This is a genomic window from Sulfitobacter sp. 1A12779 (genome assembly GCF_043557315.1).
Taxonomy (GTDB): Bacteria; Pseudomonadota; Alphaproteobacteria; order Rhodobacterales; family Rhodobacteraceae; genus Sulfitobacter; species Sulfitobacter faviae.
Window position 1 is genome coordinate 163118 of record NZ_JBIFFU010000005.1, and the last position, 57439, is coordinate 220556.

Here is a 57439-nt window from a genome sequence, read left to right on the forward strand (position 1 = left end):
CGCGGGCAGAATAGAGGGTAAAGCCAAGGATCAGCGCGCCCGCGATGTGCACGATGCGGAAATTCCACGTCTCCATCGGAAAGGTCGGCAAAAGCGGGATGCGGATGCCGGTCAGCTCTCCGATCGACATGCCGTTGAGTGCTGCCATGTGAAAGAAGGCATAGATCGCCGACATGGCCGCAACGACCAGATAGGTGCGCCCGGTGAATATGCGGCGATTGCTTTCTACCGGTTCGTCATCGACCCCTTCGGCGACAATCGGGCCCTGCGGGTCGGCGGCGCTATGCTGGTCTGTCATGGAGGCTTCCTTTCCCGATATCTGCGCGGGATCTGTCCCGACAATCAGGCGGGATGATGGCAAGATGCCGCCCCGATTAGGGACGGCATGCAAGTTTGTCTAGGCGTTCGCTTAGTTGCCGTAGATCATATCATCGGAAATATCGGCATCCGCGTTCTCTTTGAACCAAGCTGCCGCACCGGGGTGCCATTTCAGAACGGTGTTCTTCTCCCAGTTCTCAGGCAGGGTCGAAGCCGCCGCCTTGTGAATGCCCTTCATCCGCTCATTGTCGGACATGACGACATCCACAGCCGCTTTGACGAAGGATTCCGGCAGATCGCAGTTGGCAATCGCGAAGTTCCACATGGAGACCGAGCGCGCGCCCTCTTCCAGCGTGGTGTAGGTGCTTGCGTCGATGGTGAACTCGGACACCGGGAACTCTTCGAGCAGTTTGGCCTGCTCTTCCTCGGTGAACTCGATGATGTTCACATCCGTCTGCACCTCAAGCTGGCTGACCGCAGGCACCGGCACACCGGCGGCAAAGGCGATCACGTCCAGCAGACCGTCCTGCAACTGGCCGCCCAGATCGGTCCAACCGCCGTTGCGGCGCTCATACTCGACGCCGAGCGTGTCCATCATGCGCGGGAAATAGGTGTCCGAGGTGGAGCCCGCCGGGCCAAAGCCGATCTTGGCACCCGCCGGAATGTCGGCGACCGAGGAAATACCCGAGGACGACAGCGCGGTCACGGAGAAGGGTGTCTGATACATCGGGAACATCGCGCAGGCTTGGGTCATTTCCAAACCGGGGGCGATGGGGTTGGTGCCAGCCAGCGATTCCGCCGCCGGGCCCATTGTGGTCATGCCGAAGGCCGCCTCGCCGGTGTGGACCAGCGCCATGTTCTGCATCGGGCCGCCGGTGACTTCGCCACCGCCGGTCAGGCCCAGTTCCTTGGCCACAAGGTTCGCCCAGCCCGAGCCATAGGCGAAGTAGGTGCCGCCTTGGCTGGCCGTGCCGACGGTGAAGCTGCTCGGCCAGTCGGATTTATCCATGTCCTGAGCGACGGCAGCGCCTGCCAGAATGGTGCTTGCGGCGAGGATTACGGTGAATTTCATGTCTCTCTCCCTTGGTTGCTCTTAACGGGCGTCGGCACAGGGTGCCCGCGCCGCCGCTGTATTCAGCTTGTCCGGCCAATTAACTGTACACTGACAGGCGGAGGCAAGACCGAATTTACCGTGAAACCGGGGATGAGAGAGAAAGAGGCAGCCTACCGTTGGGTCAATGGCGCATTCTTTGGCAGTTGCGCGCCAGCGGCAGTGATCGAGGGAAAGTGCAGGCCGTTAAAAGCCCCGCCGCGCGGAAGGCGCAGCGGGGCGTGCTATAAATCAGTGTTCGGCCTGACCTAGACGTCGACCACAACCTTGCCAATCGCCTGCCCGCTTTGCAGCCGCGCATAGGCATCGCCAACCGCGCTCAGATCAAAGGTCTTTTCGTCGAGCAGCGGCTTCACCGCCCCCTCATCGACCAGTGTGGCGAGATTGCTAAGGATTTCCCCATGCACCGCGCGGTTCACGTCATGCAGCATCGGCAAGAGCATGAAGACCACATGCAAGGACAGCCCGCTGAAATGCGCCGGGGTCAGGTCGATCGCCGACAGGGCCACGGTCGTGACCACATGGCCGTTCAGCGCAGCGGCGGCAAAAGAGTTCGGCAGATTGTCCCCGCCCACGGTGTCGAAGACCGCATCGAAACCGCGGCCTGCGGTATGGGCGGCCACATAGTCCTCGATCTTCTCGGCTTTGAAGTCGATGGCCCGCGCGCCATAGCCTTCGATCACCGCCATTTGGTCATCCCCGGTGCCGGTCGAGGAAACCTCGGCCCCCATATGCTTTGCCAGTTGCACCGCGAGATGGCCGACCCCGCCCGCGCCGCCTTGGACCAGCACCTTCTGCCCGGCTGCCACGCCCGCGCGGTGCAGCCCTTCCCAAGCCGTGATGCCCACCAACGGAAGGGCCGCCGCCTCGCGCATCGACAGGGATTTGGGTTTATGAGCGATGAGCCGCGCGTCAGCGCGCATGAATTCGGCCAGCGCCCCTTGCAGATCGGCCAAGCCACCGGCGCAGCCATAGACCTCGTCGCCCACGGCGAAACCGGTGACACCTTCGCCAATCTCTTCGATCACCCCGGCGAAATCCATGCCCAAGACCGCAGGCAGGTCAGGCGACAGAGGCAGGTCTTTGCCCGCGTTCTTGATCATCGTGTCGATGGTGTTCACGCTGGTCGCCTTGACGCGCAGCACCACATGGCCGGGGGTGGCCAAGGGGCGTGGCAAATCGGCTTCGACAAAACGCGCCTCTGCGCCATAGCTGGTGAGGGTCATGGATTTCATCGGTCTATCTCCCGTTAACATTGCGTTGAGACAGAGATAGGCCAGCATGGCGCGCCAGATAATCGGATGAAACTTGAGTTCAGTTTCTCGTTATTGAATATAATACCAAGCACTATATGCTGACCCGGCGGATGATCCGCAGCAAGGACCGCGGCCCATGGATATCGACAACCTTCGCCTTTTCGTCATGGCTGCCGAACGGCTGAACATCTCAGCCGCCGGGCGCGACTTGGGGATGGCCCCGGCAGTCGCCAGCGCGCGTTTGGCCAAGCTGGAACAAGAACTCGGGGTTGAGCTTTTGCGGCGCACGACGCGGAAGGTCTCGCTATCGCTCGATGGGTCTGACTTTCTGCCCTATGCGCGCGAGATATTGGCCCAAGCCGATGCCGCGCGGGCCATTCTGGGCGGGACCAAGGCGGGGCCCAAGGGCATCCTGCGCTTCGCCGCCCCAAGCAGCTTTGCCCAGCGTCACATCATGCCGCTGTTGCCGGAATTCCACGAGACCTACCCCGAGCTCACCCTCGATCTGCGCCTCTCCGACACCCGGTTCGACGCGATCGAAGGCAGTTTTGACCTTGCCCTGCGCAGCGCGCCCTTGACCGACAGCAGCCTGCGGGGGCGCAAGCTGGCCGATGACACCCGCGTTCTTTGCGCCGCGCCGTCTTATGTAGAGGCCCACGGTTTGCCCCAGACCCCCGCCGCGCTGCGGGATCATCACCTGATCGCTTGGGGTGATCTTGAGCCCCGCGCGCTGATCGGGCCGGAGGGCGAAGCCGCCACGCTCGACCCGCATGAGATGACCTGCCGCGTGATCATGGACGATGGCGATGCGCAACGCGAAGCGACCCTCGCGGGGGCTGGCATCTCGATCAACTCGCTTTGGAGCGTGTCGGACGAGCTTGCCTCGGGCCGATTGCTGCGGCTGTTGCCGGGCTGGCGGATGAACGACCGATCGGTGCTTTGGCTGGTCTATCCGCGCTCCAACGTGCTGACGCCCAAGACACGGTATTTCATCGACTTTCTGATTGCCCACCTCGGCAACCGCCCCGATTGGCGGGATTGAGCAGACCCGAAGCGCGTCAGAAGCTGTGCCAGACCCCGACTTTGACCTTGGTCACAGCGTCGGTAAATTCATGCGACAGGCCCAGTTCCAGAAAGCTGTTTTCCGAGACCTTGATCACATGCGACGGCGCAAAGGCCAGTGTCTCATCCCCGTCTGACGGGGCTGCGAACTCCAGCTTGAAAATCGACAGGTTGCCATTCTTGTGGTTGATGCCGAAGCTGCTGTCGATCTTGCCCAGTGTTTCGCCGTCTTCGTAGATCGCAAAGGTGCTTTCCACCCCCAGCCAGCCGCTGCCCCAAGCCCCCGATACCGGACGCCCCCAAGACAGGCCGGGCCGCAGAGCCGCCACCGCGCTGCCATCCCGTTCGGCCCAGCCAAGACCGACTTCGGCGGCGAAAACATTGTCCCCGCCAGAGAGCTCAAGCGGATAGCGCAGAAAGGCGATGGCGCTGACCTGCCCCCCACTCTGGGTCTTGCCGATGTCGAGGCCGAAAGTCAGTTTCTCGGTCACCCCGTATTCGTAGTAAAACGCGCCGAAATCGCCAAAGTCGGGGCCGTCTGCGGTGGTCTCATAGGACAGGGTGACAAAGCTTTTGTCTTCGCCCCGCGGCCAAGCCGCCGATGCCACATCACTTGCCGGGAGGGCGATGGTACCGATGGCCGAGAGGACGACAAGGCGGGACCATATGCGCCGCGTGGTTTCTGAGGGCATCTGTGCTGTTTTGGGCATGATAGGTTCCGCTTAGTCAAAGCCGCGAGAGGCTGCGCGATGAGGTATTAAACGATCGACCGAATGAAATCCGCGAGCTTCAGCGGTTTGAACGGTTTGTGCAGAATGTGATCTGCCCCGAGGTCGCGAAACTTCCTCTCCGACTCGGGCGAGGTTTTGGCGGTGCACATGACGATCTTCGTGTCGTCCAGATCCGCATTGGCCCGCGCACAGCGCAGCACCTCCATACCATCGGGGGGCGGCATCATCACATCCAGCATGATCACGTCAAAAGACTGCGTCTCTATCGTAGCAATCGCGTCGAGCCCGGTCCCCGCGAATGTCGGTTCGATGTCATCTTCGGTCATGATCGCAAACTCGATCAATTCGCGGATGTCATCTTCGTCATCAACGAACAACACTCTCATGCCGATGCCCCCTGCTTGGACGCGGCGCCTGTATCCCGGGCGAAACGCACATAGAACGTGGTGCCGGGGTTCTCATCGCCGTCTTCTTCCGAGCGTGTCTCAAAGCTCACATCGCCATCTTGTCGCAACACCAACTCCCGCGTGATGGCCAGCCCCAGCCCCGTCCCATTCGCTTGGTTTTCGCGAGAGTGCACAGGGTCAGCGAACCTTTTGAACATACGATCATGGGCGGCTCTTGGAATGCCCGGCCCCGCATCGCAGACATAGAACGTGACCCATTGCTCGTCCACCTCGGCACCGATTTTTACCGTACCGCCGCGCGGGGTATATTTCACCGCGTTGGAAATGAGGTTGGAGAAGATCTGCTGCATGCGCACGGTATCGACCCGCACATAGGCCTCCTGCGCCGCGTCGGGGCCTGTGTGGATGTCGAGTTGCACGTCGCGGTTCACCCCATAGCCTGTGTTGGCCGCGATGGCTTCCGACAGCACCTCCGACACCGCGACCCGCTCGGTCTGGATGCTGAGTTGGCGCTGGTCGATCGCCTGAAGGGTCAAGATATCGTTGACCAATACCAACAGCCGGTCGGCATTGCGGGTGGCCATCGACAACAGCTTGCCCGCGTTCTTTGGCATGCTGTCGCCAAAGCGGTCATGCAGGATTTCGAGCGACCCGGCGAGGGACGTGAGCGGCGTGCGCAGTTCGTGATTGACCGAGGTGACAAAGGCCGTGCGCGCTGCCACGAGACGTTCTTCGGCAGAGATGTCCTGAAGCACGTTATAGGCGATGTAATCCCCATGCAGATGCAGCTTCATCACCCGGCATTGCACCGCCACACTCTCATTCTCGGCGGTGGTGATCTGAATGCGGTGAACGGCAACGTCTTCGTCCATCTGCGAAAAGGGCGGGACCATGCCGCGCAGCTTTTGCACGGCTTCGATATCTGAAGACACACCCATCAACGCGCGCGCCTTGCGGTTGGAGCGGTGCAGCTTGTTATTGTCGTTATAGACGATCAGCCCGTCGCCGACATTCTCAAAGATCGCATCAAATTCGCTCTGCGCCACGCGGATCCGTTCGCGGTGTCGTTCGGAAGTGCGCAGGGCCTGCGCCAATTGGGTCGACTGCCGCCGCGCGCGGATCGCCGCGTTGATCACCGTCAGGAACAGGATCGTGGCAAGCCCCACGAAAACCAAGGTGCGTTGCCAGTAGTTTTGCAGCACCGCCCGCTTGCTGCGCGTCACGTCGATATAGAGGTCGAGCGCCGGGATCTCTTTGCGGGCGCGGAACACGGGCGTATCGGGGTCGCGTGGGGGCCGGCCTGAGACAAAGGCCCGCTCTCCGTTAGCGGTTACCACCTCGACATACATGTCCTGTTGCAACCCATCTATCGCCAGCAGTTGAGAGTAGTAATCCTCGCCCAAGGAAGAGGCCAAGACCCCCCTTGCCCGGCCATCGATGCCGATCAAGGGCCATGCAATCGGAGTGAGCCGCCGCCCCGTGGCCCGCGACACGATGGGCACCCCGACCGTGTATTCATCGACATCAAGACCAATCGCCGCCTGAAAATAGGCTCGGTCCCCAAGGTACTGCCCCATGAGCGGTTCCGCCGTGGCCCAAAGCACGACCCCATCGGCGCCGATCAGCACAAGCGCATCGACCTGCTCGGTCTCCTGCACGGCGGCATTCATCAGATCACCGTATTGCGCCTCGAACTGCTCGGGGTCGCTCAGGCGCGCGGTCGACAGCTCATCAATCAGCCCCCACATCCGCACATTCGCAACCGAGAGAGAGGCATCGACCGCCTGCTCGTAAAGCTCCGCGAAATGCTCAAGCTCCACCTCTGCCCGGGTCGTGGCGCGTTTGTAGTCCGACCAGGTCAGGACCGCGAGCCCCACGAAATAGATCAGAACGGCAGCCAAAATCAGCGCCCAGAATAGGGTCTGCGCGCGCGAAGACGGTTCCGCATCAGCTTTGTTGGTGGGCTCAGTGCTGACCATTCTCGGCTGGGTGTCCTATGTCATTGGCGGCAAGGCAGATGCTGCCCGGCGCGCTTGTTATTCCAGCACTTTCGACGCCTTGAATGCCCCGCGCAAGCGAGGTGGCGACAGCCGCATCCGAGGGCGGCACGACACAAGCGCTGACGCTCAAGGGCCGCGAGGTCCAGCCTTCTTTCACGGTGGCAGAGGCCTCTGCCACGACTGAGATAAACTGCTGCGCCCGCGCTTCAAGCTGGGCGCGATCCGCGTGGAGCGCGCCATAGACGAAAAGATCGTCTTCCCAATGGGCGAACCCGTCCTGCGCGGGGATTTCGACCTTGCCGAAAAGCCCGGCCACGAGGCGCTGAAGCTCTTGCCGCTGCGCGCGCGCCGCGTCGGATTGATCACGGTCGCCATCAATGCGGAAGACGATCAGGCCAAGGTCTTTTTGCATCGCGGGCGACAGCGACATCAGATGCCCCTGAAACCCGGATTTGCTGCCCAAAAGGCTGGGCACCGTGGCCTCTGACAGGCTCGGCGCGGCACGGCGGCGCGCGCTGCGGTTTTCGCCCGAACGGCGGCGGTCCAACTCGGATTTCAGCCGCAGGCAACTGCGCATACGGGCCTGAAGCTCAATCCGGTTGAAGGGCTTGGTGACATAGTCGTTGGCCCCCGCCATGAAGGCTTCGGAGAGAGCCCCCATGTCTGTTCGGCTGGTCAGCATAATGATCGGCACATCGCTCCATCTGTCCAAGGCACGGATACGGGCGCAAAGCTCGATACCATCAATATCGGGCATCATTATGTCCATCAGGATCAGGTCCGCCGTGGCCTCATCGCTTTCGATCGCGTCCAATGCACTGCGCGGATCGATGAAACTGACGACATCGTCAAAGCCAAGCTCCGAAAGCGTCGCGCTGATGAAATCCTGCGCGATATCCGAATCGTCGACTGCGATAATTCGTGGGCTCATGATTTTAATTCCACTCGTTAACTCTTTCAAAAACACGCCATCGGCTGTTTTGAAAAACCTCCTCATACCCCGGCATCTGCGATTGCTTCAGCTGCGGGAACCTGCGCAGAATTCTGTCTGCTGTGGCCTGCCCTTCCGCCTGTTGCGGGACCACGATGTACCTTGTGCGCGGCACGCCCCCCTCAAGCGCCCAGTCGTAGGCAGGCTCTCCGGCGATCACCAGCCGGTCGATATTCCCCAGACCGACGACGATCTCGGGGTTTCTCTCAACATCTACCATAATATCAGACTTGTCGCGCAAGAACGAAACGACCTCTCGCGCGGGGCGGGACGCTGCGTTTTCCGCGCCGAGCATCGCGTTGGTCCAAGCGCGGGTTTCGTCATGGGCGACATGGCGCATCACAACCGCCGAGGTCAGCAGCGACAGCGCCAACAGCGCGATGGCAATCGGCTCGCGCAGGGACAGGTTCGGCCAAAAGCGGATCGCGGCGACCAAGACCCCCAGCATGGGTGCCAGCGCCATGGCCGGGTCGCCTTCGACATGGAAAAAGACGTTGAGCGTATAGCCGCCCAGCACCGCCCCGACCGCTGCCACGAGCGGCATGAACAGACGCGGCACCATGATATTGCGCAGGATCGCGATAAGGGCCGCCGGGCCCAGCCCGGCCAGAATGACCAGATGCTCACGCAGGGTCAGCGGCGTGGCGCTTTCCGACAATAGTGGGATCAGGCGGCTGTCGAAGATCATGCTGACGAACATCAGCGCCCCCACGGCGGCGGCCACGGGATAGAACATCGCCACGAGATAGCCGGTCGAGGAGACCGCGATCATGCTGGGCCGTGCCGCGACGATCATGAAAGGCATCGCCCCGAGGCAAAGCATCAGGCCATAGCTGTCCGACAGGGCCACCACCAAAAGCCCCACGGCCACTTTCATCATATCCGGCGCGTTGCCCGTGAGGCGCAGATTGACGATCCCGCGCGCGAAAAGCCATGTGCCCAAGATGCAAAACATCGTCTCTGGCCCATCGGCCAAGGCCCGCAGGAAAAACGGGTTCAGCGCCAAAAGCAGTACCACCAGCCCCGAGGTCACGCCCGAAAACCCGCCCGTATCGCGCAGGTTGAGGAACCACAAGACCAGCAGCCCCGCCCCCACCAGCGCGGAAAGCACGAAAGGCACCGGCACCTGCGTGTCGGGCAAGACCGCCTGCCCCAAAAGCGACAGCGCATAGGGCACGGGCGGGTAGAAAGCATCGCTTGCCTTGAACTGCGCCGGCCCCTCGATCTGTACGATTGATTTGGCCCAAAGGTCGGTCACGTCCATCGACAGGAAGCCATGCGCCTCGGTCCAGCCGAGGGTGAGCAAAAGCACCAGCGCCAGCGCGACAAAGCCGAAAGACCATGAGGCGGCGCGGATCATTGCGTGGCCTCCGTCGCTTCGGCACTGGCTTCGGCGACCTCATTAGCGGTGTGTTTGGACAGGCCGTGCTGGGTCTTTTCCCAGTAGAACGGGTTAAAGATCAACTGCGACAGCGCCTTGTAAGAGGCCACGGTCATCAGCACCCAATAGCCCACCACGGTGATCCCCCAAGGCGCCAGATCGGTCCACCTGCGCCGGAAAGGCGCGACCATCGTGAGATAGATCAGCAGCCCATTGCCCGCCAAGAGGTTCACCAACGACAGATAGAGCACCGGCAGCGGGAAATAGGGGGTGATCACCTCGGTCCCGAAGATCAGCCAGATGGCAAAGATCGACCAGAAGACCGGATTCAACAGGCCCGAGAGCACCGTGCCCCCGATGAAGAAGACAAAGCCAAAGACGCCCGCTGCCCCGACCGATTGCCACAGGTGAATGGGTCTGCGGCTGTGGACGAGGAAGGTCTGCATATAGCCCTTGATCCAGCGCGAGCGCTGGCGCACCCAGTTCGGGATCGAGACATTGGCCTCTTCAAAGGTCGTGGAATCGATGACGCCGACGCGGTAGCCCTTCTGCGTGAGGCGAATGCCCAGATCGGCGTCCTCGGTCACGTTGAAGGGATCCCATGCATTCAATTCGCGCAGCACATCCATGCGGAAGTGGTTCGAAGTGCCCCCCAGCGGGATCGGCACGCCCAAACGCTCCAACCCCGGCAGCATCAGGTCGAACCACAGCGAATAGTCCAGCGTGAACATCCGCGTCAGCCAGTTCTCCCGCGCGTTGTAATAGTTCAAACGGCATTGGATGCAGGCGGTATTGGGCGCGGATTGGTTGAAGGCAGCGATGACCTTTTTTAACTGATCCGGTTCGGGCTTATCCTCGGCGTCGAAAATCACGAGGAAATCACCCTGCGCATAGCGCAGCGCAAAGTTGCAGGCCTTGGGCTTGGTCTGCGGGTGGGAGGCCGGGACGCGGATGATCTCGAACACGCCTTCAAGGTCAAGCTTGCGCGCCGCGTCGATGGTCTCGTGGTCGCCCTCTTCCAGCACGATCTTGATGTCGAGCTTGGCCAGTGGGTAGTCGAGGTTGCGCAGTGCTTGGGCAAGGATCGGCAGCACCTCGGGTTCGCGGAACATCGGCACCAGCACGGTATAGATCGGCAGGTCTTCGTCGCGCAGCAGCGATGCCTCAGCCGCGATGGCCCGCGATGAGGTTTCCTGCGCAGCACCGCCAAGCCAGACCAGCAGCGCTTTGAACAGGAAGTTGCCGGTGTAGAACACCGTCAGCAGGACGTTCAGCACGATCAGCGTGGCCACGGGGGCAAAAGCCAGCCCCAGCAGCAGGGCCGAGATCATGAGGTAGATCACCAAAATCTGCGGCGGCGTGACGACGTTCTGCGCCGACATATCGGGGTCAAGCTCGGCCAGCGCAAAGACCGCCTCATGCGAATGTTTCTCGCGGAAGGCGCGCTGCAACTGCCAAGACACATCGAAATGCGAAGCCACGACGATGGTCACACCGGAGCCGTAAACCTCGCGGATGTGCAACACCGTGCGCGGGCCGGGGCGTGAGGTGGCCACCGTCAGCGTGCCATCCTCTGCCCGGCCAATCGGCACCGTCATATATTGGTTCATCACCACCGGATCATACTGGCGGATCAGATCGTCATCGGCGCGGTCCTCGATCAGATCGACCAGCGTCAGCCCGTGGTAAAAGGCGATCTCGCGGTAGAGTGTCTGCGTGGTCAGCCAGCGCCGCGACAAAAGAACCTTGACCAGAGAGACGTTCCACTCCTCGGCCAAATCCTCTGCCGCGTCGAGCTGTTCCGCCGTCAGCGCGCCACGGTCAAGCAGCAGCGAACCAATGGCTTCGCTTTCGGCATCCAACGGCACGGTGGCTTACGTCTCGTCTTTGCCGCGACGGGCGCGGTAGACGCGCTGGAACACGATCAGCACAAGCAGCGTCACCAGCACCCAGATGGCCCCCACGATCCAGGGTCGGTACTTGGCCAGCATCTGTGCAAGGCTGGTGCGGTCGGGGTAGACGACATCAACGAGCGGGCTGCGGTCGGTGGCGGTGGCAAGGATCACCCCCTCCTGCCCGATCAGCGCGAGATCGCCGCGGTCCAGCATCATGGGGCGTTCGGGCGTCAGCTCTGGTGCAGGGCCATTGCCAGGACGCAGCCACAGGCCACGGGTCTCGCCCCGGGTGACGATCTGCACCACGCCAAGCCGCGACAGGTCTTCGCCCGAATAGATCAGGTTGTCTTGACGGTCGCGCACCTCGATCCGGCCCTGATCGAAGGTGATCAGCGGCTCTGCATCGCCGGGGTTCTGGTCAGAGATCACAAAGAAGGGCTCATCCCCCTCAAGCGCCTCGACAGAGGCGCGCGGCAGGATAGGCGCGCGGTCCGGGATCACGCTGCCCGCAACGCCTGCCAGCCACGGCAGGGTCTGCGCGAAATCAAGCGAAAGCGCGGGGTCGAGCACGACCTGAACGCCATCGGCGAATTCCTGTCGCAGGGTAAAGAAGTCCCGATCCTGCGCTGTGGAATCCGAAAGCAGCAGGGCGCTGCCGGGCAGGATTTGCGCCGGATAGCCCTGCGGTTTGAACCGGCACTCGCCGCCCGAGGGCTGGCGCTGGATCGACACGCGCAACAGGTTGTCCCGGCCCAGCAGGCCGCTCGGAACTGAAAAGGTCAACTGCTCTGGACGGCCACTGTCAAGCGGGCGGTTGCCCAGCAGCGTGTCATTCAGAAAGACCGAGGCCGTCGCCCCCCGCCCTTCGGGATCAAGCGCTGCGGCGACATGCAGGTTCACGCCAGACAGGCCCTTGCCCGCCGGAAGGTCGGAGGATTGGAACGGCACGAAGAAGTCTTCGGTCGAGACCACGGGACGCGGGGTGAGGTCACCCTCCAGCGCCGACAGCGGCAAACGGTCATCAAAGCGGGCCGGTCCCCCTGCCACATCGACCACGGTCGCGCCTTCGTTCGATAGGGCCGACCATTCCGAGACCAGTTGCCACAGCCCCATCTGCGGATCGCTGCCGCGCAGGTTCAAGACGGGCAGCCCGGCTTCATTGTCCACGGCCATCTCGCTCGCCACGCCCGAAGTGGTCACGTCCAGTTCAATGACCCCTTCGGACCATGCGCCCGATGTACTGGCCCCGTCGCCGCCAAAGGTCAGCCGCCCGGCCTCGGCGTCAAACAGCGCCGCGGCGCGGGTCGCAGCCGCCAAGGCGGCGAGGGAGTCGTTACCCCCGATGGCCAGACGCGTATCCGCAGGGCGCAGCCCGGCGAATGCCGCCGATGTGTCGATCTCCGCCGGGTCCAGTTGCAAGGTCACTGAGGAGGCCGCCGTGATCTCAAGAAAATCCCCCGAGGCGCGTTCGTCCACGCAGACCCGGTCACTGAAAGCGCCGGAATAAGACAGGCCCACGGCGATGAACCCGCCCGAGATGTCTTCGGGGCTAAGCGGGACCGGAACGCTCAGGCGCCCTGCCCCATCGGGCAGCGCCTGCGAGATGACCGGACGGCCCGCGACCGAGACCTGCAAATAGCGATCCACCTCGGTGGTGGAGGCATGTTCAAGCTCAAGCTGCAAACTGCCCGAACTCAGCGCATCCGGGTTGGGCAGCGGAATATAGATCGTCGCATTGCCCGAAAGCTGCCGGAAGGACAGACCGTTTTGAAAGCCAAACTCCGCCAGATCGAAAGTCCGCGCGATCAGCCCCTCTTGGACCTGCTCTGTGGGGGCGTTCGCCGCATCCTCACCCGGGGCCGTTTGGGCGTGAACTTGAAGCGGCAGCAGGGCCGCCAACAAACCGATTGCGGGATACTTCATGGATAGGCTTTCTTAAATTTTTTCAGCGACGCTGCGGGCATCGGCCAGAGCCGTTTCAATTATACGAATGTCTTCGGTCGACAAGGGCGCAGAGGATTCATCTGCATCTTCGGCCACGCGCAGCCCCTGGCGCAGGCGATCTTCGATCTCGGCATATTCCAGCATCGCGGCATTGCCAGCCAGATCGTGCAGCATGCGGTGGACCTTGCGCGCCTTGGTCTCGCGCGGGTCGGCGCCATCTGTCTCGCGCAGCGCATCGGCCACGGCCTGCAACCGCTCCGGCATCCCTTGGATAAAGCGCTTTCGCGTCGCGGCGACGCGTTGTTCATATGTCTCGGTAGGTGCCACAGATCGTCCTTCGTATCCGCCCGCAAAGGAGCCCAGATAGCTCGTTTAGATTATTGTTCGAAACCTGTCAGAATTATGGCGCAAAGGGCGATTTCCTAATTTTTTAAGCGTGAATGTCCAAAATTTGAGCCGTTGAATTTAGGCAACTGCCCCGCAGCCCGGCGAATGCGCAGCCCGCCTCACTAGCCGGCGCCCTCAGACCAAATGGAAGACGGGCGCGACATGCCGCGCCCGCCTTCTCCTATCAGCTTTCCAGCGCTGCAAGAATCGCATCGCCGGTGATCGGCAGATGACGCACCCGCGCCCCGGTGGCGTTGAAGATCGCATTGGCAATCGCCGGGGCGATGACCGTGGTGCCCGGCTCTCCAAGACCCACGGGCACTTCCGTGCTCTCGACGAAAGCGACCTCGATCTGAGGCACATCGACCATCCGCAGCGGCGTGTAAGACCCAAGGTTCAGGTCGACGACATTGCCGTCTTCGATCCGCGTGCCCTCATGCAGAGCCATGGACAGACCCCAAAGCGCCGCGCCTTCGCATTGCGCGCGCGCGCCGTCGGGGTCCACCAAAGTGCCGCAATCAAAGGCCAGCCACATCTTCTCGACCGCGACGTCACCGGTTTCGGCATCCACCGCCAGTTTGACGGCGGCGGCGGTCCAAGTCGGCATGGTGCGCGATTGGCCAAAGGTGGTGGCGATCCCGATTGCCGTGCCCTCGGGGAACTCCGTCTGGCCATAGCCTGACATCTCGGCCACGCGCTGCAAAACAGCCGCTTGCCGCGACGCCCCGCCCACCGCATTGGGGGCGGAACCTGCGTTGAGACCCTCGGCCTTCAGGTGATCCAGACGGAACTGCAACGGATCGGCGCCGACTTTATGCGCCGCCTCATCCATGAAGCTTTCCACGGCGAAGTTGGTCCAGCCCGGCCCGACCGAGCGCAGCCAACCGGGGCGGAAGGTCGCATTGGCCAGATCGTTCGAGATCGCCCGCACGCGATGCGCTCCGACAGAATACCAGTGATCCGCGCCGTCGATGGCGAAGGGGTCATAGGGTTCTTCGTTGACGCCCTTGGGCATGAAGCCCGGTGCCATCACCTGCGTCGGCCAACCGGCGGCGGCGTGATGCTCCATCCCGGTGATGGCTTTGCCCTCATCAAAAGCCATGCGCAGCTTTTGCACCGAAGGCGAGCGGATGCTGTCGAACTGGGCATCATCCTCGCGGGAGAAGACCAGTTTCACCGGCTTGCCCACGGCCTTGGAGGCCAGCGCGGCGGGCACAATGTAATCGCCGTTCAGACGCCGGCCAAAGCCACCGCCCAGCATATAGCTGCGCATCACGATCTTGTCGGCGGGCACCTCCAGCGCGGCGGCCAGCGTCGGCAGGATCAGCGATTGCCACTGGTTGCCTGCATGGGTCTCCCAAACGCCATCGGCGTTTTGGAAGACGGTCGCGTTCACCGGCTCCATCTGGAAGTGCAGCACGGATTGCGTGGTGTATTCAGCCTCTAGTGTCTCGGCGGCGGCATCGAAGGCGGCGCGGGTCTCGGGCTGCTCGGTATGCAGGATCGACCCGGCATCGCTGTCGATCAATTCGCGTGAGCGGGCGTGGATATCGTCTTCGGAGACATCCGCCGTCTCGCCCGCCGTCCAATCGACGCTGATCTCATAGGTGGCCATCCGCGCGGCATGGAGCGTTTTGCCCAGCACCACAACCCAGCCCGGCACGGTGCCCGAGGGATCGTCCAGCACCACAGTCTCAAGATAGCCTTTGACCTCTTTCGCGGCGCTGTCATCGACGGAATTCACCTTGGCGCCATAGCGCGTTGGCGGCAGCATCGGCACGCCGTAGACCATGCCGTCGACCTTGGCATCCAGACCATAGATCGCCTGCCCCGTGGTTTTCGTATCCAGATCAAGCGGATGCACGTCCTGCCCCACAAGCCGCAGATCGGCATGGGGTTTCAGCGGCAGGGCCGCCAGTTCGTCTTCGGTAAAGCTGCGGTCAAGGCCTTCGGCCACCAGATCGCCGTAGCTGATGCTCTGCGTGCCATCGGTCACGGCCCCGTCGCGCGCGGTCAGACCGGCGGGATCGACGCCCCATTTGGCCGCCGCCGCTTCGATCAGCGCGGTGCGCCCGGCAGCACCCGCCTGACGGTAGACCGGCCAGCTTTGCCAGATCGACCAGCTGCCGCCGGTGACCATCAGGCCCCATTTCTCAGCCGTGTCGACATGGGTGATGTGCACATTTTCCCAAGCGACTTCTAACTCATCGGCCAGAATGCGGGCGATGGCGGTGCCGACGTGCTGGCCCATCTCGGCGCGGATGATGTTGACGTTGACCTGACCTTCGGCGTCGATCCAGTACCACATAGACGGCTCAAAGGGCTGACCATTGGGCGCGATCGGCGTGCCATCGGGCACGGCAGGGTTCATCGCGGCATTCGACGCCTGCGGGAAGCCAAAGGCAACGCCCGCGGCGGTCATGGACACCAGAAACCCGCGGCGGGTCATCTGCGGTTGAGCGTCGGAGCCTTTCAGGCGGGACATCAGATTAGCCATTGTCGGTCTCTCCCATTGCGGTTGCGGCGTCGCGCACGGCTTGGCGGATGCGCGGATAGGTCATGCAGCGGCAGAGGTTGCCGGTCATCACCGCGTCGATGTCTTCGTCGCTGGGGTTGGGCCTGTCTTTCAACAAAGACGCCGCCTGCATGATTTGGCCCGACTGGCAGTAACCGCATTGCGGTACGCGCAGGTTGCGCCATGCTTCTTGAACCGGGTGCTTGCCCTCTTCGTCCAGCCCTTCAATCGTGGTGACCGACAGGCCCTCTACATCCGCGAGATAGGTGATGCAGGACCGTGTGGCGGTGCCGTCGATATGCACGGTACAAGCGCCGCAGGCCCCGATGCCGCAGCCGAATTTCGTGCCGGTAAGACCGATTTCATCGCGGATCGCCCACAGTAGGGGCATGTCCGGGTCTGCGTCGACAGAGATCTGCCGCCCGTTCAATTCGAATTTTATCATGAAGTGGTTGTCCCTTGGGGTATGATTTGCCTGAGGGGAGCGCGCGTATAGCTGCCCTGACGTGAGGAGTTGTACATAGGTCTAATGCAGCGCAGGCACAGCGCCAGATTGACGTCATCACGGAATTGTCAGAACGAAGGCGCGCAGGTGTGGCCTCAGACGTGCTGCCCGCCGTTCACCTCAATCTCGGTCCCAGAGACGTAAGAGCTTTCCGCGCTGCACAGGAAATAGATCGCCCGCGCGACCTCATCGGGCTGACCAAGACGGCGCAGCGGAATGGTCTGCACAATTTTATCGGTGCCTTCGCTGAGGATTGCCGTGTCCACCTCGCCCGGTGCAATGGCGTTGACCCTGACGCCGAGGGGGCCGAAATCATGAGCCATCTCGCGCGTCAGTGCGGCGAGCGCCGCCTTTGAGGTCGCATAGGCCGCCCCGGCAAAGGGATGCACCCGCGACCCGGCGATGGAGGTGACATTCACCACCGACCCGCGCCCGGCGGAAAGCTCATCCTGAAGCCCGCGCGCCAGCACCACGGAGGCGAAGAAATTCACATGAAACACCTGCCCCCAAGTCCGCAGATCGGTGTCGAGCGTGCTGAGCCGCGCGCCATCCTCGCCCTTGGGTGAGACGCCCGCGTTGTTGACCAGAGCATGCAAAGGGTTGCCGCCCAACAGCCTTTTGACCTGCGCGACCGCCTCTATCGTCTGGTTCGGATCGCTGAGATCGACCTGCACATGGTCCTGCGCCCCGCCCGGCCAAGGGCATTCGGGTGAAAACGCCTGCCGCGAACAGCCGATCACCCGCCAGCCCTTGTCGGCGAAAGCCTTGGCCGTGGCATGGCCGATGCCCCGGCTGGCACCGGTCAGTAGCAGCGTCTTTTGATCGTGTTCCGCAGGTTTCATCGTCTGATCCATCTTGGGCGCAGCGGCTGAGGTAGCGCCCTAATCGGCCGCCGCCAGCGCGCGTTCATAGTCCTGCCCCGGAATAGCGTCGAGCAGGCTGCGCGTATAGGCGGTATCGGGGTCGTGCAGCACTTTGCTGACCGGCCCCGCCTCAACGATCTGGCCCTTTTGCATCACAATGATCCGGTCGCAAATCCGCGCCGCGACGCGCAGGTCGTGGGTGATGAAAAGCATCGACAGATGCAGCCGGGTTTTCAACTCGGCCAGCAGGTCGAGCACTTGGGCCTGAATGGAGACGTCGAGGGCCGAGACGGCCTCATCCGCGATGATGATCGACGGATCCAGCGCCAGCGCGCGGGCGATGCCGATCCGCTGCCGTTGCCCGCCCGAGAACTCATGCGGGAAACGTTTCATCGCGCTGTCGTCCAGCCCGACCAGTTCCAGCAACTCGCGCGCCTTGGCCTTAGCCTCCTTATCCGGGGTGCCATAGGCAACCAGCCCCTCGGTCAGGATGCGCGACACCCGCGCGCGGGGGTTGAGCGATGAGAACGGGTCTTGAAAGATCATCTGCAACTTGCGCCGCTGCGCCCGCAGTTCTTGCCCCGACATCTCTGCAATGTCGACGCCGTCCATCAACACGCGGCCCCCGTCCGGGTCGAGCAGCCGCACCAAACAGCGCCCGACGGTGGATTTGCCCGAGCCGGACTCCCCCACGATGCCGATGGTTTCGCCTGCATAAAGCTCGAAACTCACGTCCTGCACGGCCTTCACCACCCTGCGCTTGCCAAAAAGCGTGCCAGAGCCGGTGGAAAAGGTCTTTTGCAAGCCTTCAACCTTCAAAAGCGGGGTGCGTTCGACCTCTGCCGTGGCTTCGGTCTTGGTCAGCCGGGGGATCGCGTCGATGAGGGCGCGGGTGTAGGGGTGCTGAGGCTTCAACAACACCTTTTGGGCCGGGCCCGCCTCGACGATCTCCCCCTTTTTCATGACGATCACCCGGTCGGCGATATCGGCCACCACGCCAAAGTCATGGGTGATGAAGATCACCGCCATGCCACGCTTGCGCCGCAGGTCTTCGATCAGCTTGAGGATCTGCGCCTGCGTGGTCACATCAAGCGCGGTGGTCGGCTCATCCGCGATCAGGATGTCAGGCTCCAGCGCCAAGGCCATCGCGATCATCACCCGCTGCCGCTGCCCGCCAGAGAGCTGGAAAGGGTAAGCCCGGATCGCCGCTTCGGGGTCGGGAATGCCCACCTCCTCCAACAGCTTGAGCGCCCGCGCGCGGCGCTCGGCCCCGGTGAGCGCGCCATGGGCCTCGAACACCTCGGCGATTTGCGCACCGATCCGCATCAGCGGGTTCAGCGCGCTCAGGGGTTCCTGAAAGATCATCGAAATGCGGCTGCCGCGCAGTTTCAACATCTCTTTCTCAGACAGCCCAAGGATCGATTGCCCGTCAAAGGTGATGCTGCCCTTGTCGGGCAAAACCCCCTGCGGCAACAGCCCCATCACCGCATTGGCCGACATGGATTTGCCCGACCCGCTTTCACCCACGATGCAAAGGATCTCCCCCGGGGCGAGGTCAAAGTTGATGTCCTTCGCGGCATAGAGCCGATCGGCCCCCATGGGCAGAGCGATAGACAGGTCACGGATGCTAAGCAGGGTCATTCGGATTTCCTCGTCAATCGCGGGTTCAGCGCGTCGTTCAGACCTTCGCCGATCAAGTTCAGCGCCAGCACGGTCAACAGGATCGCCATGCCCGGCAGGAAGGACAGCCACCATGCGGTGCGGATCACGGTACGTGCAGCCCCGATCATATAGCCCCAAGACATGATGTTCGGATCGCCCAGCCCCAGAAAGGACAGCGAGCTTTCCAGCAGGATCGCCTGCGCCACCATGAGCGAGGCCAGCACGATGATCGGCGGCAGTGCATTGGGCAGGATGTGGCGGGTAATGATCTGAAGATTGCCGAGGCCCGACAGGCTCGCCGCCTCGACGAACTCACGGGTTCTGAGCGACAGCACCTCGCCCCGTACCAGACGCGCGACCGGGGGCCATGACACGATGGAAATCGCGATGATCACAAAAGTCAGGCTGGGCTGGAAGATCGCCAAGAGCACGATCGCCAACGCAAAGCTCGGGATGGTCTGAAAGAACTCGGCAAAGCGCATGAGCGCGTCGTCGATCCGGCCTGCGAAATACCCCGCCGCGGCCCCCACCGGCACGCCGATGGCCAGCGCCACGATGGTCGAGACCAGCCCGACCAGCAGGCTCACATAAGCGCCATGGGCCAGCCCCGCCATGACATCGCGGCCAAGTGCATCGGTGCCCAGAAGCAGCCCGTCTTGGGTGAAAGGCGGCAGGAAGGGGCGCTGCACCATTTTCCACGGGCTCTGCGGAAAGAGGATGGGCGCAAGGATGGCGGCGGCTATGACGAAGGTCAGGATGACCAAGCCAATCACCGCACCACGATTATAGCTGAAACGTTTCCAAAAGCTCATCATGTCGTCAGCCTTATCCGCGGATCAACAATGACATAGATGACATCCGTGATCAGGTTGAACAGCAGCACCATGGCCGCCGAGATGTAGAAGACCCCGAGGATCACGTTGTAATCCCGCTGGTTGATCGCCTCGAACATCAGCCGTCCGATGCCGGGCCATGCAAAGACGGTCTCGGTCAGGATGGCCCCGCCAAAGATTTGCCCGGCCTGAAGCCCGGCCAGCGTGATCACCGGCAAGAGTGCGTTGCGCAGGATGTGCCGCCGCTGGATCACGCCGCGGTTCAGCCCCTTGGCGCGGGCGGTTTTCACGAAATCGAGCCGCGAGACTTCGAGCATCGAGGCCCGCGTCATGCGCATGTAGATCGCCGTGAAGAACAGCCCCAGCGTCGAGGCCGGCAAGATCAGATGTTTCGCCACATCCAACACATGGGCGAGGCCCGTATAGCCCGCGCCGATGGTGGAATAGCCAAAGCCCGGCAACCATTCGAGCCAGACCGAGAACACCAGCGTCGCCATCAGCGCCACCCAAAAGAGCGGGGTTGCATAGAACAGCAGCGCGAAGGTCGAGATGATCGTGTCACCCCACCGCCCCTGCCGGGCAGAGGCCGCGACACCGGCGGTCACGCCCAGCACCAGCGACAGCACAAAGGCCACGCCGGTCAGCAAAAGCGTCGCGGGCAGGCGGTCGCCGATCATCTCGGCCACTGGCATCTGCTGGCGGAAGGAATAGCCAAGGTCGAGCTGCACCGCGCCTTTGATGTAAATCCACAACTGCATGTAGAGCGGCTGATCCAAGCCGAAACGCGCCCGCAGGTCTGCAAGAAATTTCTCGTCCGCCGCCCCGGCTTCGCCCGCCATGACCGCCGCAGGGTCACCCGGTGCCGCATGGATCAGCAGGAAATTGAAGACAAGGATCGCCAGCAGGATAAACACTGCCTTGACCAACCTGCCCAATATGAAACGTATCACGCTATCCGCCCCGTGTTGTTCTGATAGATGCCCGAGCCGCCGCGGCGGCTCGGACCTTGAGCGTTGTCGCTCTTGTTACTTATCCAGCCACACGTCGCGGAAACCGTCGTTCACGCCAAAGGCGGTGTTAACGGGGTTCTTCACGTCGCAGCGGTAGATGGTGGGGAAGCCCAGTTCCAAAAGCCAGATGTTCGGCACATCCTCGACGATCGCGTCTTGGATCTCCTTATAGGCGGCCTTGCGCTCTTCCGGGCTGGCCATCAGGGCCGCTTCGGCAAAGAGCTTGTCGGTCTCGGGGTTCTGGTAGTTCGCTACATTGTTCCAAGGCGAACCGGGGGCGGCATTGTCGCCCATATAGGTCCGCGAAACGCCAAGCGCCGGATCGCCGTATTGGTAGAGATAGGTAAAGGCGAGGTCGAAGTCGCGGTCGGCAACCTTCTGGTTCCAGCCCGCCACATCCGAGGGCACGATCTCGGACTTCATGCCGATCTCGCTCAGGTTCTGTTTGACCGCCTCGGCCCAGCGCTGCCAAGTCTCACCGTAAGGCAGGCCCAAGATGCGGATGGTTTCGCCGTCATAGCTGCTCTCTTCCAGCAGGGCTTTGGCCTTTTCCGGATCATAGGAGATGTCCGGCGTATCGCCGTCATAGAAGCGGGTGGAGGAGGACAGCGGGCCGGTCGAAACCTTGCCCAGACCGTTCCACAGCGCGTCCTTGGCGAACTGGCGATCGACGCCATGCATGATCGCCTTGCGCACCTTCACATCGTCGAGCGGCTTGTTGTCGTTGTTCACCCACATCCAAGACAGCGGGCCGAAATATTCCCAGCCCTTGTCGGTGATGCAGGTATTCTCCATCGCCTGAATGCGCGCCACATCGAAATTCTCGACCGAGCCGCCGGGCAGCACGTCGACCTTGCCGGTCTCATAGGCCACCGCGCGGGAGGCGGCGTCGGGGATCACATGGTAATAGACTTCGTCAACGTAGGGCTTCCCCTCCATATAGTAGTCTTCGTTCTTCACCAGATGGATGAAGCTGCCTTTTTCCCATTTGTCGAACTTGAAGGGGCCGGTGCCGATGGGCGTGTTGTTCGCCTCGTTGTTCGCGAAATCCGTGCCTTCATAGATGTGTTTGGGGATCATCGGCGCGGTGCCCGCCTCAAAGATGCCGATGAAGGGGCCGAAAGGCTGCTTGAGGTTGAAGACAACCGTATGGTCATCGGGCGTCTCGATGCTCTCGACATGTTCCATATAGGTGCGCATCCGCGAGTGGCTTTCGCGCAGGAACTTATCCATGGAGAATTCGACATCCTCCGAGGTGAAGGGCTCACCGTCATGGAACACCACGCCCTCGCGCAGCTTAAAGGTATAGGTCTTGCCGTCTTCGGAAATCTCCCATGATTCAGCCAACTGCCCTTCGGGCTGGAGGTCGAAATCATAGCGCAGCAGGCTTTCGTAGATATCGCCGCCGACCATCTGTGTCGGGCCGTTCTGCACAAGGCCGATCATCAGGCTGGGCGGCTCGGGCTGGATCACGACGTTAAGCGTGCCGCCGGACTTCGGCTCACCATCCTGCGCGGCCAAAGGCCCGGCCATCGCCAGCGCCAGAACGGCTGCGGTTAATTTAGTGGTTTTTAGCATGTAAATCCCCATTGGTTTTGTTGAAACTCGCCCAAGGGCAGCGTCCGATCTGACGTCGGCTTTTTGCAGTCGCTTGGGTGGTCGCCGCGCGATTGGCGGCGTCTTGGTGGGTCATTCACCTGTGGTGAATGATTGGATGTATCTTTTGATCCCCTCCTTTGCGTCATCGATGTCTGCGCGCATTTCCGCAGCCGCGGCCGCGGGATCGCGATTCTCACAGGCTGCAATAATTGCCTGATGATGTCGAACCAGCCCCATTTGCTCTCGCGCATAGTAACCCGCGATCAGCGGCCCCATGCGGAGCCATAGCCCGCTGAGGATGGCCAACAGGATCGGCATCTCTGCCGCCTCTACCAGCGCGAAATGGAACTCTTGATTATACTTCACCGCCTGCGGCCAGCGCCCCGCTACCGCTGCGGCCTCGTTCCGTTCCACGATCTTTTTCAGGCGGCGGATTTCCTTGGGGCCGACCATCTCTGCGGCACGACCGGCGGCAAAGCCCTCCAGCTCGCGCCGGATGCTCGCGATTTCGAGATACTGCGCCTCTGTCAGCACCGGCACGCGCACATCGCGCACGCTGCGCTGGACCAAAGCCTCATCCCGCAAGAGCCGCTGCACCGCGTCGCGCACCGGAGTCGAACTGGTGCCCAACCGCTCCGCCAAGCCGCGAATGGTGACCTTTTCATTCGGGCGAAGCCTGCCTTCCACCAAGTCCTGACAGACCCGATCATAGATCGCATCGCCCAATGAAACTTGATTGATCTCGGCCATCGCGCCCTCATCCTTACTGGCCGACTTGCTGCCAGTTTTGATGCATGATGCATCATTTCTATTGAGCCTGCAAATTAAAACTGCAATGCTCCGCCGCAACGACATCAGACCACAGGGAATGTGATGAAAGTCTTTTTCGACGAACGCCAGCTTGGCCATGCGCCGACACATTACTTTCGGCGCGGCGCGGCGATGCCGCATCAAGAACAGCCACAACGTGCTGAAATTCTACGCGATATGTTAATCGGCGAAGGGTTTGAGATCACCAAACCCCAAGACCACGGGCTTGCCCCCATTAAAGCCGTACATAACCCTGACTACGTCGATTTCCTGCCCGATGCCCATGCCCGTTTCGTCGAAAGCGCGGGGCCGGATGCGCTGGCCATCCCCACAATGCACCCCGGCGTGCGGCGCGGGAAAGAGCCCAAGGACATTCACGGTCAATTGGGCTGGTGGATGACCGACACTTCGACGCCGCTGACCGAAGGATCATGGGACGCCGCCTATTGGTCGGCGCAAACCGCCATTGCGACGGCCCAAACGGTGGCGACAGGCGCCCGCGCGGCCTATGCGCTCTGCCGTCCGCCCGGCCACCATGCGATGCGCGATTGCTCGAACGGGTTTTGCTTTTTCAACAACGCCTGTATCGCGGCGGAGCACCTTACTCAGACCTTCAAGAAGGTCGCGCTGATCGACATCGACGTGCACACCGGTAATGGCTCGCTCGACATCCTCTATGAACGCGGCGACATCTTCTTTTGCTCGCTGCATCCCGATCCGGCCACCTACCCCACCTTCTACCTTGGCCATGCCGATGAGACGGGCGAAGGCGACGGGGCGGGCAAATCGCTGAACCTGCTGCTGGAGCAGGGCGCAAGCCAAGATGAGGTGCTGGCCCTGCTCGACAAGGGCATCGCCGCGATCCGCGATTTCGGGGCCGAGGCGCTGGTCGTCTCGCTGGGCTTCGACATGGCCGCCGACGATCCGCTGGCCGCCGTGAATGTCTATCCCGACGGCTTTGCCGAAATGGCGCGGCGCTTGGCGGCGCTGAACCTTCCCACCGCATTGATCCAAGAGGGCGGCTACCTTGGCCCCTCCCTTGCCGATAACGCAAAATCATTTCTCACGACATTCCGCGAGGCCACAGCATGAGCAAGACCCCCAAAGAAATGAACGGCGCGGAAAGCGTTGTGCGCAGCCTGCATGCGGGCGGGGTAGAGGTCTGTTTCGCCAATCCCGGCACCTCCGAAATGCAATTCGTCGACGCGCTGGACCGCACCAAACTGATGCGCTGCGTTCTGGGCCTGTTCGAGGGGGTGGTGACCGGCGCCGCCGATGGCTATGCGCGCATGGCGGGCAAACCGGCGGTGACCCTGCTGCACCTTGCCCCCGGTTTCGCCAATGCCGCCGCCAACCTGCACAACGCCCGCAAGGCGCGGGTGCCGATGGTCAACCTTGTGGGCGATCACGCGCTGCGGCACCAGAAATACGACGCCCCCCTGTCGGCGGATGTCGAAGGCGCCTGTGCGCCCTTCAGCGACTGGGTGCGTTCGGGCCGTGATGCGGGCAGCTTTGCCGCCGATGCGATGACCGCCCTCGCGGTTGCCCAAGGCAAGCCGGGCAAGGTCGCCACCCTGATCGCGCCCGCCGACATCGGCTGGGATGCGGGCGGCCAGATGGCCGAGGTCGTGCCCCCCGCCGCCCCTGCCCCGCTGGACGAAGCCGCGCTCGATGCCGCGGTCAAAGCCTTGGACAGCGGTGAAAAGACCGTGCTTCTGGTCGGCAGCGGTGTGCTGGAAAACCAAGAGGCGATGGCCCTGCTGCATGGTATCGCGGAAAAGACCGGGGCCGATATCCTCGCCCCGACCTCGAACCGCCGGTTGGAGCGCGGACAGGGGCGGTTTGCCGTCAACAAAATCCCTTATCCGATCAACGCGGCGCTCGAATGCCTTGCCCCCTACCGCCGCGCGATCCTGATCGAGACGCCGCCGCCGGTCGCCTTTTTCGCCTACCCCGGCAAGCCGAGCCTGCTGTTGCCTGTCGATTGCCACAACGTGACGCTTGCCGCCGTCGATGCGGATGGCGCCACCGCGCTGGCCGCTCTGGCGGACCGCATCGGTGCGAAACCCGCCACCCCGCGCGACCATGCGCGGCCCGCGGCACCACAGGCAGGCGGCATCAGCCTGCAAAACCTCGGCGCGGCCTTGGCCAATGCGCTGCCGGAAGACACAATCGTGGTGGATGAGGCCGTCTCCTCCGGCGGGGCGACTTTCCCGGCGGGCGACAGTGCCGCGCCGAACACTTGGCTCGCGCTGACCGGCGGGTCGATCGGCATTGGCATCCCCCTTTCCGCCGGGGCCGCCATCGCCTGCCCCGACCGCCCGGTGATCACGCTGCAAGCCGATGGCTCGGCCATGTACACCATTCAGGCGCTCTGGACCCAAGCGCGCGAGAATTCCAACGTCACCACCATCATTCTGGCCAACCAGTCCTATGAGATCCTCAAGGGCGAATTGCACAATGTCGGCGCTCAACCCGGCCCCGACGCGCTGAGCATGCTGAACCTCGACCGCCCGCAATTGGATTTCGTCGCCATGGCCAAGGGCATGGGCGTGCCCGGCAAACGGGTCGAAGACATCACCGATCTGATGCGCACCGTCGAAGAGGCCGCGAAAGAGCCCGGCCCTTTCCTCATCGAAGCGATGCTGTAACCCCGAAAGGACTCGCCATGCCCCTTGATCCAGACCTCAAGTCTCGCATCCTTCAGGCTGTCGAAGACGGATTTGCCGAACAGGTGAGCTTTACCCAAAAGCTCGTGCAAATGCCCTCTCTGCGCGGCCATGAACATGCGATCCAAGACCTGCTGTTTCGCAGCCTGCAAAGCCGTGGCTACGCGATGGACCGTTTCAAGATGGACCGCGCCGCGATCGAGGCGCATCCCGGCGGATCAAAATACTCCGACGATCATTCCGACGCGCCCATCGTCGTGGGCATCCACCGCCCGCGCGATGAGCGGGGCCGCTCGCTGATCCTGCAATCGCATCTCGATGTGGTGCCCGAGGGTTTGCACGACATGTGGGACGATCCGCCCTTTTCGGCCAAGATCGACGGCGATTGGATGTATGGCCGGGGCGCGGGCGATATGAAGGCGGGGGCGGCTGCAAATATCTTTGCGCTCGACGCGCTGCGCCGCATCGGGCTGCAACCGGCGGCGACCGTCTATGTGCAATCCGTGGTCGAGGAGGAATCCACCGGCAACGGCGCTTTGCAGACTTTCCTGCAAGGCTACACCGCCGATGCGGTTTTCATCCCCGAACCCGAAGAGGAAATGCTGGTTCGCGCCAATACCGGCGTCATCTGGTTTCAGGTGCAGTTGCGCGGCGTGCCGGTCCATGTGCGCGAAATGGGCGAAGGCGCCAATGCCATTGATGCTGCCACCCGCGTCATCACCGCCCTGCGCGAGATGGAGGAGGATTGGAACGCGGAAAAGGGCCAGCATCCGCATTTCGAAGACGAGGCCCATCCGATCAACCTCAACATCGGCAAGATCGAAGGCGGCGATTGGGCGTCATCGGTGCCGTCATGGTGCAACATCGATTGCCGCGTTTCCATCTATCCGGGCCGCAGCGCCGAGGATGCCGCGCGCGAGATCACCGAGCGGGTCAAGGCCTTCGCCCAAAGCGACAGCTTCCTGTCGAACAACCCGCCCAGGGTGGTCTTCAACGGTTTTCACGCCGAAGGCTATGTACTTGAGCCGGACAGCGAGGCCGAAGCCGTCTTGGAACGCGCCCATGAAGACGCCATCGGCGCGCCGCTCCAGTCCTTCATGTCACCGAGCTATCTCGATACGCGGGTCTATGCGCTCTACAACAAAATCCCCGCGCTCTGCTACGGGCCGAAATCGCGCAACATTCACGGGATCAACGAATCCGTCAGCCTCAGTTCGGTCAAGAAGATCACCCAAGCCATGGCGCTGTTCATCGCCGAATGGTGCGGGACCGAAGGCACCGCCCCATGACCGAGGTCGGGATCACGCCCCATGGCGGCCTGCCCCCCTTCCTCAGCGGTGTGCTGGTCGAAGAGACCGGGGCCCAGACCGACCTGCTGGCACAAGACCCGCCCGCCTTTGACGCGGCCCGCGCGGCAGAGGTTGCGCTGCGTTTCTATGGTATCTCGGGAGAGATCGAACCGCTTGCCGCCGAGAAAGACGCGAACTTCCTGATCACCCTCACCACGGGCGAAAAGGCCCTGCTAAAGATCACCAACGCCGCCGAAGACCGGGCGGTGACCGACATGCAGACCGCCGCACTGATGCATCTGGCCGCCGCCGATCGCGAACTGCCCGTGCAACGCATCTGCGCCAGCCTGAACGGCAAAGCTGCCGAGGTCGCCACCGCCGCCGATGGGCAGCCCCATGTCGTTCGCCTGATGTCCTTCCTCGGCGGCACCGTGCTCAGCAATGCGACCCCGCAGCCGGGCCTCTACCGCGCCTTGGGCGATTTTCACGCGCGGGTCACCCTTGGACTGCGCGGGTTCTTTCACCCCGCGGGTGGGCATTTTTTGCAGTGGGACATCAAACAAGCGAGCCACCTGCGCCCCCTCTTGGCAGATGTGCAGGACGCCGCGCTGCGCCAGCAGTTGCAGCATAGGCTTGACCAGTTTGACGCGGAAACCGCCCCGCGATTGCCGCATCTGCGGGCGCAGATCGTGCATAATGACTTCAACCCCCATAACATTCTGGTCGACGCGCCACAGGCGCAGCGCCCCGTCGGGCTGATCGACTTCGGCGATATTGTGCATACGCCGCTGGCCTGTGATCTGGCGGTGGCCTGCTCTTATCAACTCGGCCAAGGCGCGGATCCGCTGGGCGCCATTTGCGAGATGGTCGCGGGCTTCGCCGCACGGCTGCCGCTGGAGGCCGAAGAGGTCGCGCTTCTGCCCAGTCTGATCCGCCTGCGCCATGCCACCACCCTAGCGATCGGCGCCTCCCGCGCGCGGCGCTATCCCGAGAATGCCCCCTATATCCTGCGCAACGCCGCCGCCTCACAACGCGGGCTGGCGGCACTTGACCAAGTGGGCGACGCCGCCGCGATCAAAGCCCTGCATCATGCTGCGGGAACGGAGTGACCGATGACCATGATCAACGCCTATGACAGCGCCCAAGCCGAGGCCCTCAGCCCCGCAGACCGCGCCCTGATCGATCGCCGCGCCAAGGCGCTTGGCCCCGCCTACCGGCTGTTCTACGACCAGCCGCTGCATATCACGCGCAGCGAGGGTGTCTGGCTTTGGGACAAGGACGGGCGCAGATATCTCGATGCTTATAACAACGTCGCATCGGTCGGCCATTGCCACCCCCGCGTGGTCGAGGCGATCACCCAGCAGTTGGGCGTGCTGAACACTCACACCCGCTATCTGCATGAAAACGTTGTTACTTACGCCGAACGGCTGCTCGCCACCATGCCCGACGCACTCGGTCATGTCATGTTCACCTGCACCGGGTCCGAGGCGAATGACATCGCCCTGCGCATCGCCCGCAGCTATACCCGGCGCGAGGGCGTGATCGTGACCCGCCTTGCCTATCACGGGCTGACCGAAGCGGTGGCCGAACTCTCCCCCTCTCTGGGCGAATTCACCCCGCGCAGCCCGCGCATCCGGCTGATCGACGCGCCCGACACGCTGCGCATCCCCGAGGCCCAAAAGGGTGCCAAACTCGCCGCCGATCTGGCCCAAGCGATTGCCGAGATGCGCGCCGATGGGATCGAGCCTGCGGCCTTCATCGTCGATACGATCTTTTCCAGCGATGGGCTGCACCCCGATCCGGCGGGGTTCCTGCAACCGGCGGTCGATCTGATCCGCGCCGAAGGGGGGCTTTTCATCGCTGACGAAGTGCAGCCCGGCTTTGCCCGCACGGGGTATGCCTTCTGGGGGTTCCAGCGCCACCGGCTGGTGCCTGATATGGTCACGATGGGCAAGCCGATGGGCAATGGCTTCCCCCTTTCCGGCACCGCGATGCGGCCAGAGTTGGTGCAAGAGTTTGGCGAAAAGGCACGCTATTTCAACACCTTTGGCGGCAACCCCGTGGCCGCCGCCGCAGGCATGGCGGTGCTCGACGTGATCGCGGATGAGGGGTTGCAGGACAATGCCACAGCCGTCGGCGGTTTTCTCAAGAGCGGTCTGCAAGACATCGCCACCCGCTACCCCGAGATCGGCCATGTGCGCGGCGCAGGGCTGTTTCTGGCGGTCGAATGCGTCACCGCGCGCGAGACCAACGCGCCCGACGCCGCCCGCGCCAAATTCGTGGTCAACCACCTGCGCCAGAATGGCGTCTTGATCAGCGCCACCGGGCCGGGGGCCAATGTGCTGAAAATCCGCCCCCCGCTTGTCTTGCAGCAGGCCGAGGCGACGCTGTTCCTAGATGCGACCGAAGCCGCCTTCGCCGCCGCGCGGGCCGAGGGGGTTTAACCCTGCGACCCTACTGCGCCTCGCGCAGGGACCGCTCCCGCGCGCGGGCCTCAGTCAGCCATTCCGGGTCCATCTGCGGGACCGATGTCAGCAGCCGCTTGGTATAGGCCTGCTTTGGATCGCCGAAGATCTCGTCACGCCCGCCCTGCTCTACGATCTGGCCATTCTTGAGCACGATCACCCTATGGGCAATCGCCTCAACCGTGGCCAAGTCATGGGTGATGAACATAAAGGTCAGGTCCAACTCAGTCTGCAACCGCACCAAAAGCCGCAGGATCCCTTCGGCCACCAATTGGTCCAGCGCGCTGGTAACCTCGTCACAGATGATGAACTCCGGCTCGGCTGCCAGCGCCCGTGCGATGCCCACGCGCTGCTTCTGCCCGCCCGAGAGTTCGCTGGGTTTGCGGTCAAGGAAAGCGCGGTCGAGGTCGACCAAATCCATCAGTTCCGCCACCCGGGCTTGAAGCTCGTGCCCCCTGCGGCCCGTGAACTTGCGCACCGGTCGGGCCAAAATCTCGCGGATACTGTGGCGCGGGTTCAGCGAGGTGTCCGCCGATTGATAGATCATCTGGATATTGCGCAGCGTCTCGGCCCCGCGTTTGGCTAGTTGCGGCTCAAGCGGCGCGTCGTTCCAGAAAAACTGCCCGGCGACGGGGGGCAACAGCCCTGCGATAACCCGCGCGAGCGTTGATTTACCCGACCCGCTTTCCCCGACGACGGCTGTGGTCTGGCCGCGCGGAAAGGTGAAGTTGAGATTATCCAGAACCGTCATCGGCCCATAGGCGGCCGAAACCCCCTCGCAGCGGATCAGCGCCGGAGCCTCCTCCGCCTCTGCATCGGGGCGGCGGAAGGAGCGCACGGCCCAGAGCGAGCGGGTATAGTCCTCTTGCGGGGCGTCGAGCATGGTCTTGGTCGGGGCGGTCTCCACCGCCGCGCCATCCTTCATCACGCAGATGCGGTCGGCCATCTGGCTCACCACCGCCAGATCATGGGTGATATAGATCGCCGCCGTGTCATATTGCTCGACGATATCGCGGATCGCGCCCAGCACTTCGATCTGGGTGGTGACGTCTAGGGCGGTCGTCGGCTCGTCAAAGATGATCAGGTCGGGGCGGCAGGCCATGGCCATCGCCGTCATCGCCCGCTGCAACTGGCCGCCCGACACTTGGTGCGGGTAGCGAAAGCCGATCTCCTCGGGGTTGGGCAATTGCATCTGACGGTAGAGCGCGACAGCGTCCTGCTCTGCCGCCGCGCGGCCCGAGACACCGTGCAGGCGCGGCGCTTCGGTATATTGGTCAATCAGCGTCTTGGCGGGATTAAAGCTCGCCGCCGCGGACTGGGCGACATAGGCGATGCGTTTGCCGTGCAACCGGCGCAATTGCCCGCGCCCCATGCCGATTAACTCGGTGCCGTCGAATTCAACGCTGCCCCCGGCAAAGCGCACCCCGTCGCGGACATAGCCCATCGCCGCCAAGCCGGCGGAGCTTTTGCCCGCCCCGCTTTCGCCGACAAGGCCCAACACCTCACCCCGGTCCAGTTCCAGATCGAGCCCTTTGATGATCACATTGGGCCGCGCGCGGCTCCCTGCCTCAAGCCGGAGACCGCGAATATTCAGAAGATTTCCCATATGCTTGGCCCCTGCTCGGTTAACTTTTCAGACCGCTGGCGCGGTGCAGCATCCAATCGACGATCAGGTTGATCGCAACGGTCAACAAAGCGATGGCCGCCGCCGGGATCAGCGGGGTGATATCGCCAAAGCTGATCAGGGTGGCGTTCTCTTTCACCATCGACCCCCAGTCCGCCGTCGGCGGCTGTATCCCGATGCCAAGAAAGGACAGCGCCGCGATGAAGAGAAACACAAAGCAAAAGCGCACACCGAATTCAGCGATCAGGGTGGACCAGATGTTGGGCAATATCTCGCGCCGCAGCAGCCATGGCGTGCGCTCTCCGCGCAGCTTTGCGGCCTCGACGAAATCAAGACCGACAACATTCATCGCCGCCGCGCGCGACAGGCGGTAGACCGGCGCCACATAGATCACCGCGATCACCCCGACCATATTGGGGATCGAGGGGCCGACAATGGCCAAGAGCATCAGCGCCAAGATCAGCGGCGGCACGGCCATCAACACGTCGACCAGCCGCGATAGGACTTCGTCCAGCCAGCCCCCTTTGAGCGCGGCCAGCATCCCCAGCGTGGCCCCGAGCGAAAAGGAAATGGCCGTGGTCAGCAGCGCCAGCCCAACCGTATTGCGCGCGCCAAAGATCATGCGTGACAGCATATCGCGGCCCAGATTGTCGGTGCCAAGCGGATGCGCACCACTCCACGGCAGATAGGCGTCGCCCACCACTTCCGTCTCGCCATAGGGCGCGATCCACGGGGCGAAAAGTCCGGTGATGGCCACGAGGACCAGCACCACCATGCCAAAGATCGCCGAGGGAGGCGCGGATTTCAGCAAAGATTTCATCGTTATCTCCCGTGCCGCAGACGCGGGTTCGACATGATCGAGATGATGTCGGCCAGAACGTTCAGCGTGATATAGACAGCGGCAAAGAACAGCCCCACGGCCTGCACCACCGGGAAATCCCGGCTGGAAACCGCATCGACCAGTAACTGGCCAAGACCGGGGTAGGAAAAGACGACCTCAACCACCACCACGCCGACCACCAGATAGGCAAGGTTCAGCGCCACCACATTGACGATCGGCGCAAGCGCGTTGGGCAGCGCGTGTTGCAGGATAATGCGCCAGCGCGGCACGCCCTTGAGGCGGGCCATCTCGATATAGGGCGAGGCCAGCACGTTGATGATGGCCGCCCGCGTCATCCGCATCATATGCGCCACGACCACCAGAATAAGCGTCAGCGCGGGCAGAAAGCTGCGATAGAGCGCGTCCCAAAGCCCCGTGGCGCTGTCGATCCGTGCCAGCGTCGGAAAGACGCCCGCTTTGATCGACAAAAACAGGATCAGGACATAGCCCACGAAAAACTCGGGCATGGAGATGGCGGAAAGCGCGGTCAGGTTGACGCCGCGATCAAACAGCGTGTTGCGCCACAGCGCCGCCAGCAGCCCAAGGATCACCGCCAGCGGGGCGGCGATGACGGCGGCATAGACGGCCAGAAACATGGTATTGGCAAGCCGCGGGCCCAACAGCTCAGACACCTCGCGCCGCGAGGCCAGAGAGGTGCCGAAATCACCGCGCAGCACGCCGCCAAGCCAATCGAAATACCGAAGATGCGCGGGCTGATCGAGGCCAAGCTCGGCGCGAAAGGCCGCGAGGGTCGATTCAGTCGCCGACTGGCCAAGGATCTGCTGCGCCAGATCACCGGGCAAGAGTTCGATGCCAACGAACATGAGGGCGGATACGACAAAGAGGGTCAGAATGCCGAGGGACACTCGGCCGATAACAAGCTTCTGAAGCCGGGACATTTTAAGGTTTTCTCCGGCCCGGGGCGGGCCATTGGTGCGGGAAACGGGCGGCCCTTGGGGGCCGCCCGCGTGAAGCTGTGGCTTAGGACATCCACCAGCGTTCGATGAAGCGCTGGCTGTCGAGATCCCACATCTCGGACACTTCCTCGGGCATCTGAACGCTTTCGCTCATGGCCGAGACATATTGGCCAAATGCCGGGATCAGCGCGCCGCCCTGCTCTTTCACGATCTTCTGCATCTCGCCGTACATCTCGGCGCGGCGGGTCTGGTCCAGCTCAGGCCGGGCCTGCAACAGCAGCTCATTGAAGCGCTCGTTGTCCCATTTGGTCTCGTTCCACTCCGCATCGGCGGCATAGCCGGTCGAGAACATGAGGTCAGGCGTCGGGCGGCCACCCCAATAGGAACAGCAGAAGGGCTTTTGCAGCCAGACGTTCGACCAATAGCCGTCATCCGGCTCGCGCTTCACGTCGATGTTCAAACCAGCAGGCCGCGCGCTTTCGGCAAAGAGCACGGAGGCATCTACCGCCCCGTTGAACGCCGCATCCGAAGTCGAGAGCGTCACGTCGAGGCTTTCCAAACCCGCCTGTTTCAGATGGTACTTCGCCCGCTCCGGATCATAGGTGATCTGCTCCAGATCGTCGTTGTAATAGGGCATGGAGCGCGAGATCGGTTGGTCATTGCCCACGGTGCCATAGCCACGCAGAACCTTTTCGATCATGTCTTCGCGGTTGATGCCGTATTTCAGCGCCATGCGCACGTTCAGATCATCGAAGGGCGCCGTGTTGGTCTGCATCGGCATGATGTAATGCAGCGTGCCGTCCTGGGTGTGGATCTTCACATTGGGCGCGCGGCCCAGAAGGTTGATGGTTTTGAGGTCGGGCCGGTCGATCAGGTCGACCTCACCGGTCATCAGCGCGTTCATCCGGGCAGCCGGGTCGCCGACTTTCAGGATCACGACCTTGTCGAAATGCGCGCGGCCTTCTTTCCAGTAGTCATCGCGGCGCGAGAGTTCGACCCGCACGCCCGGCTCGAAGACATCGATCACATAGCCGCCGGTGCCGATGCGGCTGTTGGGGTCAATCGTGCCATCGCCGGTGTCTTGGCGAATGCCGAGGTGGTAGTCGTTGAAGATGAACGGGAAATCCGCGTTGCCCGCGGCCAGTTCAAAGATCACGACCTTATCGCCATCGGCGCGGATATCGGTGATCTGCTCAAGCAGCGGTTTGATACCGGATTTGGACTCGGGCCCCATGTGGTGACGGATCGAAGCGATCACGTCATTCGCCGTGGCCGCCTTGCCGTCCGAGAATTGTGCATTGTCGCGCAGGCGGAAGGTCCAGGTGGCCGCATCGCTGCTGGCCTCAAAGCTCTCGGCAAGGTCGGGCTGGGCGGTGCCATCGGGGGCGATCTCAGTCAATGTGTTAAAGACCGCATAGCCGCTGGCGAACATAAAGTCGTTGTTGAAGGTCGCCGGATCAAGGCTGTCGGAAGTGGAGCCTTGGGTAAAGCCCACCCGCAGGGTGCCGCCCTTCTTGGGTTGCGCCTGTGCCCGCGCCCCGTGTGGCAGGATCAGCCCTGCCCCCACGGCGGCGGCGGTCCCGGCTAGAAAGCTGCGACGGCTCGGGCCGTTTTGACGGTTTGTGAAATTGGTCATTGTATCCCCCTTTGTTTGTTTTCTTGCTCGAACGCTCTGACAAAGCGCTCGGCGTCTTGCTGCGGTGCCGCGTGCCGCGTCATTGGCCGCCGCCCTCGCACTGGCATGGGCGCTTTGCCCAGCCGCAGGCGCTGTCGAAACACGCGGCCAAAGGATGGCGCGCGCCCCTCTGCGCTGCGATCCGTCGCGGCATTTCGCCCGCCGCAACGATCTTGGCCATAGGCATAGCCGGTTCCGACGCCGGGGTATAGATACCCCGGTCGCCTGTCGCGAAGTTACGTTACGGCTAGTGATGTTTTACGGGAAGATCAAGATGTTAAGGGGTGGCGGGTGAAAGACCTCCCCCGCCGCCCCCTCCTGCGACCGCTGCAAACCGGCGGTCGGTCGGGGCTGCAAGCCGCCTTAGAAATCCCTCAGCTTTGGCCGCCCGTTCACGGAAACATTGTCGATATCCTCAAGCTTAAAGCCGCGCACCAAGGACGGTATCATCATGCAGACCAGCACGAAGATCGGCAGCCCCACCACGGTGATCACCTGCTGCAAGGCGGTCAGCCCAGTGTCGCCCGTCAACAGGATCAGCATCGCCGCCACCAGCCCTTCGGCAAGGCCCCAGAAAACCCGCTGGCGCACAGGGCCGGGTTTGGCATGGCCGGTGCAGAGCATATCGACAACCAGTGAAGCGGAGTCCGACGAGGTGGCAAAGAAAATCGCCACGATGATGATCGCTACGCCTTGGACGAAGAGCGTGAAGGGGAAATGCTCAAGAAAGACGAAAAGCGCGAGGGGGATGCTCTCTGCCACCGCCCGGCTGATCTCGCCCGCCTGATCGCCCATCGCTTCCCGCGCCGCCGTGCCGATGCCGTCAAAGCCGATGGCCTGCCAGCCGAAGATCGAGAACCAAATCAGCGTGAAGGCCGTCGGCGCAAGCAGAACGCCGAAGACGAATTCGCGAATGGTCCTGCCGCGCGAAATCCGCGCCACGAACAGCCCGATGAAGGGCGACCAGGTCACGGTCCACGCCCAGTAAAAGACGGTCCAATCCCCTTGCCAGCCCCAATCCCCGTTTGACGGGTTCCGATTGGCCAGCATATCATTCCAAAAGGCCAGCCGCGGCAGGTTTTGCAGATAAAGCCCCGCGGTTTCGACGATGCCACGTAAAAGAAACAAGGTCGATCCGGTCACCAGCACAAAGAGCATCAACAGAACCGCCATGCCGATGTTGATGTTCGACAAGAGCTTCACCCCGCTGTCGAGCCCCGCCACGATCGAGCCGACAGCGACCATGGTCAGCAGGGCGAGGATCATGATCTTCAAAAAGGTCGACGCATCCCAGCCAAAAAGCTCGGACAGCCCCGCCGCGATCTGCGAAGAACCGAGACCGAGGGACACCGCCACGCCGAAGATCGTGCCCAAGATAGCCACGATATCAATGGCTTTGCCCACTGGCCCGTGAATACCCTCACGCAGCAGGGGGTAGAAAACCGAGCTGACGCGCACCGGCAGATCATAGCGGTTGATGAAATAGGCGAAGGCCAGACCGGGCAGCGTGAAAATCGCCCAAGTGTGCAGCCCCAGGTGATAGATCGCGATTGAAATCGCATCTTTCGCCGCCTGTTCCGAATAGGGCTCCACCCCCGGCAGGGGTGGTTTCTGAAAATGGCTGATCGGCTCTGCCACGCCCCAGAACATAAGAACGGTGCCGATGCCCCCGGCGAAAAGCATGGTGAACCACGACAGGTTCGAATACTCCGGCTCAGAGCCTTTCGGCCCCAATCGGATATGGCCGTGGCGCGACGCGGCGGCCCAAATCAGAAAACCCAGCCAGACATTCACGCCAAGGATGAAGAACCAGCCAAGATTGGTCACGACCCAAGCCCGACCCACGGCAAAGATGTCTCCGATGGGTTCGGGTACCGAGATCAACAGCAGAACGAAAAGCGCGGCGAGCCCGGCTGAGATGAAAAAGATGACCGGGTCCGTTTTCAGACCAAGACGCCGTGCGAGATTTTCCACCTATTTTCTCCTTTGTTGTTCGTTTCCTTGGTCGGCCCTGCGCCCCCTCTAGGGCATCACCGGAGCCTCGCCTTTCGATGACATGTCCGGCTCATCACGGCTGCGGATCTCCATATTCCCGCGCAGACGCGGCAGGGCTTGGGGATGCTCTTTTTGCAGCCAGTCGATCATCTTCTCGCGGATTTCACAGCGCAGATCCCATGCCTGTGGTGAGGTCCGTGCGCTGACAAGACCACGCACGGCGATACTGTCTTTCTCGGTCTCGGAAACCTGAAGATTTACCACCTGCCCGTCCCATAGGGGCGAGGCTTTGGCCAGCTCCTCAAGCTTGGCGCGCATTTCGCCAATCGGCACCGTATAATCGAGATACCAAAACACCGTCCCGATGATCGACGCGCTTTCGCGGGTCCAATTCTGAAAGGGCTTTTCGATGAAATAAGACAGCGGCACCACCATGCGCCGCCAATCCCACAGACGCACGACGACATAGGTCGCGAAAATCTCTTCGACCCAGCCCCATTCGTCTTCGACGATCACCACATCTTCGAGCCTGATGGGCTGGGTGATGGCGATCTGAAGCCCCGCGATCAGATTGGTCAGCACCGGGCGCGCCGCCAGCCCCACGACCAGCCCCGCCGCCCCGGCCGAGGCGAAAAGCCCGGCCCCGTATTTCTGCACGCTCTCAAAGGTCAGCAAAACGCCAGCGGCAGTGAAAATCCCCAAGATGATGGTCACGGTCCGGCGCAGGACCCGCGCTTGGGTCACGAACTTGCGGGCCGAAAGATTGTCTTCGACATCCAGCCGATGCCGCCGCACGGCGCGTTCGGCGAAATGATTGGTCAGCAGGATCAGCGTCCAGCCGACGAGAATGATCAGCAAGACGAGGAACAGATGCGCCGCCCCGTCCTGCCAGCCGTAGAGACGCACATTGGGCAGAACCCAAGCAAGCGCTGCGACCACGGCGGCAAGGCGCAGCGGCCTACGCGCCCGGCGCAGCAAGGACCGCCCGGTGATGTTCTTTTCCGAGATTACGCGGTCAAGGATACGGTATCCGATCCAATGGACCGCCAGCCCCGCCGCACAGGCCAGAAGCACGGCAAGCAGGGGGCTGACGAAATCGGGCGCGGCCTCAAGCTGCGTCGCAACAACTGTCGCTATGCGGTCCAGCGTCTCCATCGCTTAGGCCCACCAAACCACCATCGCCAGCGTGGCCACGACAAGCAGCCCGGCCCAGAGGGTGCGATCCTGCCAGAGCGGTTTCTCCCATTGGGTGAAAATCTCTTTGGCCTCTTCCCCCTGCCAGACAAGGTCTTCGATATTCTCTTTTTCCTTCGGCGAGGTGGCGTAGGAAATACCGAAATGCAGGATGATCCCGATGGTCATCATGATCGAGGACATCACCGTATAGTGGATTTCCGGCAGCCCCATATAGGCCCAGTAATTCGTCACCTCTTTCAGCACGAAAAGCGGAATGCCGATGATCAGGCCAAACATGATCGTCCAAAACGCGCCGTTGCCGTTCAACCGTTTGAACATCAGGCCAAGGATATAGACCACGACGATGGTCGGCACGATATAGGACAGCGAGGATTGGAAATAGCTGAAGAGGCTTTCAAATCCCGCAATCATCGGGGCATAGATCGCACCAAAGACCATGACGCCCGCGGTGACCAGTTTGCCCATCCAGACCTGACGTTCTTCACTCACGTTGAACATCGGCTCGGCAAAGTCCTTTACCACCAAGGTTGAAGCAGAGTTCAAGGCGGAGTCGAGCGAAGACATGATCGCCGCAATCAGTGCTGCCATAATCAGCCCGCGCACGCCAATCGGCATCAACTCAAACGCCAGCGTGGGGAAAGCAAGGTCAGGCGTTTCAAGATCGGGGTAGAGCTTGAGCGCGATCACCCCCGGCAGCACCATCAAAAAGATGTTCGGCAGTTTCAGGAAACCGGCGAAGATGGCCCCGATCTGCCCTTCTTTCAGGTCCTTCGCGCCCAGCGTCCGCTGCACGACGAACTGGTTGATCGTCCAATAGTAAAAGCCGAGCAAGATAACGCCCAAAAGCCCCGTCCACGGCAAGAAATCATCGTCCGCAGGCAAGATCATATGGGTCATATCTTCGGGCTTGCCGGTGAACAGCTCCTCCCAGCCGCCGATCTCATCAAGGCCGATCCAGAACAGGGCAGCGGCCCCGATGATCAGCAAGATCGCCTGCACCGTATCGGTCACGACCACCGCCGAAAGACCGCCCAGAATGGTGTAGATGCCCGCGACCAAAGCCAGCACGGCGACGGCGGCCCAAAGATTGAGGTAGCCGGTGACATTCGAGATCACCAACCCACCCGCATAAAGCGCGCCCGCCGTGTCGATGAACATGATCGCGAGGATGGTGAAAAGCGAAAAGGCCCGGCGCGAACGGACGTCATAGCGTTCTTCCAGAAATCCCGGCACGGTCGAGATTTTCGCCCGCAGGTAAGACGGCAGAATGAAGATCGCGAATAGGATCAAGACCAGCGCCGCAGTCCATTCGTAATTGAAGATCACGACGCCATTCGCATAGGCCCCGCCCATCAGCCCCACAAAACTGGAGCCGGACATGTTGGAGGCGAAAAGCGAGAAGCCGATCAGATACCAAGGCAGGGAACGCCCGGCGAGAAAGTAATCCTCGGACCCGCCGGATTGTTTGCGCGAAACGTAAATACCATGGGCAACGACACCGATAAAATAGGCCACCACAATCGCATAGTCGATCAGGTGCAAGTCAAATTTCGCGCTCTCCATCATGCTCTCCTAAAATATGTCTTGCGCTTGGTTCCGAAATTGAAACGCGCCCCCGGGGGCTCAGCCGTCCTCTTCCCAAGGCTCCATTTCTTGCAATTCTTTCTCGGTCGCCGAGACATAGGCCCGCAGATCGTCTCCGCCCAAACGGCGCAATTCGATCATATCCAGCGGCACGGCGACCTGCGTTTCGCCCAGACCGAGGAAGCCGCCGATGTCGAGGATCACCATCTTGATCTGGCCATCTTCGCTAAAGGTGACCTGCGAAATCTCACCAATCCAATTGTCGTTTTGACCAAAGGTCGCCAGCCCGAGGAATTCTTCGGAATCCAGATCGCTCAATTTAACGATCTCGATCTTCTCGCCGCCTTCACGCATATCGGCAGCGCGAAGGCGCACGTCGTCTTCGTTGTATTCCGGGGCGGCTTTCAGGTCTTCTTTCTGGCCGGTATAAAGCAGAAAGAATTCGTTCTCTTCATCCGCATCCGGCAAGAACCGCAGATCATCAAGCGACAACACCCGCGTCGCCCCCTTGCCCAGAAACCCGCCCGCATCGACGATGATCCCACGCAGGGTGCCATCACGGCTGATCACCACTTCCGACACCTGCCCCGCCATGATCCATTCTTCCAAAGGCTCTTTCAATTCTTCGAGGTCGATATCGGCCAGCGGCGCATCCTTGGCGGGCAGAAACAGCTTGTGGCCATTCAGGCTCGACAGGGCGATCATCGTGTCTTGGGGAATGAATTGCGGTGTCTCAGTCTCAGATCGCAGTGCCGTGGCGGCGAGACTGCCAATCAGCGTAATTGCTAGAAGCGGCGCATTTCTCATGACTATCTCCTGCTGAAAATTCGGGCGGGCAAGGCCGGTAGCATCATGGGGATAACGGTAACTTGATGAGATAGTTCCCTTGTTACCTGTATTTAGAGAACCTGCACCGCCAGCGCGCCTGCGTAGATCACCAACAAGCCGATGCTCTCCCAACCGATCCCCTTGCGCTGGCGAAAGATCAGGCCAAGGATCAGAACCGCCGTCATCATCATCGCCACGGTAAGCCAGAACAGGTCATCCGCCGTGATCGCATGATAGAGCGAGCCGTCCCGATACCCGATGTCCGACAGAGTCAGGAACAGCGTGTCGAAAGTATTGCCACCGATGATCCCGCCCACGGCCAATTGCAGCGCCCCGCGCCGCACCGCGACGAGGGTGGTCACAAGCTCGGGCAGAGAGGTGAGCACCGCCGTCATCGTGGCTCCCACCACGGTATCCGACAGGTCGAACCGGTCCGAGATCTCCGCCGCGATCCGCGCCACGGCGAAGCCGGAAAGACCCATCAGCACCAGCAAGATCAGAAAGGGCACAATCAATGCGCCCACGGGTTTCTCGGCCTCTTCGTCGTCCTCCGGCTCATCCGCGCGGGTGTCCGAGGTGGATACCGGATGCCACATCGGCTCTTCCCGCAGCCGGGCGGTGGCCCGCATGCCATAGGCGTAGAGCGCGAACAGCGCGACACTGGCGGGATGGATGCCCCAAAACGCCACCTCTGGCGCGGTGAAGGCCATCAGCGGCACCGTCAGCAAAAGCAGCAGCAGCCCCGCCTGAAAGACATTGGCCAGATCAGCCGCCGCATGTTCGAGGTTGGCCCGCCGATAGATCATGTCCGCCAAGGCCAGAAAGGCCGTCTGCGCCGCGATGCCCCCGATACCGTTCGAAAAGGCCAATGAGGCCCGCCCGTCCAGCGCCGAGGTCAGCGAGACGACCGTGCCAGACATGGAAGTGGCCGCGCCGAGCAGGGCCGCGCCAACCAGCGCCTCCCCCCAGCCGGTCCGGTCCGCGATCTGGTCGCTGAGCCCCGTCATACGGTAGCCAGTCACGAGAATGATAAGCCCGGCGAGACCGCCAAGAGCGAAGAGGATCGGGGTGGAAAGGCTTGCAAACATGCCCGGTCAACGCGCGAGGGGGCGATCCGTTCGCGCCAATTAGTGAAAATGTTCACAAAGTTCCGGAACCCCACGGGAAGTTTACCGTTGTTGTGATGCAGACCTATTTTTCAAGCGGAGCCGCAATTTATGGCAAAGCTCTTTTCACGGCGAGCTATTTTAGCCCAAATCGCACTTGGTACAGGTGCCGCGACAGTCGGATTGCCGGTGCAACACGCCTTTGCCGCCCGCGATGATCGGGGTTGGGCGTTTTTGACGAATGACGAAGCGCGGTGGATGGCCGCCGTGGTCGATGTTTTCATTCCCCAAGATGAGTTCCCCTCGGCCTCGCAAGCCGGTGTGGTCGACTTTATCGATTACCAGATGGCCACGGCCTATGGCGCGGGGAAAGGGCTCTACCTCGAACCGCCTTTTCCCGATGGGGCCGTGGCCGAACAGGGATATCAGCTTGAATTCACACCGGCCCAACTCCTCCGCCAAGGAATAGAACAGGCGCGCCAATTGGGGGATTTTGCCGAGATGGATGCCACTGCCCGCGCCGATCATGTCGAAGAACTATCGAACCGGGACGATTTTATCGGCACTCTGATCGCCGAATTGTGGAAGCTGACGCGGCAGGGGTATTTCGCCGATCCGATCTACCTGGGCAATCATGATTACGCCGGCTGGCGCATGGTCGGGTTCCCGGGGGCGCATGCCTATTACACGGAGCGGGTGGACGAACACGAACGCTCGATCACGCCGCCGCCGCGCGGCATTGCCCATGATCGTGGCGGCTCCCCCTACCCGCCCCGCGCGATTGGCGGAGGGTCTGACTGATGGCACCCAGAACGCTTCCCAAAACCGATGTCTTGATCATCGGCGGTGGCTGGACCGGCCTGACCGCAGCCTACGAATTGGCCCATGCCGGGCAGCGCTGCGTTGTGCTGGAGCGGGGCAAACAACGCCATACCGCCACATCCTTCGGCGCGCCCGAGGAACATGACGAACTCAAATACGCCCACCGCTACGAGCATATGGTCGACGTCAAGAAAGAGACGCTGACCTTTCGCAATAACCGTGACCAGCAGGCACTGCCGATGCGGCGGCTGGGGTCTTTCCTGCCCGGATCGGGCTTGGGCGGTGCAGGCATCCATTGGAACGGCCAGCTTTGGCGGCCCCTGCCCTCTGACCTTGAAATGCGCAGCCATTACGAAGAGCGCTACGGCAAGGATTTCATCGGCCCCGACCTCAGTATTCAGGACTGGGGCGTCACCTATGATGAGCTTGAACCACATCTCGACTTTTTCGAACGGATTTGCGGAGCCGCCGGGCAGGCTGGCAATCTAAACGGCGAGGCGCTTGCCGGGGGGAACGTTTTTGAGGGGCCGCGCAGCGCGGATTACCCCAACCCGCCGATGCGCCAGCCGATCTCCAACACGCTCTTTGGCAAGGCGGCTGAGCGGATGGGGTTGAACCCCTTCCCCATGCCCTCGGCCAATGTGACCAAAGCCTATGTGAACCCCTATGGCGCGCAGCTGCACCCCTGCACCTATTGCGGCTTTTGCGAGCGTTTCGGCTGCGGCTATTATGCCAAGGCCGACCCGATCATCTGCGTCTATGACCGGATCAAGGACCATGAGAATTTCGAGATCCGCCTGAACGCACAGGTGTTGCGCATCGAGAAGAGCGGAGACGGCGAGACCGCCACCGGCGCGATCTATCTTGATGAGAACGGCGAAGAGGTTTTCCAGCCCGCCGACACGATCTGCATGAATGCCTATGCGCTGTGGAACGTGCATCTGATGCTCGTCTCCGGCCTTGGCAAGCCCTATGACCCCGAGACCCGCACCGGCGTGGTGGGGCGCAACTACAGCTATCAAACCGTGGCCGGGGTCGATGCCTTCTTCGACGACAGTGTGAAAACCGACCCCTATATGGGCGCGGGCGCGCTCGGCGTGGTGATCGACGATTACAACGGCGATAATTTCGACCATAGCGATCTGGGGTTCGTCGGCGGCGGTTATATCGCCTGCAAACAATACCATGGCCGCCCCATCGGCTATCAGCCGGTGCCCGAGGGCACGCCAAAATGGGGCGCGGAGTGGAAACGCGCGGTGCGCGAGAACTACAATCATCACGCCGATTTGGTGGTGCATGGCTCCTCGGTGTCGACGCCCGAGAATTACCTCGACCTTGATCCGACATGGACCGATGCCTATGGCCGCCCGCTGCTACGCATGACCTTCGATTTCCCCGAGAATGACCGCAAGATGTCAGACTATGTGATGCAGCGCGCGATGGAGATCGCCCGCGAGATGGACAATGTGACTTCCGTCAGCGGCAGCAACAATGCGGCAATCGACAGCCACTATGACATCGTCCCCTATCAGACCACCCATAACGTCGGCGGCGCGGTGATCGGCACCGACCCCGAGACCAGCGTGGTCAACCGCTATGGCCAGATGTGGGACCATCACAACGTCTTTGTTTTCGGCGCCTGCCTGTTTCCGCAGAACCTTGGCTACAACCCCACCGGGCCGCTGATGGGCCTCGCCTATTGGACGCTTGAACACATGAAACGCGACTACCTGCCGAACCCCGGCCCCTTGATGGATGCCTAAGACAGATCGAAAGGACCGCCCCATGACATTCCGTACCGTTCTGACGACCTGTAGCGCGATCGCCGTTCTCGGCATTTCCGCCGGTTTCATCCGCGCCCAGAATTACGAGGCTGCCCCCGGCATCTCGGCGATGGAGCAACGTTTCCAAGACGACGTTCTGCGCTTCAACGCGACGGTGAACACCGAGGTCGACGACGATGTGCTGGAACTTGGCCGGCTGGTCGCCATGGGCGGGTCCGAGGCGGGCGACAGCGGCATGGCCTGCATCACCTGCCACGGCGGCGATGGCGCGGGCGACGGCTCAGGCGCCTTCCCCCGGCTGGCCGGTCAGGCCGGGTGGTACACCTACAAACAGCTCAAGGATTATGCCTCGGGCGACCGGCAGAACCGCGTCATGTCGGGCATCGCCAAAAAACTGACCGAAGAAGAGATGGAGGCCGTCGCGGCCTATTACGCCACGATCTCGGCCCCCTACACCCCGCCCTTGGGCGATGTGGACGGCATGACCCTGCAATGGGGTGGCCAGCTTGGCGCTGTCGGCTCGGCTGAGCGCGGCGTGCCCGCTTGTGTGAATTGTCACGGGCCAAGCGGCCTCGGCAACCCGCCTTCGGTGCCCTACCTTGCCGGGCAATATGCCAGCTACATGGCGCATCAATTGCAGATGTGGAAAGAGGGCAAGCGCGACAATGACGTGGACAATGTCATGTCCGCCATCGCCAAAAAGATGACCCAGAAAGACATCGACGCCGTCAGCGCCTATTACAACCGTGTCCGCCCGACGCAGCCGCTGCCGCCCGAGACGTCACCGCTGTTGGAGCCTTCCACGGCACCGACGCAGTGAGCTGAGGCATGCGCGTCTTCACCGTCATATCGGTTCTGCTGCTGACCGGCCTCGCGATGGTCTGGTCGGCCCTGCCGCCGCAAAGCAGCATTGCCGCCGCTGTGTCAGGCCCGATCCGAGAAGCCTCGCAACAAGTGTCGGACTGGGCCCGGATAAACATACGCCAAGGTCTGGTGGAAAAGACCCCGGATTACGAAGCCGCCTCGCGCCGGTTTCTGGATGCCGACCCGCAGCGCGGGGTTGCCCTGATCCGGCTTCATGGCTGCGGCGCTTGCCACCGCGTGCCGGGGCTGCGCGATGCCCAAGGTACCGTTGGCCCCGACCTGCATGATTTCGCCCGACAATCCTATGTGGCGGGCGTTTTGCCGAACCGCCCCGGCGATCTGACCCGTTGGTTGATGAACCCGCCCGCCCATAGCCCTGAGACCGCCATGCCGAACCTTGGCCTGAAACGTGATGAAGCGCGCGACATCGCCGCCTATCTTCTGGGATCGGAGGTGCGCGAATGAGCGATACCGCACAGTCCACGCTTGGCGAATACGGCGTGCAATCCGCCCTCGCGCCAGAGGGGGTCGGCGCCACGGCGATCAACGGGCTGACCATCGGCATGACGGTCGCTTTCGGCGTGGTCTTCGTGCTGCTGCTGCTCTTTGTCTGGGGCGTCCTCGCCGGTAAGATCGCGCCGCGCAAATGGTGGATCTGGGCGGGGGGCATCGCCCTGCCGCTCGTCTCAGTGCTGATCCTGATGGGCTTTTCCACCGTCATCCTGCAACGCATCACCTTGGAAGACCCCGAGGCGCTGGTCATCGAAGTGACCGGCAAACAATTCTGGTGGGATGTGGTCTATGACCCCGAAGGCTGGGCCATGCGCGGCGCCAATGAGATCGTCATTCCCAAAGGCCGCCCGGTGACCTTTCGCTTGAAATCCAGCGACGTGATCCATTCCTTCTGGGTGCCCAAGCTTACCGGCAAGATGGACATGATCCCGGGCCGGGTGAACAGCCTGCCGGTCATGGCGACCGAAACAGGGCGTTTTCGCGGGCAATGTGCTGAGTTTTGCGGGCTGTCACACCCCAAAATGGCCTTTGAGGTCGTCGTGATGGAGCCCGAAGACTTCGACGCTTGGATGCAGGGCAGCAGTGGCGAGGCCCGCGACGCGGCCACCACGGAGTTGACCCGCGGGCGCGATGTCTTTGTCGAAGCGGGATGCCCCGCTTGCCATACCATCCGCGGCGTAGCCGAGACCGGAACGCTAGGGCCTGACCTCAGCCGCGTGGGCGCGCGCGGCAGTCTTGGCGCGGGGATGTACCGCATGAACCAAGGCACGCTCGCGGGTTGGATCGCGGATCCGACCGCGATGAAACCGGGGGCCAAGATGCCTTCTTACAACCATCTGCCGGGGCCCGACCTGCGCGCGCTCTCGGCCTATCTGGCGAGCCTTAAATGACGGACCGTAAAGCATATGTCGTGGATCTGCCCGAGGATCAGACCTATTCCGGCAGCGCCAAGGGCGCGCCGGACAAAGGGTTCGAGCGGATTTGGGACGCCCCACCTGGCATCCGCTATCTGTCCTCGGTCAGTCACCGGGTGGTGGGCAAACGCTTCCTCGTCACCGGCTTCGTCTTTTTCCTGATTGCTGGTTTCCTCGCCCTGCTGGTGCGCACCCAACTCATCGTGCCGGACAACACCTTCCTCGATTCCGAGACCTATAATCAGGTCTTCACGATGCATGGGACGATCATGATGTTCCTCTTCGCGATCCCCATGCTGGAGGGGTTCGCGGTGCATCTCATCCCGCTCATGGTGGGTGCACGCGACCTTGTGTTTCCGCGGCTCGGGGCCTTTGGCTATTACTGCTACCTGTTCGGCGGCATCATCGTGCTGTCGTCCTTCGTCTTCGACGCCGCCCCCGCGGGGGGCTGGTTCATGTATGTGCCGCTCTCGACCAGTGCCTATACGCAGGACCTCTCGGCGGATTTTTGGCTCATCGGCATCACCTTCGCCGAGATCGCCAGCGTGACCGCGGCGGTGGAGATCATTGCCGCGATCCTCTGCACCCGCGCGCCGGGGATGAGCCTCACCAAGATGCCGATCCTGATGTGGTATCTGCTGATCACCGCCTTCATGATCGCCGTGGGCTTTCCGCCGCTGATCATCGGCTCGATCCTGCTGGAGGCCGAGCGCCTTTTGGGTCTGCCGTTCTTCGACATCGCGCTTGGCGGCGATCCCCTGCTCTGGCAGCACCTGTTCTGGCTCTTTGGCCACCCGGAGGTCTACATCATCTTCCTGCCCGCCGCGGGCATGGTGGCGACGATGCTACCGACTTTCGTGGGCAAACCGCTTTTCGGCTACGGGTTTGCCGTGGCGGCGGTGGTGACGATGGGTTTCCTCAGCTTCGGCCTCTGGGCGCACCATATGTTCGCCACGGGCCTGCCGGTGATGTCGCTGACGCTGTTCTCCGCCGCCTCGACGATGGTGGCGATCCCGACGGGGGTGCAGATCTTCTGCTTCCTCGCCACGCTGGCGCAGGGAAAGCCACGGATGGAGGTGCCGATGCTCTTCATCCTCGGCTTCCTGTTCATCTTCGTGCTGGGGGGCCTCACCGGTGTGATGGTGGCCGCGGTGCCTTTCAACCTTCAGGCCCATGACAGCTACTTCGTGGTGGCGCATCTGCACTATGTGCTGATCGGCGGCTTCGTCTTCCCGATGTTCGGCGCGCTTTATTACTGGATGCCGCATTTCACCGGGCGGATGATGTCGGACACGCTGGGCCGCTGGGTCTTTTGGCTGATGTTCATCGGGTTCAACGTAACCTTCTTCATGATGCATCTCACGGGCATGCGCGGCATGCCGCGGCGGATCGCCAGCTACCCCGAGGGTTTGGGCTGGGACCGGCTCAATATGCTGTCGTCGATCGGCTCTTACATCCTCGCTGCGGGCGTCGTGCTCTTTGTCTTCGACTTCTTTTGGCACCAGCGTCACGGGCTGCGGGCGCGGCGCAATCCTTGGGGCGCGGGCACGCTCGAATGGCTCTATCCGCCAATCCCGCCGGGGTTCAACTTTCACGCCATTCCCACCGTCCGCTCGCGTGAGCCGCTCTGGGACCAGCCCGAGTTGCTGGACCGCCCGGCCCATAAGGTCGAAGGCGCGCTGCGCCCCACCACCGACCACCGGCGCGAGACTATGGGCAATGACCCCGTGACCGGCGCGCCGATGCAGATCGTGCGCCTGCCGCATCCGACATGGGTGCCGCTAATCACCGCCTTCGGTCTGGCGCTTGGCTTTGGCGCGACGCTGGCTTCGGCCTATTGGCTGGTGGCGGTCGGTTTCGCCATCGCGCTGGCGGGGATCACCGCGTGGATTTGGGAGCCGTCGGACAGCGGCGTGCGGCGCGACAGCGGCTTGGGCAAACTGCGCCTGCCGGTTAATATCGTCGATCCGCGCAGTCACCTGCATTTGGCGGTGGTGGGCACGATGCTGATCTCCGCCGCGCTCTTCGCCTCCTTGGTCTTTGCCGGGCTTTACCTGTGGAACACCCAGCCCCATTGGGCCGAGACGACCCCCGCCGCTGATCCGCTCATGGCGGGTCTGGCGGCCCTCGCCGCTCTGGGCCTGCTGCTGTTCAGTTGGGCCAGCCGCCGGGCGGCCTATGGGGCCAAGGTCAAGTCGGTCATCGCCGTCGATCTGGGACTGGCCGTGGGGGCCATCGCCTTGGGCGCGCTGTTGTTCTTGTCGATCCAAGAGGTCGATCCCTATGGGTCGGCCTATGCCGCCGTGGGCTGGGCGCTCTTCGCCTTCGTGGCGGGATACCTTGCCGTGGTGCTTTACTGGTCGCTCATCAATGCGCTGCGCAAAGCCGTGGGCGCGGTTCAGCCGGGGCAGATGCTGCCCAACCTGCTCATCGCCACATTCGCCAAGGTGGTGGCCATCATGGGCGGGGTCACGGCGGCGGCCTATCTGCTGGCAGGAGGCGCGATATGAGAGGTCTGACCAAAGGCATCGCCAAACCGGCCCTGCTGTGGGCGCTGCATTTCACGCTGATCTACGCGCTGATCTCGGCCGCCTGCGCGCCGCGCGCACTGCTGGGGCAGGACCACCTGCTGATCATCGCCGTCGTGCTGACGCTTGCCATGGCGATGGTGCAAATCTTTTGGATGTGGCGGGGCGCACATAGCGGTCGGCGGTCGGACCTGAACCGGGATGAGACCGCCCTTCTGCGCGCAGGATGGTGGACCGGGCTGATCTCGCTCATCGCCACGCTGGCCAATCTAACCCCGGTGCTGATCCTGCCCGGCTGCCACGGATAGAGAGAGAGGAGACCCCTCATGCAACAGGACGCCTATACCCCATTCTGCGGCACACCGCCCCTCCCCGGAGAGCTTTTGACCCGCTGGACCCTCGACCCCTTTCTGCTGGTCGGGCTGCTGGCTTTCGCGGCCCTGCTCTGGACGCGCGCCGAGCGGCGGGGCCAAGCGCTGAGCGGTGCGGCGCTAGTGGCCTTCTTGTTCATCTCCCCGCTCTGCGCGGCCTCAATGGCGCTGTTCTCGGCCCGGGTGGGGCAGCATATTCTGCTCACGCTGATTGCCGCACCGATGATCGCGGCGGCATTGCCGAAGGTACGGCTGCCGCTCTGGCCCCTCGCCCTGCTCTTTGCTCTGCTCTTTTGGGGATGGCACAGCCCGACGCCCTATGCGGCGACCTTGCAGTCCGACCTTGTCTATTGGGCGATGCATCTGTCGCTGACAGGCTGCGCGATTGCGCTCTTCATGGGGTTTCGCGGTGCCGGGGCGCAGGCGGCGGTGCCTGCGGTCTTTACCGCGGCACAGTTGACCGCCTTTGCGGTGACCCTAACCCTCGCCCCCACGGTGTGGCATGGCTGGCACGAGCTGACCGCCCTGCCCTATGGGCTTTCCGCCTTGGCCGACCAGCAACTCGCGGGCGCGTTGATGTGGGTCGCGGGCGGCGGGCTGTTCATGGTGCTGGTGGCCCTTCAAGTGCGGCAACTGCTGCGGCACGATAGCTTGGCCAAAAGCGCGGGCTAAGCGGGTTAGCCTGCCGCGAAGGCTTTGGTCAGGTCTTCCTGCCTGTCGCGCGGCAGCACCACGATCAGAACGTCGCCCTCTTGCAGGGTAACATCCTGCCCCGGCAACTGCTCTTCCCCGTCGCGGATCAGCGCGACAAGGCGGCCTTGGCCCGGCAGGTCCAACCGCTCCCCGGCCAAACGCTCGGGCACGGTGACGCGGGTGAGCAGGAGATCGTCCTGTAGCAGCGGCTCTTTCATCGCGTCGTCATCGCCGGTCAGCATATCCACGATGTTTTCGGCGACCTTGGCATGGGGGTTGATCACATCGTCCAAACCCAATTCGCAACAGACCCGCAGCAGCGCATTCGAGGTGATCTGCGGGATCACCCGGCCATAGCCGATAGAGCGGCCAATGAGCGCCGCCAGAATGTTGATCTCGGAGGCGTTGGTTACGGCGATGCACACGTCGTCTTCGTCGCGAAAGGCTTCGCGCAGCACGTCTGGGTTGCTGCCATCACCCTCTATCATGCCGCAGTCGATCCGCTCTGCCGCCTGCTCCAACAACTCGCGCGACTTGTCGATCAACACGACCTCGCGGTCGGTTTCGATCAACTCCTCCGCAATGGCGAGGCCAAAGCTCGACGCGCCGATGATGACGATACGCATGGGTAATCTCCTAACTTGGGCGGGTCCAACTGCGTGGCAGCAAAAGCGCCAGCACCGCGATGAATTCCAACCGGCCCAGCCACATGGCGAAGGCGACCGAAAGTTTCAGATCGCCGGGCATGTCCGCCCCCACCGCCCCGGTTGAGAGGCCCACGGTCGAAAGCGCTGAAATCGTGTCGAACAAGGCGGGCAACGGGGGGTAGCCATGGGCTACGAAGTGAAACCACAAGAGCCCCGCAAAGCTAAAATAGATGAGCACCAGCGCCAAAAGCGACACAACCGCTTCGGTCGAGACGGGCCGGCCACTGTGGCGCAGGGGGGCGATGGCATGTTCAGTGAGCCGGACGTGCTGCACCGCATGGACCACTGCGCCGATACAGACATGCAGACGGCTGAGCTTGAGCCCCCCCGCCGTCGATCCGGCATCGCCGCCCCAAAGCATCGCCAGCAACAGGATAAGCAAGGCAGGACCGGCATCATAGACCGGCCCCGTGGAAAACCCCGCCGTCGTCAGCCCCGAAATCAGGTTCAGCGCATGGGCGTAGAGGGTAAGCTCGCGATCTTGGGAGGTGGTCAGCACCGCGGCGAGGTAAATGACCAAGGCCAGTGCAATCGCCACCAGCACCCGCTGGACCGAGCCGAGCTTCCATGCCTCACGGTGCCGCCCCTGGCCGACAAAGACAAAGACCAGCAGCGATATCGCGCCCAACACGCAGGATAGGATGACCATGCCCTGCCCCAGCGGCGTATAGCTCGCCAGACTGTCGGCGCGGGGCGAGAAACCGGCGGTCGAGATGGCGGCGAGGGTTAGCACCAGAGCCTCGCGCCAATCGGGGATTACCAGCATGGTCAGCAGCACCATCACCACCGTCAGCGCGCTGTAGACGGTCAGAAGCTGGCGCGCCTGCTCTCGGGTTGAAGAAATGCGATCCCCCTGCTGGATATCGACCCGCCCCAAACGCCGCGCCGGGCGGCCGCGCGGCAGCAGCAGGGCCAGCACCGCCGTAGCGATCACCAGACCGCCGCACCACTGCATCCAGCCGCGCAAGACATGGCCCGCGAAAGGCCAGCTTTCCACCTCTTGCGCGACGGTAAGGCCGGTGGTGGTGATGCCGCTCACCGCCTCGAAAAACGCATCTATGGGGGGCATGCCAAGGGTGACGAAAGCGGGTGTGGTCAACAGCGCAGCAATGAGAAAAACCAAGGCCACGGTCATCATCGCCTCCATCCCGCGCAGATCATCGGGCAGCGGGCGCGACCGCACCGCGACATGCACCATGCCGGACAGAGCCACCGGCGCGAGCAAGACCAGCGCCAGCAGCAAGTCCCCCTCGGCCAAGGCCCAAGCACCGGGCGGCAGGCACAGCGCGCCAAAGATCGGCGCGTGTTTGCCGAGGGTCAGCGCAATCACACGCGGCCGCGCGACGGTCATCACGGTCGAGGATCCCGACCGGAAGAAAGAGGCCGGGCGAATTGCCATCAGCTTGGGGCCATCTGTATCCGTGGTGGTGTCGCTTTATTCCGCATCAGGCGGCGTCTGCTGGTAGTATAGGGCAACCGCGCGGATTTCCTCATCGCTAAGCGATTTGGCGATGTCTTCCATGACGTTAAGCGGCCCATTCGCCCGGTCGCCGTTCTGCCAAGCCACCAGCTGATCGGCGATATACTGCGCCGATTGCCCCGCCAAACGCGGGATCGCCGCGCCGCTTGTGTCGCTGCCACCGTGGCATTGGTTGCAGGCTGGCACGCTGTCACTGCCAGAGGCCGCAAGCGCGCCGCCCTGTTGCACCACATCCGTCGGGGCACCGTGATCGAACTTGGACAGTTTCGGCGCGACGGAGGCGTAGTAATCCGCAACGGCCAAACGCTCTTCTTCGGTCAACTGCGTGGCGATGGGCACCATGATCGGCGAAAACCGTTCACCCGCCATGAAGGCCTGAAGCTGCGCTTCGATATACTCGGCGGGCAACCCTGCCAGACCGGGCATTTCGCCCAAGCCTGCGCCTGCGTCATCCAGCCCGTGGCAGGCCATGCATTTCATGCCGACACCGCCCTGCTGCGCGCCACCCGAGGCGACGGTGCGGCCCAAAGCGGTATCGGGGGCACGTTCCACGCCGCCATCATCGGCGTCGTCGAAGAGCGGTGGCGGAGATTGCGCCGCGGCAGCACAGGCGACGAAGGTGGCAAAGGGAACAAGAATTGAAAGTCGCATGGTCTACCCCTCCTCCAAATCAGCGAACTCGGCCCGCATACGCTTGACCTCTTCGGCGGTGACGTCGCCTTCGTAGTCATTGCCCAAGTTGGTTTGGATGTAGGACACGATGGCGGCGACCTGTTCATCGTCCAGCCAATCGGCAAAGGCCGGCATGGCGCCATTGCCTTCGAGGATCAGGTTGACCGGATAGCGCTTGTGCCCCAGCCGCGGGTTGGCGGCCAAAGCAGGGTATTTCCCGGCCCCGTATGCCCCCTCGCCCTCTGGTCCGTGACAGCCCGAACAGGCGCGGCGGTAAAGATCGGCCCCCTCGCTATCGGTGAATTTCTCGGTGGTGGAGCCCAGATCACGCCGACCGGCATCGACCTGAGAATTGTCCTCCTGCGCAAGGCTCGGCGTGGCGAGCGCCATGAGCAGGGGAAAGATCAGATAACGCATGGTTCAACCCTCCTTCACCGCGCGGTCATGGACCTGTCGCACCGCATCCAGCGCAGAGAGCAGAGAGCCTTCCTGCCAGCCCGGCAGATAGCTGATATGCTCCCCCGCGCAGACGAAACGGTTGTCCATGGTCGCGGCGATCTCATAATCGCGGCCCCGGTCATCCCAATCGGAGTAACAGCCCAGCATCCACGGCACCCGGTGCCAACTCAGCACCACGCCGCTGCTGAATTCATCCCGGTACTGCGGGTGGATCCGCGCGCCCTGCTCCAAGACGGTTTCAAGCCGCTCTTCGGGCGACATCGAATTGAAGGCATAGGCATGCGGCCCATAGGCATAGCAGCCCAGCAGCACGCCCGGCCCATCGGAATGCATTTCAGCCGAGGGATAGCTGATCTCGGCAATCGGCAGGTCGGTCAGGGTGATGCCGCCGTAAATCTGTTCATCCCGTTCCCAAAAGCGGCGTTTCATCTCAAGCCCGGCTTTCACCGCCTCATGGTAATGCAGCGCCCGCATGACGCGGCGCATGTCGGCAGAGACATCGACATCAAGCTGGCTGAGCACGGTAAAGGGGATGGTGCAGATACAGTAATCCGCCGTTTCAACCCCGCCCTCGCCTTCGCCATCGGCGCTGGAATACTCCACCTCGACCCCGCTTTCGGTCTGCCGGATCCGGTCAACCTTGGCGTTATAGGTGATCGTATCCTCCACCTCACGGGCAAAGGCATGGGCGATCTCCTCCATGCCGCCCACGGGCTGGAACATCGGCGCGTGGTGGCGGTAGGTCGTGTGATTGCGCATCTTTTCCCAAAAGCGGGATTTCAGCAGGTCTTCCAAGGCAATCGGCTCAGAAGGCTCGGGCGCGGCGTTGTAAAGCCCCCCGCCCGGCGCGCCATTCTCAGGATAGCCGCGGTATTCAGCGGCATCGAGACTGGCCTCATAGCTGTAATCATTGTTGAGGATGCCAAAGGATTTCAGGGACTCCAGAAGGATCTCAGTGTCCTCTTTGGTCAGTGCGCTATCAAGCCGCCCTTTATCGACCGATTTGGCCAGCAATTCCGTGATCTGGCCCACGTAATCCGCCCAAGCATGGCCATAGCGAATTGGTTTGCCGTCGAATGCCGTTTGCGAATGGAGATAGGCGTTTTGGTTCTCTTGAACGAATACTTCGAGCGGGACGTTCAACCGGTGGCAATAGTCCAAGAGCGCCAGATGGTGATGCGGGATGCGCCACGGTCCGATGTTGATATATTGCCCTTTGGAGAATTCGACCTTTTGCTTATAGCCGCCCAATTCTTCGAATTCATCGCCGCCTTTGAGGGTCCAACAGCGGCCACCGGCGCGCTTTTGATACTCTAGGATGCTGACTTCGTAGCCCGCGTTGCGCAGTTCCAGCGCGGCGCACATACCCGCAAGACCCGCCCCCAGCACAACAACCTTGCGCCCCTGAGGCGCGCCGGAAAGTTCGATGGGGCCTTTGTAAGGGCTTTGCCTAGCATGCCCGAGGGAGGACATGGCGTGCAGCATGGTGGAGGAACCAGCGGCCAGACCGATCATTTTCAAAAGATCGCGCCGTGATGGGGGCCGGACGTTGGAGGGGTGGGACATAAAGACCGCTCCTATTTCAGGTAAATTTTTTGACCAATTAACAAAAGAACGCCCGCCGCAGGTCATTGTTCCAAGAAGGTCGGAAAGTTCACGATCCGCCGCGATTAAGTTTCATTGCGTCGAGCAAGACATTGACCTGCGCGGCGGCCTCCGGCGGCACGAGGCCGGTCGCATCCTTGCCTTCCAAGGTGTCCAAAAACGGCTCCACCCCCTCGCCCGCATCAAGTGGGGGAAGCTCTATGCTCTCGACCGGTTTCTGCTGGCCTCTGAGGCCGAGGTCCAGCATGCCCGCCCGCAGACGCGCCCAACCGGCCTCGCCCACGATGTCCAACTCAAGGCGCATTTCGCTATCCGTCCAGCCTGCCTCAACCATGCCGGTGGCGGGCGGGGCCGCGAATTCGATGAGGGCCGCGCCGTGGTCATCCACCGGCCAGCCAAGCGCGTTGCCCGTGACCGCATGGCCCGAGGCGATGGGGCCGACGAGCCATTGCAGAAGGTCGATGACATGCACCGCCTCATCCACGAACCCGCCATAGCAGGCACGCGCCGGGTCGGTCATCCAGCAATCGAGGTCCAGCCAATCGGCATAGCCGCCGTCATGGGAAAAGCGTCCGCGGGCCTCTAGCACCCGGCCCAATGCGCCCCGCGCGATACTCTCGCGCAGGTGGTTGAGCGCCGCGGATCTGCGCAGGAAATACCCCGTTGCCAAGACCAAGCCCTTCTCGCGGGCCAAGTCAGCGCAGCGGCGCGCCGCTTCGGCGCTGCCCGCCATGGGCTTTTCGACAAAGACCGGCAGATCGGCGTTCAGGGCGGCGGTGATGTCCTCTTCATGAAACACCGTTTCGCTGCACACAATCGCACCGCGCACGTCCAATCGGGCAAGGTCAGTCAGCGCGACCCCGCTGGCCTTGATCTGGCCACAAAGCGCCACTTGGCGCGCCTCATCCCGGTCGAAAACCTGCGAGACGCGCCAGCCGCGCTCTTCGATATGCGCCAGATGGTCGGGCAGATGCACATGCGCCCCGCCGAGTAGAACCAAATTCTTTTCAGTTGTCATGGCTGTTTCCTCCCGCATCAATCGCCCAGCAGAAAACGCGACAGCGTGATCTGAACCGCAAAAACAGTGTCGCCGCCTTCGGTGTGGTTAACGTAGCTGAGCAATGACGTATCGAGCGGCGCGTTGCCCTCGTCGAGGTCGTAGTTCACCCCGACCTCATAGCCCGTATAATCCAGAATATCGTCCCGCTCGACAAAGGCATAGGCATCAACGCGGTCGTTGAACGTATAGCCGCCTTCGAGCTTATAGACCCAATCGCCCCGCTCCGGCTCGACCCCCAGATCGACGGTGGCCCGCCACTCTTCGCTCACGCTATAGTCGAATTTGCCGTGCAACTCTCCGCGCACATCGCCCGTCTCATTGCGCAGAAAGCGGGTGTAATAGGCGTCATAGGCCAGTTTCTCCGTCAGATCGCCACGGTGGCCCAGCGTCAGTTCGAATTGCGCGTCATCCCGTGGGTCGTCCAGCGATAGAACGAGGGCGTGGAAATAGGCCGGGCCATAGGCGACCTCTGCAAAAGCCTCGATCTCCGCGCTTTCGGCGGCACCAACGCCATCGTTGAGACGGTAAAAGAATTTCGGCGTGACGCCCACCTCCACGCTCCAATCCGAGGCGGAGGTGTTCCGCTCCATCTCCGGGGCTGTGGTGGTTGTCTGATCCACCGTTTGCGCCAAGGCCCCGCCGGGGGGCCAGAAGGCATATGATCGATATGGTTTTGTGAAACTGTGGCATCCTTTTCTGCCTTTCTGTGGAATCGGTTAATGTTCGCGGGGTCTAATCTGCCCCTTCTCCGTGCGTGAGATGGCGCCCGGAAAATGCCCGGGCGATACGAAAAAGCAGCGCGAATTTCTCGCGCTGCTTTGCCGTTCACTTCTCTTGCTTCACCACCTTTTGCGGGTTCTTTGGATCAAACTCCTCGGGGCGGTGCGCCGCGCCCTCGTGGTCATCCTGCGCATTGTGGCGCTCACGATGGGGCGGGCGTTTCTCTTTGGCGTGATCTGGTTCGTTTGGCATGTCACTCTCCTTTCTTGCTATGCGGCGGTGGCCTGCATGCCGGGTTTAAGGACCACTTTGGTCCAGTCGTTCTGATCGAAGCGGAAGTTGTGATAGCCCTTGGCGGCCTGCTCCAGCGGCAGGCGGTGGCTGATCATAAAGCGGGTGTCGATCTCGCCCTCGGCGATGCGGTGCAACAGCTCTTTGGTGTAGCGCTGCACATCTGCGAACTGTCGAGGGCGCGCCACGCGATCTCTTCCCCCGGTTTGTCGCTGACCACCTCGGTCTCGACCCGCAGATCTGTCCCCGCCGGGCCTGCGATCATCCAACGGAACTGACCCTTGGCGGCGTCGATTGGCTCGACCGCCTTCACGTTCTCCATGAACTCTGAGAGCTTTGTGAAGTCGCGCCAGTGGCGGTAGAGCTCGTCACGCGGACGGTCGATCGTCACCCTGCGTCCGACAAGGGCATAGTCCCCGAAACGCGCCTGTTTCGCACTGCGACCGG

At 62.3% G+C, this 57439-nt stretch carries 51 protein-coding genes and 1 pseudogene (2 of these 52 cut by a window edge); 14 read left to right on the forward strand and 38 right to left on the reverse strand.

The genetic code is table 11. The features are described from left to right. The 3 genes from ACGYLQ_RS08380 to ACGYLQ_RS08390 form a co-directional block, all read right to left on the reverse strand. Window positions 1-298 carry the beginning of a TRAP transporter permease gene (locus ACGYLQ_RS08380; protein ID WP_394441988.1) on the reverse strand. The gene continues 1946 nt to the left of window position 1, outside the view, so the window shows 298 of its 2244 coding nt (coding positions 1-298); its start codon is at window positions 296-298; the stop codon falls past the left edge of the window. A gap of 111 nt (window positions 299-409) precedes the next feature. Continuing rightward, entirely contained in the window at window positions 410-1390 is a 981-nt protein-coding gene (locus ACGYLQ_RS08385; protein WP_394441991.1) for a TAXI family TRAP transporter solute-binding subunit, read from the reverse strand. A gap of 287 nt (window positions 1391-1677) precedes the next feature. Further along, window positions 1678-2664 (reverse strand): zinc-dependent alcohol dehydrogenase family protein, encoded by a 987-nt coding sequence (locus tag ACGYLQ_RS08390; protein WP_394441993.1) that lies wholly within the window; start codon window positions 2662-2664, stop codon window positions 1678-1680. Between the two features lie 157 nt (window positions 2665-2821). Between ACGYLQ_RS08390 and ACGYLQ_RS08395 the strand changes: the two genes are divergently transcribed. After that, entirely contained in the window at window positions 2822-3727 is a 906-nt protein-coding gene (locus ACGYLQ_RS08395; RefSeq protein ID WP_394441996.1) for a LysR substrate-binding domain-containing protein, read from the forward strand. Between the two features lie 16 nt (window positions 3728-3743). Here the strand turns inward: ACGYLQ_RS08395 and ACGYLQ_RS08400 are convergent, their stop codons facing one another. From ACGYLQ_RS08400 to ACGYLQ_RS08475, 16 genes are all read right to left on the reverse strand, one after another. Further along, the gene (locus ACGYLQ_RS08400; protein ID WP_394441998.1) at window positions 3744-4457 is read right to left on the reverse strand and encodes a hypothetical protein; all 714 of its coding nucleotides are present in this window, start codon (window positions 4455-4457) and stop codon (window positions 3744-3746) included. Window positions 4458-4504: 47 nt separating this feature from the next. Next, window positions 4505-4864: a response regulator gene (locus ACGYLQ_RS08405; RefSeq protein ID WP_394442001.1), complete on the reverse strand. Its 360-nt coding sequence runs from the start codon at window positions 4862-4864 to the stop codon at window positions 4505-4507. Next, entirely contained in the window at window positions 4861-6864 is a 2004-nt protein-coding gene (locus ACGYLQ_RS08410) for an ATP-binding protein (RefSeq protein WP_394442004.1), read from the reverse strand. Before ACGYLQ_RS08410 ends, ACGYLQ_RS08405 begins: the two co-directional genes overlap by 4 nt. Continuing rightward, complete coding sequence (locus ACGYLQ_RS08415) at window positions 6851-7816, reverse strand: PleD family two-component system response regulator (protein ID WP_394442007.1); 966 nt, start codon at window positions 7814-7816, stop codon at window positions 6851-6853. The genes ACGYLQ_RS08410 and ACGYLQ_RS08415 overlap by 14 nt, the downstream gene beginning before the upstream one ends. A gap of 4 nt (window positions 7817-7820) precedes the next feature. Further along, window positions 7821-9236 carry a hypothetical protein gene (locus ACGYLQ_RS08420; RefSeq protein ID WP_394442009.1) on the reverse strand — a complete coding sequence of 472 codons (1416 nt, stop codon included), beginning with the start codon at window positions 9234-9236 and terminating at the stop codon, window positions 7821-7823. Continuing rightward, window positions 9233-11125 carry a glycosyltransferase family 2 protein gene (locus tag ACGYLQ_RS08425; RefSeq protein ID WP_394442012.1) on the reverse strand — a complete coding sequence of 631 codons (1893 nt, stop codon included), beginning with the start codon at window positions 11123-11125 and terminating at the stop codon, window positions 9233-9235. Before ACGYLQ_RS08425 ends, ACGYLQ_RS08420 begins: the two co-directional genes overlap by 4 nt. A 6-nt stretch (window positions 11126-11131) precedes the next feature. Next, window positions 11132-13075, reverse strand: coding sequence for a hypothetical protein (locus ACGYLQ_RS08430; protein WP_394442015.1), 1944 nt, complete (start codon window positions 13073-13075; stop codon window positions 11132-11134). Between the two features lie 12 nt (window positions 13076-13087). Further along, window positions 13088-13423, reverse strand: a complete 336-nt coding sequence (locus tag ACGYLQ_RS08435; RefSeq protein WP_394442018.1) for an Hpt domain-containing protein — start codon at window positions 13421-13423, stop codon at window positions 13088-13090. Window positions 13424-13667: 244 nt separating this feature from the next. Then, entirely contained in the window at window positions 13668-15968 is a 2301-nt protein-coding gene (locus tag ACGYLQ_RS08440; RefSeq protein ID WP_394442021.1) for a molybdopterin cofactor-binding domain-containing protein, read from the reverse strand. A gap of 4 nt (window positions 15969-15972) precedes the next feature. Then, entirely contained in the window at window positions 15973-16443 is a 471-nt protein-coding gene (locus ACGYLQ_RS08445; protein ID WP_394442024.1) for a (2Fe-2S)-binding protein, read from the reverse strand. Window positions 16444-16598: 155 nt separating this feature from the next. Then, window positions 16599-17345, reverse strand: coding sequence for an SDR family NAD(P)-dependent oxidoreductase (locus tag ACGYLQ_RS08450; protein ID WP_394442026.1), 747 nt, complete (start codon window positions 17343-17345; stop codon window positions 16599-16601). A gap of 39 nt (window positions 17346-17384) precedes the next feature. Then, window positions 17385-19007: an ABC transporter ATP-binding protein gene (locus ACGYLQ_RS08455; protein ID WP_394442029.1), complete on the reverse strand. Its 1623-nt coding sequence runs from the start codon at window positions 19005-19007 to the stop codon at window positions 17385-17387. Next, entirely contained in the window at window positions 19004-19843 is an 840-nt protein-coding gene (locus ACGYLQ_RS08460) for an ABC transporter permease (RefSeq protein ID WP_394442032.1), read from the reverse strand. The genes ACGYLQ_RS08455 and ACGYLQ_RS08460 overlap by 4 nt, the downstream gene beginning before the upstream one ends. Beyond that, window positions 19840-20811: an ABC transporter permease gene (locus tag ACGYLQ_RS08465; RefSeq protein ID WP_271689234.1), complete on the reverse strand. Its 972-nt coding sequence runs from the start codon at window positions 20809-20811 to the stop codon at window positions 19840-19842. Before ACGYLQ_RS08465 ends, ACGYLQ_RS08460 begins: the two co-directional genes overlap by 4 nt. A gap of 75 nt (window positions 20812-20886) precedes the next feature. Then, window positions 20887-22461, reverse strand: a complete 1575-nt coding sequence (locus ACGYLQ_RS08470) for an ABC transporter substrate-binding protein (RefSeq protein WP_394442035.1) — start codon at window positions 22459-22461, stop codon at window positions 20887-20889. A 99-nt stretch (window positions 22462-22560) separates the two neighbouring features. Continuing rightward, the gene (locus ACGYLQ_RS08475) at window positions 22561-23379 is read right to left on the reverse strand and encodes a GntR family transcriptional regulator (RefSeq protein ID WP_394442038.1); all 819 of its coding nucleotides are present in this window, start codon (window positions 23377-23379) and stop codon (window positions 22561-22563) included. On the opposite strand from ACGYLQ_RS08475, the gene ACGYLQ_RS08480 reads away from it, so the two are divergent. Genes ACGYLQ_RS08480 through ACGYLQ_RS08500 form a run of 5 tightly spaced genes read left to right on the forward strand, consistent with a single transcriptional unit; the run spans window position 23344 to window position 29682 of the window. Beyond that, window positions 23344-24372: a histone deacetylase family protein gene (locus ACGYLQ_RS08480; RefSeq protein ID WP_394442041.1), complete on the forward strand. Its 1029-nt coding sequence runs from the start codon at window positions 23344-23346 to the stop codon at window positions 24370-24372. The two genes, ACGYLQ_RS08475 and ACGYLQ_RS08480, sit on opposite strands and share 36 nt — an antisense overlap. Then, complete coding sequence (locus ACGYLQ_RS08485) at window positions 24369-25931, forward strand: acetolactate synthase large subunit (protein ID WP_394442044.1); 1563 nt, start codon at window positions 24369-24371, stop codon at window positions 25929-25931. Before ACGYLQ_RS08480 ends, ACGYLQ_RS08485 begins: the two co-directional genes overlap by 4 nt. Before the next feature lie 17 nt (window positions 25932-25948). Next, window positions 25949-27238 carry an ArgE/DapE family deacylase gene (locus ACGYLQ_RS08490; RefSeq protein WP_394442047.1) on the forward strand — a complete coding sequence of 430 codons (1290 nt, stop codon included), beginning with the start codon at window positions 25949-25951 and terminating at the stop codon, window positions 27236-27238. Continuing rightward, entirely contained in the window at window positions 27235-28347 is a 1113-nt protein-coding gene (locus ACGYLQ_RS08495; protein WP_394442050.1) for a phosphotransferase, read from the forward strand. Before ACGYLQ_RS08490 ends, ACGYLQ_RS08495 begins: the two co-directional genes overlap by 4 nt. Before the next feature lie 3 nt (window positions 28348-28350). Further along, window positions 28351-29682 (forward strand): aspartate aminotransferase family protein, encoded by a 1332-nt coding sequence (locus ACGYLQ_RS08500; protein ID WP_394442053.1) that lies wholly within the window; start codon window positions 28351-28353, stop codon window positions 29680-29682. 10 nt (window positions 29683-29692) lie between these two features. Here ACGYLQ_RS08500 and ACGYLQ_RS08505 read toward each other — a convergent pair whose 3' ends face one another. The 9 genes from ACGYLQ_RS08505 to ACGYLQ_RS08545 all read right to left on the reverse strand — a co-directional run bounded on the left by ACGYLQ_RS08505 (window position 29693) and on the right by ACGYLQ_RS08545 (window position 41491). Continuing rightward, window positions 29693-31309, reverse strand: a complete 1617-nt coding sequence (locus ACGYLQ_RS08505; protein WP_394442055.1) for an ABC transporter ATP-binding protein — start codon at window positions 31307-31309, stop codon at window positions 29693-29695. Between the two features lie 19 nt (window positions 31310-31328). Next, on the reverse strand, window positions 31329-32147 hold the full coding sequence (locus ACGYLQ_RS08510) for an ABC transporter permease (protein ID WP_394442058.1): 819 nt from the start codon (window positions 32145-32147) through the stop codon (window positions 31329-31331). Between the two features lie 2 nt (window positions 32148-32149). Further along, the gene (locus ACGYLQ_RS08515) at window positions 32150-33106 is read right to left on the reverse strand and encodes an ABC transporter permease (protein WP_394442061.1); all 957 of its coding nucleotides are present in this window, start codon (window positions 33104-33106) and stop codon (window positions 32150-32152) included. 82 nt (window positions 33107-33188) lie between these two features. Further along, window positions 33189-34760: an ABC transporter substrate-binding protein gene (locus ACGYLQ_RS08520; RefSeq protein ID WP_394442064.1), complete on the reverse strand. Its 1572-nt coding sequence runs from the start codon at window positions 34758-34760 to the stop codon at window positions 33189-33191. A gap of 402 nt (window positions 34761-35162) precedes the next feature. Then, window positions 35163-36773, reverse strand: coding sequence for a BCCT family transporter (locus ACGYLQ_RS08525; RefSeq protein ID WP_394442067.1), 1611 nt, complete (start codon window positions 36771-36773; stop codon window positions 35163-35165). A gap of 48 nt (window positions 36774-36821) precedes the next feature. After that, window positions 36822-37949: a mechanosensitive ion channel family protein gene (locus ACGYLQ_RS08530; RefSeq protein WP_394442070.1), complete on the reverse strand. Its 1128-nt coding sequence runs from the start codon at window positions 37947-37949 to the stop codon at window positions 36822-36824. A gap of 3 nt (window positions 37950-37952) precedes the next feature. Beyond that, window positions 37953-39554, reverse strand: coding sequence for a sodium:solute symporter (locus tag ACGYLQ_RS08535; protein ID WP_394442073.1), 1602 nt, complete (start codon window positions 39552-39554; stop codon window positions 37953-37955). A 60-nt stretch (window positions 39555-39614) separates the two neighbouring features. Continuing rightward, entirely contained in the window at window positions 39615-40382 is a 768-nt protein-coding gene (locus ACGYLQ_RS08540) for a PRC-barrel domain-containing protein (RefSeq protein WP_394442075.1), read from the reverse strand. 92 nt (window positions 40383-40474) lie between these two features. Then, on the reverse strand, window positions 40475-41491 hold the full coding sequence (locus ACGYLQ_RS08545) for a sodium:calcium antiporter (RefSeq protein ID WP_394442077.1): 1017 nt from the start codon (window positions 41489-41491) through the stop codon (window positions 40475-40477). A 207-nt stretch (window positions 41492-41698) separates the two neighbouring features. On the opposite strand from ACGYLQ_RS08545, the gene ACGYLQ_RS08550 reads away from it, so the two are divergent. From ACGYLQ_RS08550 to ACGYLQ_RS08585, 8 genes are read left to right on the forward strand one after another with little or no spacing between them, the layout of a single operon-like run. After that, window positions 41699-42310, forward strand: a complete 612-nt coding sequence (locus ACGYLQ_RS08550; protein WP_394442080.1) for a gluconate 2-dehydrogenase subunit 3 family protein — start codon at window positions 41699-41701, stop codon at window positions 42308-42310. Further along, the gene (locus ACGYLQ_RS08555) at window positions 42310-44094 is read left to right on the forward strand and encodes a GMC family oxidoreductase (RefSeq protein ID WP_394442083.1); all 1785 of its coding nucleotides are present in this window, start codon (window positions 42310-42312) and stop codon (window positions 44092-44094) included. The genes ACGYLQ_RS08550 and ACGYLQ_RS08555 overlap by 1 nt, the downstream gene beginning before the upstream one ends. 22 nt (window positions 44095-44116) lie before the next feature. Beyond that, window positions 44117-44935 carry a c-type cytochrome gene (locus tag ACGYLQ_RS08560; protein ID WP_394442086.1) on the forward strand — a complete coding sequence of 273 codons (819 nt, stop codon included), beginning with the start codon at window positions 44117-44119 and terminating at the stop codon, window positions 44933-44935. An 8-nt stretch (window positions 44936-44943) separates the two neighbouring features. Further along, window positions 44944-45444, forward strand: a complete 501-nt coding sequence (locus ACGYLQ_RS08565; protein ID WP_394442089.1) for a c-type cytochrome — start codon at window positions 44944-44946, stop codon at window positions 45442-45444. Further along, window positions 45441-46382 carry a cytochrome c oxidase subunit II gene (coxB, locus tag ACGYLQ_RS08570; protein ID WP_394442092.1) on the forward strand — a complete coding sequence of 314 codons (942 nt, stop codon included), beginning with the start codon at window positions 45441-45443 and terminating at the stop codon, window positions 46380-46382. Before ACGYLQ_RS08565 ends, coxB begins: the two co-directional genes overlap by 4 nt. Further along, window positions 46379-48916: a cytochrome c oxidase subunit I gene (gene ctaD, locus ACGYLQ_RS08575; protein WP_394442095.1), complete on the forward strand. Its 2538-nt coding sequence runs from the start codon at window positions 46379-46381 to the stop codon at window positions 48914-48916. The genes coxB and ctaD overlap by 4 nt, the downstream gene beginning before the upstream one ends. Next, entirely contained in the window at window positions 48913-49242 is a 330-nt protein-coding gene (locus ACGYLQ_RS08580; protein WP_271689213.1) for a hypothetical protein, read from the forward strand. The genes ctaD and ACGYLQ_RS08580 overlap by 4 nt, the downstream gene beginning before the upstream one ends. A gap of 18 nt (window positions 49243-49260) precedes the next feature. Further along, the gene (locus ACGYLQ_RS08585; RefSeq protein ID WP_394442098.1) at window positions 49261-49977 is read left to right on the forward strand and encodes a cytochrome c oxidase assembly protein; all 717 of its coding nucleotides are present in this window, start codon (window positions 49261-49263) and stop codon (window positions 49975-49977) included. A 5-nt stretch (window positions 49978-49982) separates the two neighbouring features. On the opposite strand, the gene ACGYLQ_RS08590 is transcribed toward ACGYLQ_RS08585, so the two are convergent. The 10 genes and pseudogenes from ACGYLQ_RS08590 to ACGYLQ_RS08635 all read right to left on the reverse strand — a co-directional run. Next, entirely contained in the window at window positions 49983-50624 is a 642-nt protein-coding gene (locus ACGYLQ_RS08590) for a potassium channel family protein (RefSeq protein WP_394442101.1), read from the reverse strand. 10 nt (window positions 50625-50634) lie between these two features. After that, the gene (locus tag ACGYLQ_RS08595) at window positions 50635-52056 is read right to left on the reverse strand and encodes a TrkH family potassium uptake protein (protein ID WP_394442103.1); all 1422 of its coding nucleotides are present in this window, start codon (window positions 52054-52056) and stop codon (window positions 50635-50637) included. 84 nt (window positions 52057-52140) lie between these two features. Then, window positions 52141-52836 carry a c-type cytochrome gene (locus ACGYLQ_RS08600; RefSeq protein ID WP_394442105.1) on the reverse strand — a complete coding sequence of 232 codons (696 nt, stop codon included), beginning with the start codon at window positions 52834-52836 and terminating at the stop codon, window positions 52141-52143. A 3-nt stretch (window positions 52837-52839) separates the two neighbouring features. Continuing rightward, window positions 52840-53274 carry a c-type cytochrome gene (locus ACGYLQ_RS08605; protein WP_394442107.1) on the reverse strand — a complete coding sequence of 145 codons (435 nt, stop codon included), beginning with the start codon at window positions 53272-53274 and terminating at the stop codon, window positions 52840-52842. Window positions 53275-53277: 3 nt separating this feature from the next. Beyond that, complete coding sequence (locus ACGYLQ_RS08610) at window positions 53278-54882, reverse strand: flavin monoamine oxidase family protein (protein ID WP_394442109.1); 1605 nt, start codon at window positions 54880-54882, stop codon at window positions 53278-53280. A gap of 88 nt (window positions 54883-54970) precedes the next feature. Continuing rightward, window positions 54971-55939, reverse strand: coding sequence for a Gfo/Idh/MocA family protein (locus tag ACGYLQ_RS08615; protein ID WP_394442111.1), 969 nt, complete (start codon window positions 55937-55939; stop codon window positions 54971-54973). Window positions 55940-55956: 17 nt separating this feature from the next. Then, window positions 55957-56601, reverse strand: a complete 645-nt coding sequence (locus tag ACGYLQ_RS08620) for a hypothetical protein (protein ID WP_394442112.1) — start codon at window positions 56599-56601, stop codon at window positions 55957-55959. A 205-nt stretch (window positions 56602-56806) separates the two neighbouring features. Next, a complete protein-coding gene (locus ACGYLQ_RS08625) occupies window positions 56807-56953 on the reverse strand; it encodes a hypothetical protein (protein WP_156505615.1) in 147 nt (48 codons plus the stop codon). Between the two features lie 17 nt (window positions 56954-56970). Beyond that, window positions 56971-57153: pseudogene (locus tag ACGYLQ_RS08630) on the reverse strand (glutathione-dependent formaldehyde dehydrogenase); the annotation flags it as partial. Next, a protein-coding gene (locus ACGYLQ_RS08635) for an SRPBCC family protein (RefSeq protein ID WP_394442114.1) crosses the window boundary here: on the reverse strand, window positions 57087-57439 show its 3' portion. The gene runs 184 nt beyond the window's last position; the window shows 353 of its 537 coding nt (coding positions 185-537); the start codon falls outside the window, past its right edge — the gene reads right to left on this strand; it ends in the stop codon at window positions 57087-57089. The pseudogene ACGYLQ_RS08630 and the gene ACGYLQ_RS08635, both read right to left, overlap by 67 nt.

What these genes read in the sequence shown, in the direction of transcription:
- ACGYLQ_RS08385 (WP_394441991.1), bottom strand. Translation starts at nt 1,390, where the DNA reads ATGAAATTCACCGTAATCCTCGCCGCAAGCACCATTCTGGCAGGCGCT.
- ACGYLQ_RS08390 (WP_394441993.1), bottom strand. Translation starts at nt 2,664, where the DNA reads ATGAAATCCATGACCCTCACCAGCTATGGCGCAGAGGCGCGTTTTGTC.
- ACGYLQ_RS08395 (WP_394441996.1), top strand. Translation starts at nt 2,822, where the DNA reads ATGGATATCGACAACCTTCGCCTTTTCGTCATGGCTGCCGAACGGCTG.
- ACGYLQ_RS08400 (WP_394441998.1), bottom strand. Translation starts at nt 4,457, where the DNA reads ATGCCCAAAACAGCACAGATGCCCTCAGAAACCACGCGGCGCATATGG.
- ACGYLQ_RS08405 (WP_394442001.1), bottom strand. Translation starts at nt 4,864, where the DNA reads ATGAGAGTGTTGTTCGTTGATGACGAAGATGACATCCGCGAATTGATC.
- ACGYLQ_RS08410 (WP_394442004.1), bottom strand. Translation starts at nt 6,864, where the DNA reads ATGGTCAGCACTGAGCCCACCAACAAAGCTGATGCGGAACCGTCTTCG.
- ACGYLQ_RS08415 (WP_394442007.1), bottom strand. Translation starts at nt 7,816, where the DNA reads ATGAGCCCACGAATTATCGCAGTCGACGATTCGGATATCGCGCAGGAT.
- ACGYLQ_RS08420 (WP_394442009.1), bottom strand. Translation starts at nt 9,236, where the DNA reads ATGATCCGCGCCGCCTCATGGTCTTTCGGCTTTGTCGCGCTGGCGCTG.
- ACGYLQ_RS08430 (WP_394442015.1), bottom strand. Translation starts at nt 13,075, where the DNA reads ATGAAGTATCCCGCAATCGGTTTGTTGGCGGCCCTGCTGCCGCTTCAA.
- ACGYLQ_RS08440 (WP_394442021.1), bottom strand. Translation starts at nt 15,968, where the DNA reads ATGTCCCGCCTGAAAGGCTCCGACGCTCAACCGCAGATGACCCGCCGC.
- ACGYLQ_RS08445 (WP_394442024.1), bottom strand. Translation starts at nt 16,443, where the DNA reads ATGATAAAATTCGAATTGAACGGGCGGCAGATCTCTGTCGACGCAGAC.
- ACGYLQ_RS08450 (WP_394442026.1), bottom strand. Translation starts at nt 17,345, where the DNA reads ATGAAACCTGCGGAACACGATCAAAAGACGCTGCTACTGACCGGTGCC.
- ACGYLQ_RS08455 (WP_394442029.1), bottom strand. Translation starts at nt 19,007, where the DNA reads ATGACCCTGCTTAGCATCCGTGACCTGTCTATCGCTCTGCCCATGGGG.
- ACGYLQ_RS08460 (WP_394442032.1), bottom strand. Translation starts at nt 19,843, where the DNA reads ATGATGAGCTTTTGGAAACGTTTCAGCTATAATCGTGGTGCGGTGATT.
- ACGYLQ_RS08470 (WP_394442035.1), bottom strand. Translation starts at nt 22,461, where the DNA reads ATGGGGATTTACATGCTAAAAACCACTAAATTAACCGCAGCCGTTCTG.
- ACGYLQ_RS08480 (WP_394442041.1), top strand. Translation starts at nt 23,344, where the DNA reads ATGAAAGTCTTTTTCGACGAACGCCAGCTTGGCCATGCGCCGACACAT.
- ACGYLQ_RS08475 (WP_394442038.1), bottom strand. Translation starts at nt 23,379, where the DNA reads ATGGCCAAGCTGGCGTTCGTCGAAAAAGACTTTCATCACATTCCCTGT.
- ACGYLQ_RS08485 (WP_394442044.1), top strand. Translation starts at nt 24,369, where the DNA reads ATGAGCAAGACCCCCAAAGAAATGAACGGCGCGGAAAGCGTTGTGCGC.
- ACGYLQ_RS08490 (WP_394442047.1), top strand. Translation starts at nt 25,949, where the DNA reads ATGCCCCTTGATCCAGACCTCAAGTCTCGCATCCTTCAGGCTGTCGAA.
- ACGYLQ_RS08495 (WP_394442050.1), top strand. Translation starts at nt 27,235, where the DNA reads ATGACCGAGGTCGGGATCACGCCCCATGGCGGCCTGCCCCCCTTCCTC.
- ACGYLQ_RS08500 (WP_394442053.1), top strand. Translation starts at nt 28,351, where the DNA reads ATGACCATGATCAACGCCTATGACAGCGCCCAAGCCGAGGCCCTCAGC.
- ACGYLQ_RS08505 (WP_394442055.1), bottom strand. Translation starts at nt 31,309, where the DNA reads ATGGGAAATCTTCTGAATATTCGCGGTCTCCGGCTTGAGGCAGGGAGC.
- ACGYLQ_RS08510 (WP_394442058.1), bottom strand. Translation starts at nt 32,147, where the DNA reads ATGAAATCTTTGCTGAAATCCGCGCCTCCCTCGGCGATCTTTGGCATG.
- ACGYLQ_RS08515 (WP_394442061.1), bottom strand. Translation starts at nt 33,106, where the DNA reads ATGTCCCGGCTTCAGAAGCTTGTTATCGGCCGAGTGTCCCTCGGCATT.
- ACGYLQ_RS08520 (WP_394442064.1), bottom strand. Translation starts at nt 34,760, where the DNA reads ATGACCAATTTCACAAACCGTCAAAACGGCCCGAGCCGTCGCAGCTTT.
- ACGYLQ_RS08530 (WP_394442070.1), bottom strand. Translation starts at nt 37,949, where the DNA reads ATGGAGACGCTGGACCGCATAGCGACAGTTGTTGCGACGCAGCTTGAG.
- ACGYLQ_RS08535 (WP_394442073.1), bottom strand. Translation starts at nt 39,554, where the DNA reads ATGGAGAGCGCGAAATTTGACTTGCACCTGATCGACTATGCGATTGTG.
- ACGYLQ_RS08540 (WP_394442075.1), bottom strand. Translation starts at nt 40,382, where the DNA reads ATGAGAAATGCGCCGCTTCTAGCAATTACGCTGATTGGCAGTCTCGCC.
- ACGYLQ_RS08545 (WP_394442077.1), bottom strand. Translation starts at nt 41,491, where the DNA reads ATGTTTGCAAGCCTTTCCACCCCGATCCTCTTCGCTCTTGGCGGTCTC.
- ACGYLQ_RS08555 (WP_394442083.1), top strand. Translation starts at nt 42,310, where the DNA reads ATGGCACCCAGAACGCTTCCCAAAACCGATGTCTTGATCATCGGCGGT.
- ACGYLQ_RS08560 (WP_394442086.1), top strand. Translation starts at nt 44,117, where the DNA reads ATGACATTCCGTACCGTTCTGACGACCTGTAGCGCGATCGCCGTTCTC.
- ACGYLQ_RS08565 (WP_394442089.1), top strand. Translation starts at nt 44,944, where the DNA reads ATGCGCGTCTTCACCGTCATATCGGTTCTGCTGCTGACCGGCCTCGCG.
- coxB (WP_394442092.1), top strand. Translation starts at nt 45,441, where the DNA reads ATGAGCGATACCGCACAGTCCACGCTTGGCGAATACGGCGTGCAATCC.
- ctaD (WP_394442095.1), top strand. Translation starts at nt 46,379, where the DNA reads ATGACGGACCGTAAAGCATATGTCGTGGATCTGCCCGAGGATCAGACC.
- ACGYLQ_RS08580 (WP_271689213.1), top strand. Translation starts at nt 48,913, where the DNA reads ATGAGAGGTCTGACCAAAGGCATCGCCAAACCGGCCCTGCTGTGGGCG.
- ACGYLQ_RS08585 (WP_394442098.1), top strand. Translation starts at nt 49,261, where the DNA reads ATGCAACAGGACGCCTATACCCCATTCTGCGGCACACCGCCCCTCCCC.
- ACGYLQ_RS08590 (WP_394442101.1), bottom strand. Translation starts at nt 50,624, where the DNA reads ATGCGTATCGTCATCATCGGCGCGTCGAGCTTTGGCCTCGCCATTGCG.
- ACGYLQ_RS08595 (WP_394442103.1), bottom strand. Translation starts at nt 52,056, where the DNA reads ATGACCGTCGCGCGGCCGCGTGTGATTGCGCTGACCCTCGGCAAACAC.
- ACGYLQ_RS08600 (WP_394442105.1), bottom strand. Translation starts at nt 52,836, where the DNA reads ATGCGACTTTCAATTCTTGTTCCCTTTGCCACCTTCGTCGCCTGTGCT.
- ACGYLQ_RS08605 (WP_394442107.1), bottom strand. Translation starts at nt 53,274, where the DNA reads ATGCGTTATCTGATCTTTCCCCTGCTCATGGCGCTCGCCACGCCGAGC.
- ACGYLQ_RS08610 (WP_394442109.1), bottom strand. Translation starts at nt 54,882, where the DNA reads ATGTCCCACCCCTCCAACGTCCGGCCCCCATCACGGCGCGATCTTTTG.
- ACGYLQ_RS08615 (WP_394442111.1), bottom strand. Translation starts at nt 55,939, where the DNA reads ATGACAACTGAAAAGAATTTGGTTCTACTCGGCGGGGCGCATGTGCAT.
- ACGYLQ_RS08625 (WP_156505615.1), bottom strand. Translation starts at nt 56,953, where the DNA reads ATGCCAAACGAACCAGATCACGCCAAAGAGAAACGCCCGCCCCATCGT.